Origin of the sequence: Gracilimonas sediminicola (genome assembly GCF_024320785.1) — a bacterium.
GTDB classification, from domain to species: Bacteria; Bacteroidota; Rhodothermia; order Balneolales; family Balneolaceae; genus Gracilimonas; species Gracilimonas sediminicola.
In genome coordinates, this window is the sequence record NZ_JANDBC010000002.1 from 57672 (window position 1) to 114755 (window position 57084).

Annotated in this window: 61 protein-coding genes (2 of these 61 running past the window's edge); 18 read left to right on the forward strand and 43 right to left on the reverse strand. The window is 43.7% G+C overall.

The features are described 5' to 3' along the window. The 9 genes in view from NM125_RS10070 to NM125_RS10110 are tightly spaced (at most 26 nt apart) and all read right to left on the reverse strand, a layout consistent with a single transcriptional unit that may run on beyond the window. Positions 1-801, reverse strand: the 5' portion of a protein-coding gene (locus NM125_RS10070) for a protein-glutamate methylesterase/protein-glutamine glutaminase (RefSeq protein ID WP_255134790.1). The gene continues 267 nt to the left of window position 1, outside the view; 801 of the gene's 1068 nt are visible here — the first part of the coding sequence; the start codon lies at positions 799-801; its stop codon lies off the left edge, out of view. Continuing rightward, positions 798-1274 carry a chemotaxis protein CheX gene (locus tag NM125_RS10075; RefSeq protein ID WP_255134791.1) on the reverse strand — a complete coding sequence of 159 codons (477 nt, stop codon included), beginning with the start codon at positions 1272-1274 and terminating at the stop codon, positions 798-800. The genes NM125_RS10070 and NM125_RS10075 overlap by 4 nt, the downstream gene beginning before the upstream one ends. Next, positions 1252-1662, reverse strand: a complete 411-nt coding sequence (locus tag NM125_RS10080) for a response regulator (RefSeq protein WP_255134792.1) — start codon at positions 1660-1662, stop codon at positions 1252-1254. Before NM125_RS10080 ends, NM125_RS10075 begins: the two co-directional genes overlap by 23 nt. Before the next feature lie 26 nt (positions 1663-1688). Beyond that, positions 1689-2111, reverse strand: coding sequence for a response regulator (locus NM125_RS10085; RefSeq protein WP_255134793.1), 423 nt, complete (start codon positions 2109-2111; stop codon positions 1689-1691). A 15-nt stretch (positions 2112-2126) separates the two neighbouring features. Further along, on the reverse strand, positions 2127-2660 hold the full coding sequence (locus NM125_RS10090; protein ID WP_255134794.1) for a chemotaxis protein CheD: 534 nt from the start codon (positions 2658-2660) through the stop codon (positions 2127-2129). Positions 2661-2671: 11 nt separating this feature from the next. Next, positions 2672-3511: a CheR family methyltransferase gene (locus NM125_RS10095; protein ID WP_255134795.1), complete on the reverse strand. Its 840-nt coding sequence runs from the start codon at positions 3509-3511 to the stop codon at positions 2672-2674. Between the two features lie 13 nt (positions 3512-3524). Continuing rightward, the gene (locus NM125_RS10100) at positions 3525-6050 is read right to left on the reverse strand and encodes a chemotaxis protein CheW (RefSeq protein WP_255134796.1); all 2526 of its coding nucleotides are present in this window, start codon (positions 6048-6050) and stop codon (positions 3525-3527) included. 15 nt (positions 6051-6065) lie between these two features. Continuing rightward, the gene (locus tag NM125_RS10105) at positions 6066-6563 is read right to left on the reverse strand and encodes a chemotaxis protein CheX (protein WP_255134797.1); all 498 of its coding nucleotides are present in this window, start codon (positions 6561-6563) and stop codon (positions 6066-6068) included. An 11-nt stretch (positions 6564-6574) separates the two neighbouring features. Next, the gene (locus NM125_RS10110) at positions 6575-7021 is read right to left on the reverse strand and encodes a response regulator (protein WP_255134798.1); all 447 of its coding nucleotides are present in this window, start codon (positions 7019-7021) and stop codon (positions 6575-6577) included. 336 nt (positions 7022-7357) lie between these two features. Between NM125_RS10110 and NM125_RS10115 the strand changes: the two genes are divergently transcribed. Further along, complete coding sequence (locus tag NM125_RS10115; RefSeq protein ID WP_255134799.1) at positions 7358-7738, forward strand: hypothetical protein; 381 nt, start codon at positions 7358-7360, stop codon at positions 7736-7738. A gap of 13 nt (positions 7739-7751) precedes the next feature. On the opposite strand, the gene NM125_RS10120 is transcribed toward NM125_RS10115, so the two are convergent. Continuing rightward, positions 7752-8588, reverse strand: a complete 837-nt coding sequence (locus NM125_RS10120) for a histidine kinase (protein WP_255134800.1) — start codon at positions 8586-8588, stop codon at positions 7752-7754. Between the two features lie 441 nt (positions 8589-9029). On the opposite strand from NM125_RS10120, the gene NM125_RS10125 reads away from it, so the two are divergent. Next, positions 9030-11036, forward strand: a complete 2007-nt coding sequence (locus NM125_RS10125; protein WP_255134801.1) for an ATP-binding protein — start codon at positions 9030-9032, stop codon at positions 11034-11036. A 161-nt stretch (positions 11037-11197) separates the two neighbouring features. Then, complete coding sequence (locus NM125_RS10130; protein ID WP_255134802.1) at positions 11198-11911, forward strand: hypothetical protein; 714 nt, start codon at positions 11198-11200, stop codon at positions 11909-11911. Positions 11912-11977: 66 nt separating this feature from the next. Here the strand turns inward: NM125_RS10130 and NM125_RS10135 are convergent, their stop codons facing one another. Then, the gene (locus tag NM125_RS10135; RefSeq protein ID WP_255134803.1) at positions 11978-13810 is read right to left on the reverse strand and encodes a DEAD/DEAH box helicase; all 1833 of its coding nucleotides are present in this window, start codon (positions 13808-13810) and stop codon (positions 11978-11980) included. Positions 13811-14179: 369 nt separating this feature from the next. On the opposite strand from NM125_RS10135, the gene NM125_RS10140 reads away from it, so the two are divergent. The 4 genes from NM125_RS10140 to NM125_RS10155 all read left to right on the forward strand — a co-directional run bounded on the left by NM125_RS10140 (position 14180) and on the right by NM125_RS10155 (position 18157). Beyond that, the gene (locus tag NM125_RS10140; RefSeq protein WP_255134804.1) at positions 14180-14866 is read left to right on the forward strand and encodes a hypothetical protein; all 687 of its coding nucleotides are present in this window, start codon (positions 14180-14182) and stop codon (positions 14864-14866) included. Between the two features lie 99 nt (positions 14867-14965). Further along, positions 14966-15841 (forward strand): SMP-30/gluconolactonase/LRE family protein, encoded by an 876-nt coding sequence (locus NM125_RS10145; protein ID WP_255134805.1) that lies wholly within the window; start codon positions 14966-14968, stop codon positions 15839-15841. 14 nt (positions 15842-15855) lie between these two features. Next, the gene (locus tag NM125_RS10150) at positions 15856-17058 is read left to right on the forward strand and encodes a GAF domain-containing sensor histidine kinase (RefSeq protein ID WP_255134806.1); all 1203 of its coding nucleotides are present in this window, start codon (positions 15856-15858) and stop codon (positions 17056-17058) included. A 22-nt stretch (positions 17059-17080) separates the two neighbouring features. After that, positions 17081-18157 carry a BamA/TamA family outer membrane protein gene (locus NM125_RS10155; protein WP_255134807.1) on the forward strand — a complete coding sequence of 359 codons (1077 nt, stop codon included), beginning with the start codon at positions 17081-17083 and terminating at the stop codon, positions 18155-18157. Here the strand turns inward: NM125_RS10155 and NM125_RS10160 are convergent, their stop codons facing one another. Continuing rightward, complete coding sequence (locus NM125_RS10160; protein WP_255134808.1) at positions 18158-18973, reverse strand: DUF547 domain-containing protein; 816 nt, start codon at positions 18971-18973, stop codon at positions 18158-18160. A gap of 85 nt (positions 18974-19058) precedes the next feature. Between NM125_RS10160 and NM125_RS10165 the strand changes: the two genes are divergently transcribed. After that, positions 19059-19754 (forward strand): TIGR04283 family arsenosugar biosynthesis glycosyltransferase, encoded by a 696-nt coding sequence (locus tag NM125_RS10165; protein ID WP_255134809.1) that lies wholly within the window; start codon positions 19059-19061, stop codon positions 19752-19754. A gap of 127 nt (positions 19755-19881) precedes the next feature. On the opposite strand, the gene NM125_RS10170 is transcribed toward NM125_RS10165, so the two are convergent. The 8 genes from NM125_RS10170 to NM125_RS10205 form a co-directional block, all read right to left on the reverse strand. Continuing rightward, positions 19882-21012: an ABC transporter permease gene (locus NM125_RS10170; RefSeq protein ID WP_255134810.1), complete on the reverse strand. Its 1131-nt coding sequence runs from the start codon at positions 21010-21012 to the stop codon at positions 19882-19884. Next, positions 21009-22118: an ABC transporter permease gene (locus tag NM125_RS10175; RefSeq protein ID WP_255134811.1), complete on the reverse strand. Its 1110-nt coding sequence runs from the start codon at positions 22116-22118 to the stop codon at positions 21009-21011. Before NM125_RS10175 ends, NM125_RS10170 begins: the two co-directional genes overlap by 4 nt. Next, entirely contained in the window at positions 22115-22858 is a 744-nt protein-coding gene (locus NM125_RS10180; RefSeq protein WP_255134812.1) for an ABC transporter ATP-binding protein, read from the reverse strand. Before NM125_RS10180 ends, NM125_RS10175 begins: the two co-directional genes overlap by 4 nt. Further along, complete coding sequence (locus NM125_RS10185; RefSeq protein WP_255134813.1) at positions 22851-23774, reverse strand: ABC transporter ATP-binding protein; 924 nt, start codon at positions 23772-23774, stop codon at positions 22851-22853. The genes NM125_RS10180 and NM125_RS10185 overlap by 8 nt, the downstream gene beginning before the upstream one ends. Positions 23775-23783: 9 nt before the next feature. Next, the gene (locus NM125_RS10190; RefSeq protein WP_255134814.1) at positions 23784-24683 is read right to left on the reverse strand and encodes an HlyD family secretion protein; all 900 of its coding nucleotides are present in this window, start codon (positions 24681-24683) and stop codon (positions 23784-23786) included. 22 nt (positions 24684-24705) lie between these two features. Continuing rightward, complete coding sequence (locus NM125_RS10195) at positions 24706-25971, reverse strand: TolC family protein (RefSeq protein WP_255134815.1); 1266 nt, start codon at positions 25969-25971, stop codon at positions 24706-24708. Then, entirely contained in the window at positions 25968-26585 is a 618-nt protein-coding gene (locus NM125_RS10200) for a TetR/AcrR family transcriptional regulator (protein WP_255134816.1), read from the reverse strand. Before NM125_RS10200 ends, NM125_RS10195 begins: the two co-directional genes overlap by 4 nt. A 170-nt stretch (positions 26586-26755) precedes the next feature. Beyond that, on the reverse strand, positions 26756-27721 hold the full coding sequence (locus NM125_RS10205) for a Gfo/Idh/MocA family protein (RefSeq protein WP_255134817.1): 966 nt from the start codon (positions 27719-27721) through the stop codon (positions 26756-26758). 205 nt (positions 27722-27926) lie between these two features. Here NM125_RS10205 and azu point away from each other — a divergent pair, with 205 nt between their 5' ends. Further along, the gene (gene azu / locus NM125_RS10210; RefSeq protein ID WP_349294193.1) at positions 27927-28316 is read left to right on the forward strand and encodes an azurin; all 390 of its coding nucleotides are present in this window, start codon (positions 27927-27929) and stop codon (positions 28314-28316) included. Between the two features lie 90 nt (positions 28317-28406). Here the strand turns inward: azu and NM125_RS10215 are convergent, their stop codons facing one another. Then, complete coding sequence (locus NM125_RS10215; protein WP_255134819.1) at positions 28407-29054, reverse strand: SDR family oxidoreductase; 648 nt, start codon at positions 29052-29054, stop codon at positions 28407-28409. Between the two features lie 395 nt (positions 29055-29449). On the opposite strand from NM125_RS10215, the gene NM125_RS10220 reads away from it, so the two are divergent. After that, positions 29450-30544 carry a 6-phosphofructokinase gene (locus NM125_RS10220; protein WP_255134820.1) on the forward strand — a complete coding sequence of 365 codons (1095 nt, stop codon included), beginning with the start codon at positions 29450-29452 and terminating at the stop codon, positions 30542-30544. Between the two features lie 247 nt (positions 30545-30791). Here NM125_RS10220 and NM125_RS10225 read toward each other — a convergent pair whose 3' ends face one another. From NM125_RS10225 to NM125_RS10270, 10 genes are all read right to left on the reverse strand, one after another. Beyond that, on the reverse strand, positions 30792-31700 hold the full coding sequence (locus NM125_RS10225; protein WP_255134821.1) for an FIMAH domain-containing protein: 909 nt from the start codon (positions 31698-31700) through the stop codon (positions 30792-30794). A gap of 15 nt (positions 31701-31715) precedes the next feature. Further along, the gene (locus NM125_RS10230; protein ID WP_255134822.1) at positions 31716-32027 is read right to left on the reverse strand and encodes a hypothetical protein; all 312 of its coding nucleotides are present in this window, start codon (positions 32025-32027) and stop codon (positions 31716-31718) included. 1 nt (position 32028) lies between these two features. Beyond that, positions 32029-32868: an FIMAH domain-containing protein gene (locus NM125_RS10235; RefSeq protein WP_255134823.1), complete on the reverse strand. Its 840-nt coding sequence runs from the start codon at positions 32866-32868 to the stop codon at positions 32029-32031. Between the two features lie 385 nt (positions 32869-33253). Then, the gene (locus tag NM125_RS10240; RefSeq protein WP_255134824.1) at positions 33254-34966 is read right to left on the reverse strand and encodes an ATP-binding protein; all 1713 of its coding nucleotides are present in this window, start codon (positions 34964-34966) and stop codon (positions 33254-33256) included. Positions 34967-35039: 73 nt separating this feature from the next. Next, positions 35040-36317: a hemolysin family protein gene (locus NM125_RS10245; RefSeq protein ID WP_255134825.1), complete on the reverse strand. Its 1278-nt coding sequence runs from the start codon at positions 36315-36317 to the stop codon at positions 35040-35042. 88 nt (positions 36318-36405) lie between these two features. Next, positions 36406-37185 carry an enoyl-CoA hydratase/isomerase family protein gene (locus tag NM125_RS10250; RefSeq protein ID WP_255134826.1) on the reverse strand — a complete coding sequence of 260 codons (780 nt, stop codon included), beginning with the start codon at positions 37183-37185 and terminating at the stop codon, positions 36406-36408. Between the two features lie 3 nt (positions 37186-37188). Continuing rightward, entirely contained in the window at positions 37189-38073 is an 885-nt protein-coding gene (locus NM125_RS10255; RefSeq protein ID WP_255134827.1) for a hypothetical protein, read from the reverse strand. Beyond that, positions 38070-38534: a hypothetical protein gene (locus tag NM125_RS10260; RefSeq protein WP_255134828.1), complete on the reverse strand. Its 465-nt coding sequence runs from the start codon at positions 38532-38534 to the stop codon at positions 38070-38072. Before NM125_RS10260 ends, NM125_RS10255 begins: the two co-directional genes overlap by 4 nt. 9 nt (positions 38535-38543) lie before the next feature. Continuing rightward, positions 38544-39296 (reverse strand): PspA/IM30 family protein, encoded by a 753-nt coding sequence (locus NM125_RS10265; RefSeq protein ID WP_255134829.1) that lies wholly within the window; start codon positions 39294-39296, stop codon positions 38544-38546. A 75-nt stretch (positions 39297-39371) separates the two neighbouring features. Beyond that, positions 39372-40715 carry a thymidine phosphorylase gene (locus NM125_RS10270; RefSeq protein WP_255134830.1) on the reverse strand — a complete coding sequence of 448 codons (1344 nt, stop codon included), beginning with the start codon at positions 40713-40715 and terminating at the stop codon, positions 39372-39374. Between the two features lie 50 nt (positions 40716-40765). On the opposite strand from NM125_RS10270, the gene NM125_RS10275 reads away from it, so the two are divergent. From NM125_RS10275 to NM125_RS10290, 4 genes are all read left to right on the forward strand, one after another. Further along, positions 40766-41878: a 4-phosphoerythronate dehydrogenase gene (locus tag NM125_RS10275; RefSeq protein ID WP_255134831.1), complete on the forward strand. Its 1113-nt coding sequence runs from the start codon at positions 40766-40768 to the stop codon at positions 41876-41878. After that, complete coding sequence (locus tag NM125_RS10280; RefSeq protein ID WP_255134832.1) at positions 41879-43615, forward strand: T9SS type A sorting domain-containing protein; 1737 nt, start codon at positions 41879-41881, stop codon at positions 43613-43615. Between the two features lie 92 nt (positions 43616-43707). After that, on the forward strand, positions 43708-44199 hold the full coding sequence (locus NM125_RS10285) for a hypothetical protein (RefSeq protein ID WP_255134833.1): 492 nt from the start codon (positions 43708-43710) through the stop codon (positions 44197-44199). Then, positions 44186-44731 carry a hypothetical protein gene (locus tag NM125_RS10290; protein WP_255134834.1) on the forward strand — a complete coding sequence of 182 codons (546 nt, stop codon included), beginning with the start codon at positions 44186-44188 and terminating at the stop codon, positions 44729-44731. The genes NM125_RS10285 and NM125_RS10290 overlap by 14 nt, the downstream gene beginning before the upstream one ends. Before the next feature lie 33 nt (positions 44732-44764). On the opposite strand, the gene NM125_RS10295 is transcribed toward NM125_RS10290, so the two are convergent. Next, on the reverse strand, positions 44765-45589 hold the full coding sequence (locus NM125_RS10295) for a hypothetical protein (RefSeq protein WP_255134835.1): 825 nt from the start codon (positions 45587-45589) through the stop codon (positions 44765-44767). Between the two features lie 139 nt (positions 45590-45728). Here NM125_RS10295 and NM125_RS10300 point away from each other — a divergent pair, with 139 nt between their 5' ends. Continuing rightward, the gene (locus tag NM125_RS10300; protein ID WP_255134836.1) at positions 45729-47099 is read left to right on the forward strand and encodes a glycoside hydrolase family 3 N-terminal domain-containing protein; all 1371 of its coding nucleotides are present in this window, start codon (positions 45729-45731) and stop codon (positions 47097-47099) included. A 66-nt stretch (positions 47100-47165) separates the two neighbouring features. Here NM125_RS10300 and NM125_RS10305 read toward each other — a convergent pair whose 3' ends face one another. Then, a complete protein-coding gene (locus NM125_RS10305) occupies positions 47166-47582 on the reverse strand; it encodes a DUF6567 family protein (protein WP_255134837.1) in 417 nt (138 codons plus the stop codon). A 191-nt stretch (positions 47583-47773) separates the two neighbouring features. Further along, positions 47774-48268 (reverse strand): anthrone oxygenase family protein, encoded by a 495-nt coding sequence (locus NM125_RS10310; protein WP_255134838.1) that lies wholly within the window; start codon positions 48266-48268, stop codon positions 47774-47776. 234 nt (positions 48269-48502) lie between these two features. On the opposite strand from NM125_RS10310, the gene NM125_RS10315 reads away from it, so the two are divergent. Next, positions 48503-48970: an aminoacyl-tRNA deacylase gene (locus NM125_RS10315; RefSeq protein ID WP_255134839.1), complete on the forward strand. Its 468-nt coding sequence runs from the start codon at positions 48503-48505 to the stop codon at positions 48968-48970. Between the two features lie 48 nt (positions 48971-49018). Here the strand turns inward: NM125_RS10315 and NM125_RS10320 are convergent, their stop codons facing one another. From NM125_RS10320 to NM125_RS10345, 6 genes are all read right to left on the reverse strand, one after another. Next, a complete protein-coding gene (locus tag NM125_RS10320; protein WP_255134840.1) occupies positions 49019-49465 on the reverse strand; it encodes a hypothetical protein in 447 nt (148 codons plus the stop codon). A gap of 175 nt (positions 49466-49640) precedes the next feature. After that, complete coding sequence (locus NM125_RS10325; protein ID WP_255134841.1) at positions 49641-50138, reverse strand: DUF3592 domain-containing protein; 498 nt, start codon at positions 50136-50138, stop codon at positions 49641-49643. Between the two features lie 493 nt (positions 50139-50631). After that, positions 50632-50880: a hypothetical protein gene (locus NM125_RS10330; protein WP_255134842.1), complete on the reverse strand. Its 249-nt coding sequence runs from the start codon at positions 50878-50880 to the stop codon at positions 50632-50634. A gap of 129 nt (positions 50881-51009) precedes the next feature. Continuing rightward, positions 51010-51456, reverse strand: coding sequence for an SRPBCC family protein (locus tag NM125_RS10335; protein WP_255134843.1), 447 nt, complete (start codon positions 51454-51456; stop codon positions 51010-51012). Positions 51457-51659: 203 nt separating this feature from the next. Next, the gene (locus NM125_RS10340) at positions 51660-52124 is read right to left on the reverse strand and encodes a DUF3592 domain-containing protein (RefSeq protein ID WP_255134844.1); all 465 of its coding nucleotides are present in this window, start codon (positions 52122-52124) and stop codon (positions 51660-51662) included. Positions 52125-52662: 538 nt separating this feature from the next. After that, positions 52663-53607, reverse strand: coding sequence for a M28 family metallopeptidase (locus tag NM125_RS10345; protein WP_255134845.1), 945 nt, complete (start codon positions 53605-53607; stop codon positions 52663-52665). Positions 53608-53818: 211 nt separating this feature from the next. Here NM125_RS10345 and NM125_RS10350 point away from each other — a divergent pair, with 211 nt between their 5' ends. Continuing rightward, complete coding sequence (locus NM125_RS10350; protein ID WP_255134846.1) at positions 53819-54619, forward strand: sensor histidine kinase; 801 nt, start codon at positions 53819-53821, stop codon at positions 54617-54619. Next, positions 54616-55329 carry a LytR/AlgR family response regulator transcription factor gene (locus NM125_RS10355; RefSeq protein ID WP_255134847.1) on the forward strand — a complete coding sequence of 238 codons (714 nt, stop codon included), beginning with the start codon at positions 54616-54618 and terminating at the stop codon, positions 55327-55329. The genes NM125_RS10350 and NM125_RS10355 overlap by 4 nt, the downstream gene beginning before the upstream one ends. A gap of 141 nt (positions 55330-55470) precedes the next feature. On the opposite strand, the gene NM125_RS10360 is transcribed toward NM125_RS10355, so the two are convergent. The 3 genes from NM125_RS10360 to NM125_RS10370 all read right to left on the reverse strand — a co-directional run. Then, positions 55471-55836 carry a glyoxalase superfamily protein gene (locus tag NM125_RS10360; RefSeq protein WP_255134848.1) on the reverse strand — a complete coding sequence of 122 codons (366 nt, stop codon included), beginning with the start codon at positions 55834-55836 and terminating at the stop codon, positions 55471-55473. Positions 55837-55887: 51 nt separating this feature from the next. Next, on the reverse strand, positions 55888-56430 hold the full coding sequence (locus tag NM125_RS10365; RefSeq protein ID WP_255134849.1) for a cysteine hydrolase family protein: 543 nt from the start codon (positions 56428-56430) through the stop codon (positions 55888-55890). Positions 56431-56523: 93 nt separating this feature from the next. After that, positions 56524-57084: the 3' portion of a TatD family hydrolase gene (locus NM125_RS10370; RefSeq protein WP_255134850.1), read on the reverse strand. 198 nt of this gene lie beyond the right edge of the window; only the last 561 of its 759 coding nucleotides appear in the window; its start codon lies off the right edge, out of view; the stop codon is at positions 56524-56526.

The following is a 57084-nucleotide window of genomic DNA, read 5'->3' on the forward strand; positions in this document are numbered from 1 at the left end:
CACATCCACGCTTGGGCGCTGATGATGCACCGGTGGTCCAGATTTAATGCGGGTATAGTATTTGGCACCGCTTTTCTCAACAAGCATATGGAAATTACCGGGGGCAATTAAAGCCTGACCCGTTTTAATCAAATCGCCGTCTTCAGCTTCTTTTACTTTAAGCCGGCAGATGGTATTCAAACGCTCAGCAAAACTTTTGGTGAATACAGGTGGCATATGCTGCGTAATCACGATACCGGGCATATTTTCAGGAAGTTCGGTAAGTACCGCTTCCAGGGCTCGGGTTCCACCGGTAGAAGCCCCGATGGCAATCAATTTGTTGGTGGTATGTCGAAGTCCGGTGAATTCTACCCTTTCGGTCGCCTTCTGTTTGGTCCGTGCAGATTTAACGGCCTCCAAATGCTGATCGAAACGAGCGATTGAAGCTGTCCGAATAGCTTTCACGATGTCCTGGGAAATATTCTGGGTTGAATAGGCTGACCCGGGTTTACAAATCACATCTACTGCCCCAAGGCGCAGGGCATTTAATGCATTAGCGCTGTTTTTTGGAGTCAAAGAACTTACTACGACCACCGGCATGGGGAAATGCTTCATCAGTTTTCCCAAAAAAGAAAGACCGTCCATACGGGGCATTTCCAAATCGAGAGTCAGCACATCCGGCTTCAACTGTATAATTTTTTCCCGTGCTATGTATGGATCGATGGCCGTTCCCACAACTTCAATATCCTTTTGCTTGTTCAGCTCTTCGGTTAGCAGTTTTCTGACTACGGCCGAATCATCTATAATCAATACTTTGATCATCCCGGCTCCTCTGAGTTATAATAGATGGAGATATCAGCGATGCCTTCGTCCAACAGCACCTGCAGTTTCTCGTGGTGCATATTTTTGAAAATAGCTTCTACATTTTCACTCGGTTCTGCAATGCGGGGCGGCCGGATGTAGCAAATGTTTTCATCCCGGGCAAAAAGGGGAACGGTATTTCCACAAATGATATTCGCGATTTCACAAAGTGCGCCTTCCTTTTCTTCCTGTGTTGCAGCTTCCACACCCAACATATTGGCTGCGATGGCATCCAGCAGATGGTCGGAGGCATCAATAACCATTCCACCCTCTGCGGCTCCATCAAACTGAACAATAGAGCGGGCTGTACCATCCGGCTTTTGCATGTCTTCTGCATCTTCGAGCTCCCATTCTTCCAGCGGAAACATGTAGCAGGTTATCTCAAAGGTGTTAACCGCGATGTTGTGAATTTTATCCGTGTAAGTGATACTCATTGTTGATCCCATAAAATTTTGATATTTGTTGTTCTAACACACCAAGTCGTAGTGGCTTGTTAACGTATCCATGCCCCCAGAAAGCCAACATGTTTAATAACTGCTCTCCTCGTTCGGTAGTAACGGCAACTGTAGGCACATCCCTGAACTGTTGATGATTATGTATGATGTTGAGGAACTCAATTCCATTCATCACCGGCATATTGATGTCGGTTAAAATCAGGTCTATTCTGTTTCGGCTCATAATGTCGATGGCATCGATGCCATTTCCTGCCTCATAAATATGGCCTATATCAAATTTGCTTCTTCTGAGCAGTACTTTTTGAAATACCCGAATGGCCGGTTCATCATCAACAATGAGTACGTTTTTTATCGATTCTGTTTTCATCTCTGTGCTCCCATAACAGTTGCAGTTTATATTTCACCATTAACCATAAAGCCGGATTCCTTGTTAGTTATCGAATCTTTATTCAACAACTTTAGCATTTTATTCCGGAGTGCTTCCGGGGCAAATGGCTTGTGAAGAAATTCCGTACCAAGCTCCCGTACTATTTCTACTTTAATATCATTGCTTTCGGCCGAAACGGTGAGTATCGGGATTCGGCAAGTTGCCGCATCCAGCTTAATATGGGCCAGCATTTCAGCTCCGCTCATTACCGGCATATTCAAATCAGCCACAATAAGATCAAATTCATTTTCCCGAATTAAATCCAGGGCTTCTTTCCCATTTTCAGCTTCCATAATTTCATTAATCTCAAATCCGCACAGTTCAACTGTACGCCGAATCACCATCCGCATCACCTGGCAATCATCTACTATTAATACGTTAAGTCCCATTATGCCCTCTCTTACTTATATTGCTACTTGATGGTTAAATGCCGCACCAACCGAAATCCCGGTTGACCGGTTTACCTTATTGATCGGTTGTTTATTGATCGTTACCAGTCCATCGGCAATCGACAACACCATAGTGCGGGAAGTACTGCCGCCTACATCCTGCGAAGTAATCATAAACCCGTTTTTCCATAGTAGTTTCCGAAGTACCGTGAAATTCCGCTTACCAATTTTGAAGTAATCATCATCCTGATTCTTTTTCATACTGGCACCGCCGGCAACAATAATCTCAAGGTTCTTTTTTTGCGCTCCCAGTTCATACACTTCATTCAGCAGCTTTCCGAAGCCGGTATCCACGTACATCGCAGGACGGGTTTTGGCTTTTTCAGGGTCTGACTTTGCCAGTGGAAGCATCACGTGCACCATGCCGCCCACTTTTACGACAGGATCATAAACTGTGATACCGAGGCAGCTTCCTAACGCGTGAGTAATAATATCCTCACGTGGGTTCGCTGATACTTTTAAATCGCTAACACCTACTACTTTTCTCATTTAACACTCTGTTATATTTTCTGGTACACAGCAGGAGCCAAGTTTTTGAATCCTTTATTATTTGATGAAACACTTTCGGAATGCCCTAAAAAAAGAAACCCACCCGGCTGAAGCTGATCATAAAACTTTTGCACAACTTGCTGCTGGGTTTGCCTGTTGAAATAGATCATCACATTCCGGCACATTATCACCTGAAAATTACCTTTCAGCGGCCAGTCCTCGGTCAGGTTTAACCGGCCGTACGTAATCATTTCTTCAACCTGTTCTTTCACTTTAAATTCATCATTGCCAATACTCTCGAAGTATTTACGGCGGATGGAATCCGGAACATCCATCATTCTTGATGAGGGATAAACTCCATTTTTTGCCACTTTCAACACCTCTCTCGATATATCAGTAGCCAATATTTTTACCGACGACCACGGCGTTGTTCTCCGTGCTTCATGCAGTGTTATGGCTGTAGTTACAGGTTCTTCACCGGTAGAGCATCCGGCCGACCACCACTTGGCATTTCGGCCACCCATGGTTGGGATAATATGCTTCCTGATGAACTCAAAGTGTTGGGCCTCCCGGAAAAAATGGGTTTTATTGGTAGTCAGCACATCCACGAAAGCCAGAAACTCTCCTCCCGATTCCGGCCGTTCGATGAAATCCAGGTACTCGGAGAAACTTCCGATCCCCAGCTTTCGCATCCGTTTCATCAGCCGGCTTTGTACGAGCGCCTCTTTGCCTTCCTGTAAAAATATTCCGCAGTATTCATACAGCAAGTCTTTGACCCGTTTAAAATCTCCTGCCTTTAGTTTGACGGATGAAACCGGGGAAGAAAGTGCACTCTGTGTGAATGTGTTCATAGTTTCATCCCCCTCAGGCTGCAGATTCCATCAGTGCGGCCGTATCCAGGATCAGACCAACACGTCCGTCCCCAAGAATGGCTCCCCCCGATATATGCGACATTTTTGTGAGCATATGTATCGATTTGCCCACCAGTTGCTGTTGCCCGATCACCTCATCTACCAGTAGGGCATACCGGCGATTGTTATTCTTGATGATCAACAGGGTGCCTTCCAGTAAACTTTCTTTGGCTCCGTTAATCTCAAACTGCTCATGCAGCCTTATCACAGGAACCGATTGCCCTCTGAAATTCACCTGCTCCGAGTTGCCCATCATGGTAAACATATCCGATTCTTTGGCGCGGAAGGTCATGTCTATGTTTATAGTCGGAACGATAAATCGCTGCGTACCTACCCGAACCAGCATCCCATCAGTAATAGCCAGTGTGAAAGGCAGTTCAATGGTGATGGTTGTTCCCTTACCTAATTCTGAACTCACATCTACCTTGCCTTGCAGCTGCTCGATAGAACGGCGGACTACATCCATCCCCACACCTCGGCCCGATAAATCGGTAACTTTCTCAGCCGATGAAAAACCGGGCAGGAATATGAGATTGTATATTTCTTTCTCGGTGAGTTTTTTCTCCGGGTCAACCAAGCCTTTTTCTATGGCTTTGTTAAGAATCACATCTTTGTTGATGCCACGGCCATCATCCTTAATTTCGATAACTACTTTACCACCCTCCTGCGATGCAGAAAGTGAAAGTTCGGCGTTGGCCCCTTTTCCGCTTTTAAGTCGCTCTTCCGGCTCTTCAATTCCATGGTCCAAAGAGTTTCGCAGCATGTGGATCAGCGGCTCATTGATTACATCCACCATATTACGATCAATCTCGGTGTCTTCCCCAAAGGTTGAGAACTTCACCTGCTTACCGGCTTTTCTGGATAGATCCCGAACCAGGCGGTTCATTTTGTGGAATGTCGCTTTAAGCGGTACCATACGCAGGGTTAAACTGGTATCCTGTAGCTCCCGAAGTATTTTGGTAGCGTGATTTACTTTTTTCTGAAGTTCTGAATCTTTGGGGATAGCTTTATCCTGGGCTACTACAGAATGTGCAATAACCAGCTCTCCAACCATATCGATAAGGCGATCGAGACGACTTACACTTACCCGTACCGATGATTCTGATTCAGATTTTGAATTGATCTTATCTGTAGCATCGGAATCACCTGAATCGGTTACAGCCTCTACAACCGGGTTAGCTACCGGAGCAGCTGCCTGCTTTCCCCTAATTTCTTCGAGGGCTTGGGCCGGCTCTTTTCCTTCTTCTGAAATAGAATGCAGAACAGAAATCATGTTGTCGTACTGCCCCGGTTTATGAAGCGGATCGCCCCCTTCAGCAACCTCTACTACTTTCAGCATTTTATTCAGAATATCGATCGACTCAAAGTTGATATCGGCGCATGCCCGGTCGAAGGGTAAATCACCTTCCCGCACCATACTTAGCAAGGTTTCTACAAAGTGGGTGAACTCCGAAATCGGGTCGAGCCCCATAAAAGCGGAAGTCCCTTTGATGGTATGGAAAGCCCGGAATACGGTATTGATCAACTCTTCATCATCCGGAGATTCCTCCAGCTCCAGCAGTGCACTTTCGGCCATTTCAATCAGTTCGGAGCACTCAGTAATGAACTCTCCAACCAGTGCCATTTCTATATCTTCGGGGATATGAAATACTTCTGAGGAAACAGACTCTTTCTTCTCTGATTCTTCTTGAATTACTGCTTCATCAGCAGGCTCCTCCGCTGTAGTTTGCTCTTCTTCCTCCGGGCTCTCAGTATCGACAAGCTCATCAGTATTTTCGGGATTATCCCATTCCCTCTGAGCCTCAATTTCAATCGCTTGCTCCGTTTTATCCGAAACAATACCCAGCCATCCTTTTGCTCCACCGCTGGCTTCCACTTCGGCCATCGCCTCCTTAAGCGGAGAAGCAATAGCTTCTTCCTCATGCTTAACGATGTAGGAAACCAACTCATCCAGTTTCTGAAGGTCTTCGCCGGTAACCGATTCCTCTTCGAGAGTGATCAGGAAGCCGGCCAGGTCATTCAGCGTATATTCTTTTACCGATTTTTCCTCTTCTGTACTTTGCTTCGACTCCCCGTTCTTTTTGATTTCCTCGACTTTTTCTTCATCCAGATCAATTACGGTGTCGGCCGATTCTGAGCCTCCCTTCAATGCTTTCTCCAATTCGTCATAGGCCTTTTCAAAGTCTTCTACTTTGATATCACCTTCCTCAATCACATACTCCCTGATAGTATTAATAGCTTGCATCGTGGCTGTTTTAACCATGATGAAGTAGTCATCTTTTTCGTAGAGATGTTTGATTCCCTTCCACGATAAATCAATCAGTTTCTGAAATTGCCCAAAATTGTTTTCAACGTTATTGGTAACCTCCTCAAATTTGGCACCGGCTACGGCTACATTTTCCCGGTCGGTTGGCCACACATCTGCCAGCAAACGGATAATGGATTCGAGGTCTTTGATAAGTTGGTCTTTATTGCTCATTGGATTATTACCGTTTTATCTGGATTCACTCAGCGCCATGTTCAGCATAAATTCGCCACAGTCGCTGGAAAATTTCATTTTAGCTGATGGGGGTTTATTTGGCATAAATAAAGTTAAGTCACTTCCCCGGGTTGCCGTTGGCAGCGAAGACTGTCCGCGAAATCCCACCCGCTCGATATTAGCCGCTACTTCTCCGGCCAGAATATTTGCGATTTCGGCGATCAAGTCGCCCATGTCGTGGCTTTCAAAGGGCAGTTCCATTCCCAGAAAAGAATTCGATATCTCCAGTGCGGTTGCCTTCGGAATAGCGATCATCAATGAAAATGTATGATCGGCATTAAAGACGGCTATATTCCCGATGATTCCATTCAGCGGACCGCTTTCATTCAGTTGCTCCACACATTCAGGAGTGCCACCACAAATAGAAGTGAAGGTGTTAATGACTGATTCCTGTACGATGTCAACGATCTCGCCCGGGATTTTATCTGCTTTGCTTAATTTTTCTGCAATCATGCTATCTCCCTTTAGGCATTTAGAATGCTGCTAAAGAAGCTCTTCTTCTCTTCTCCAGATTCTTCTCTCTTAATGTTTCCTGTCTCATCGATATACCGACTTATGGCCTTAGACATTTTATCGGCTGTAAATGGCTTGGTGATATATTCATTCGCACCGCCCTCATTTAAAGCCTTGTCCACTTTACCCATCGACTTTTCTGCCGTCACCATAATAATAGGGATATCGGCGTAGCCTTTGTCCCGAATGGCCCTGGCGAGTTCAACGCCGGTCATTTTGGGCATGTTCCAGTCTACAAACAGCATATCAATGTCATCATTAAATTTCTCGAGAGCATCCTCTCCATCCATTGCTTCCACGTATTCAAAATCCGCAATTAACAGTTGATCGAGAGCACGCTTAACCTGGCTCCTCATAATTTTAGAATCATCAACAACAAGTGCTTTTATTTTACTCATTACTTACTCCTGTATATGGGCAGGGCAGCATTTATTGTGCCCTTAACCTCTGTATTAAAGTATAATTAAAGCGGTTGGCGTTAGTTTTTGACTGAAATCGCAGTTCCCGCTCTCCCTGTTATCGGATGTTTGGAAAATTCCTTAAGAGATTAGCAAGGAATTAATCTTAGGTATTATTAAAGATTGAAAGACTGAATGGCGTCTTTTAAGTGAAGGAAAAGCTGACCCTGATACAGCGTTAGATTAATGGATTCTAACAAGCAAAAATGCCCCTCCTTTTTTACTATTAATCAGTTTGATTTAAGGGTATTGTTTTAGGCTTTCAGGTATAAAAAAATGGGTATAGACAGCACATTCCAGTCATTTGTGCGTTCAGAAGTTAAAACCTCCAGAGGGTTTCGGCTTGTGGAGGCATACCTGACACATAAGAATTTAGCGGACAAGCACTCCGGTGAGTATGCTGATTATGAAGTTGTTGAGGAGACCAAAGATAAGCGCCGCACTAACGCTGCCACATTTACGGCAGATCCGGATTTCACCTTCAATTCCAATTTCGAAGACTTACCTGATAATTGGGTGAACATGAGGCAGGAAGAAGTGACAATGCAGCTCGCCATGGTTTCAAAAACAAGCCCTTTAAATCTTAAAAGACAGCAAACGTACCAGGTCTTATCTCAGTTTAAGCCAAAAGGACAACACCTGGATTTTAAGCTCTGATCCAATCGGCTTGTTAGTTCTCAGAATAAGAAAGTGGAATTCGGAGGTTCAATCTGATCGTTTGATCATTCACGGCCTCAAAAGTTAAATCTCCCTTAACCTGTCCTACCAATTTCCGGCTTTGCAGTAACCCTTCATTAAAAGAGTTTTGAATATATCCACCAGACTCTCCGTCATTTTCCTGATTAGACATTATCTGAGTAAGCTCTTCTCTTTTCTTGTCAGATGCTTCAAACATTAGCGAGAAAACTGCTTTGTTATCCTTTTTTCCGGTACTTATTTCTGTAACTGAATCTTTCCCCGAACATTTTAATGCAAAACTAATCAGGTTGAAGGTGATCAGCTTTAGCATGAATATATCTGTATGTACGTGAAGTGGGTTTGCACTTCTTTTGAAATCAACAGCAGGGCCCGCACAGCGCATTTGGTCACAAACTTCACTTATAATCCAATTCAGGTCAACATCCAGCAAATCCTCCCGCCCGGAAACCACGGTATCCGACTCATCACTGTAAATTTCCATTAGCTGCTCCAGGATAACATTCACCTGATTTATCCCTGCTTCAATCTGTTTACGGTAATGCTGAATTTGCTTCACATCCGGATTGTTGGATAAGGATATGTTGATCAGTTCCAGGTAACCGGATATTGCACTGATGGGAGACATGGCATTGTGCATATTCTGCTTTACAATACTTTTCTGAAGCTGGTGAACCCCCCTTAATTTACTAAAGCGACTATCCTCAGGATCATTGTCCTCGGTGAGGTCGTCTGTTACAATAGAATGGAGTTCATTCTTAACTTTATTTTCCTTCCGAATTATATCATCAAAGCTTTCAGCTAAATTCATACGACTAAGACTTGTATGTACATTTAAACATTATAACTGAGCTATTTGTACCGGACGATATTGTTATCCATCCCCATGGCCAACTACATCCAAAACAGCTGGATTAAAAAACCAACGATTTATTAAGATTTTTTAATCTTCTTAATTTTAGCCAATTAGTTTTATTAAAAAAAATTAATGTTCCGTGAAAAACTGATTTATTTCTCATACTTCTTTTTTCTTAAATCATTAGCTATCAACAAATTATAATAAGTGATTACTTTGTGTGGATAAATTGTGGATAACTTATCCTTTTCAAAGTCTTTTTTCTGTGCGGAAAACAAAAGTTGGAGATTTCGGAATATGAGTATTGTCTAATGCGGTTCCATTTTCCTTCGATTCTTTGTTATTTAGATGCCAATATTTTTAAGAGTGTTCCAAATTTGTGCAGTATAATATGGTATGAAAGACTTCATTTCGATTCTATTTATTGAAGACACTGAGCAATCAAATCAAGAGATCAAGAAGAGATTGCACCAATCAGATTTTTCTGTTATTCCATTTTCTCAGAACAGTGTAGAGAGCCTGGGGGTTTTGCTTAAAGCCCATAAATGGGATCTCATTATTGCCGACCTTGATAAAGAAGACCTCGACCTGCCATATACTCTTGATGTTCTGGATCAACAAGAATTTATCACTCCCCTTGTTTTGATCGGATCAGAAATTCACAATGATGTGCTATACGATGCCATGGCAGCAGGAGTGCAGGACTACGTATCTAAAGACAACCCAGACCGATTGCTCCCCGTGGTTGCTAAGGAAATCAGGAATCTGCGCAAGCAAAGAAAATACACCCAAGCGGCTACTAAGAACCAGATTTTCGACCGGATTCTTAAGAAGAGTACGAATGAAGTTTTTCTTATGGATCCCATGAGTCTTAAAGTTATTTATGCCAACGACACGCTTTTGGATAACCTTGGATATACTGAAGAGGAGCTTTTTGATCTTTCCGCAAAAGATTTAATTGCTTCTTATGATGTACGAAACGTTTTCAAGAAGATAGCCCCTCTTTACCGTGGAGAAGAAAATTCAACCACCTTTCAATTCGATCGCAAAAGAAAAGATGGCTCTACCTATCCCGTGGAAATGCACGTTGAGGTTACGCAAGAAGATACCCGGCAGCTATTGATGGGCATCAGTTTTGATATTTCACGACAAGTGGAAGATGCCAAAATCATTGCAAAACAAAAGCAAAAGACCCGGGAGCTGGAATTAAACAATAAGTACAAGTCGCAGTTTTTTGCCAATGTAAGCCATGAAATGCGAACCATTCTTAACTCTACCCTGCTGCTTACCAACATCCTGAAAGAGAACCGTTATCAGAACCTGAAGGATGATCAGCTTGAATATTTACAGACTATTTATCACTCCAACAACAGCGTTCTTGAGCTCCTGAATGAGGTTCTTGATCTGTCCAAAATTGAAGCAGGGAAAATTGATATCCGACTTGATGAGGTTAAAGTTTCTGATGTTTGCGAACGCGCCGAACGTTTGTTTAAACCCATTGCCCGTGAAAAGAACCTTGCCTTTGAATGCAACCTTAATGGAATTGCAGACAAGAACCTTAAGACCGACCGACTTCGACTTGACCAGGTTTTAAACAACCTGATATCAAACGCGATAAAATTTACTGAATATGGCAGTGTGCGCCTTGAAGTATTTACTGTCAAAAGTGATCGGGCAAAGCAAAACAGCGAAAGGGTTGCCTTCAGAGTTCTTGACACAGGTGTTGGCATCCCTGAAGAAAGACAAAAGCATATTTTTAAGAGTTACATTCAAGCTGAGGGCTCTTCAACCGAGAAAAGATTTGGAGGTACCGGACTTGGGCTGGCCATCTCAAAAGAGATAGCAAACCTTTTAGGAGGTGAAATCACACTTGAGAGCGAGCCGGATAAAGGTAGTTGCTTCACCCTGATCCTCCCTTCCGACAGTAGTGATGAACTTGCACAGCAGGCTAAAAAAGGTAAGTTAAGAATAGAGAGCACACCGGAGGATGTTGAAAACCATCCCGCGAAACTCTCTAAAGAGGAAACCGATAAGTCTCAGGGCACCGTTTTATTAGTGGACGACAGCAGCATTCACAATATGGCCTTAAAAGAGTTTTTAGGCTTTAGCATTAATAAGTGCATCACGGCAGAGTCGGCCCGAGAAGCGTACCAAATACTTCAAGAGGAAAAAGTGGACTGCATTATTCTGGACATGTATCTCCCTGATGCCGATGGTAAAGAAGTGCTGGATAAACTTAAATCAAACGGGAATTACAAGAATATTCCCGTCATCATATATTCCGGGAAAAGCTTAGCTCAATCAGAAGAAGAAGAGCTCCTGAAAAAAGCCGATGCTGTGGTTCAGAAGAATGTAAACAGCTACCGCAAGTTATTAGATAGTGTGCTGAAAACTATTAGTTAATTCAAACTACTCTTTCTTCATTTGTAGCATTGGCCACCCTCCTGCCTTTGTTATTGTAAGCCACTTGGCTGAAGCTGTTTAGTATTTGCATATTTTTATGTATTACCCTTTCATGATACCTTACTGATGTAAGGGTACAAATATAAATTATCATCTATTCTATGGATAAGTACAAAAAACTACATCTATGGCTTCTCATTCCATTCTTTATCGCTGTTCTTGGATTTATGAGAAGCTACTTTCTTAATTTCTTAAATGCCTCATGGGGTAATCATGTGCATGGCATATCTGCCACTTTATGGTTTCTTTTCGTGATTATACAACCCTATTTAGCTACTCACGGGCACCTGAAAAAACATAAGCTATATGGTAAAATCGGGATGTTTCTGGCTGGTGCTGTTTTTGCATCTGCTTTGGTTATGATACCTGAAAATATTCGTTTCGCTCAAACTGATTTTGACCCATGGGTTGCACCTGATGTTTTTCTCTACGGGGTTTCATTTTTTGATCTCATTTCTATTACTGGATTTGCTTTCAGTGTCATAATGGCCATCATTAAATCTAAGAATATGGATGAGCATGCCATTTGGATGATATCGTCTGTCCTTTGGGCGCTTATGCCGGCCCTGGCCCGGTTTGGCTTAATTTTCAGTGTGTGGTTTGGTCAAAATTTAAATTTTGCTGAGCTTGCCATGATTACAACACCGGCAATTTTAATAACTGCCGGCATCATTATATACAAACTCAAAAGATGGCACCCCGCTATGGTTGCCGTTATAATTGGACATATCAGCGTGTACCTGATTATTCCACTGGGTAAAAGCCAAACCTGGATTGAAATTGCCACCGCTTTATTCTCCTTTAAGCAATTTTAAATATCACAAAAAAAGCCCAACCCCTGTTACAGGATTGGGCTTTTATAAAAACATTTTGGCTTACCCTTAAGCGTAAACTTCCGGGCTGCGCTTTTTCTTGATTCTTCCACCCTTGGATTTCGAAAAAGGCTCATCACCTTTAGACTTTCGATTTCCTCTTTTGGATTTGGAACCGACTTTCCCTTTTCCTTTATAGCTTCCGGATGAGGATCCATTTGAAGAAGATCCGGATCCGTTACTATCAGGCTTGGCCAATTCTACGGAAAGATCACGGCCTTCAAACTGAGTTCCGTTTACAGCATCGAATAGCTTGGCATCAAAACCTTCTTCCACTTCAAAGAAAGAGAAGTTATTCTGAATATCGATTTTGCCAAAATTCGGCTTCTTGCCATTCAACTGCTCGTTCACAACTCCCATCAAACGGGCCGGATTAAGTCCGTCACGGTTACCAACATTCAGGAAGTATCGGGTAAACCCTTCTTCAGCATGTCTTCCGCTTCCGCCGGAATTACTTCTTCCATTGTTCTTACGGGAAGAGTTATTACGGTTGTTATTATTCTTTGATCTACCGGCTGAGGCATTGATATCGCCTGCTTGCTGGTAATATTCCAGAATCTGGTTGAATTCCATGGAAACAAAATGTTGAATCAGTTCCTGCCAGCCAAGATCGGCTAATTTCTCATACACCTGAGGCAGATACTTCTCAATCTGCTTTTCGTTAACTTCGGTAGCCTTCAGCTTGTCCACCATATCCATCATGCGAACTCCGCATACTTCTTCTCCTTTTGGAACATCCTGCTTGATGAATTCTTTTCCGGACATTTTTTCCAGCGCCCGAACTCTGCCCATTTCACGGGTGTGAATAATGGAAACGGCAATACCGCTATTCCCAGCGCGACCAGTACGGCCACTTCGGTGAATATACACTTCCAGGTCATCCGGCAGGTTGTAGTTGATAACGTGCGTCAGGTTATCGACATCAAGTCCACGTGCGGCTACATCTGTAGCTACCAGCAACTGGAGTTCCTTGGTGCGGAACCGGTTCATTACTTCATCGCGCTGAGCTTGAGACAAATCTCCATTCAGTAAATCAGCATTATACCCTTCTTTCGAAAGCTTGGATGCCACTTCAGAAGTTTCGCGTCGTGTTCTGCAAAAAATAATCCCATAAATATCAGGATTTACATCCGCAATTCGCTTGAGGGCATCATACCGGTCTTTGGCGTGAACCATGTAGTAATGGTGCTCCACATTGAGGGCACCCGAGTTGCGGGCGTTTACTTCAATCTCTTCAGGATTGTTCATGTATTTCCGCGCCATTTTGGAAATCTGCTTCGGCATGGTAGCAGAAAAAAGCAGCGTTTGTTTTCCTTTGGGAGTGTCCGCTAAAATAGCATCCAGGTCATCCTGGAAGCCCATATTCAGCATTTCATCAGCTTCATCAAGTACCAGAGAACGTACGTTGGTTACGTCCAGTTTACGGCGACGAATCAGGTCCAGCATTCTGCCCGGAGTTCCGATTACAACCTGGCATCCGTTGTTAAGTGCGCGAATTTGGGTAGAGATATTAGCTCCGCCATACACGGCCACTGTTTTAATTCCTTTTTGATGCTTGGCGAATGACTTAAGGTCTTTGGCAATTTGAATAGCCAGCTCGCGGGTTGGTGATAACACCAGTACCTGCACATTGTTTGAGTTGGCATCAACCTGTTGAAGTACAGGCATACCAAAAGCGCCGGTTTTACCCGTTCCGGTTTGGGCAAGCGCAATCAGGTCGCGCTGTGAAGCCAGAATGGTAGGGATAGCCCTGGACTGTACTTCGGTTGGGGTTTCAAAGCCAAGATCTTCAACGGCTTGGCATATTTCGGGCGATAAGCCCAGTTCTTTGAACGATGACATAAATTGTATTCGGTTTTATCCCGTACAAAGAAATTTGTGCTGCGCGTTGATCTTGCCCGGAATCATTAATTGGTAAGGTGAGCTAATGACAAGAGGCAAGCACGACTGCTTGATTCATAAAGGCCAGCAAGGTTCTATAAACCTGAAAGGTTTTCTCTCGAAAACCGGGTTGTTCCAGTCTTATCGCGAACTCACAAATTCAGTAAGCCCCTAAGATACATATAAAAACCTTCTGTTATGAGATTTCACCCAATTAATTTTCTACCCCGTTTTTAGCTTGTATTAGTTTGAAACCAAACGAATCCCCTATACAATGTGCCGTGTTATGATTAGATTAACGGCCGAATTCATGAATTGACCATCAAAAGCATGCAGTACATTACCAAGCACTATTCCGAAGCTGAACCTCTTTCTTTAGTTGAGAAGAACATTCTGAAAGAGATAGAGAAACACGGAATGCGTCCCGAACAATGCATATGGGGAACCTCGGTTTGCAGTGACGAGGTCAACAACTCTTTGGACGGAATGAGCCGTCATTTTGCCGCACCCGGCCCCTTTCGGTTTGGGGGTATTTCAGGAATCCCTTTTACCGGGAAAACCGGATTTCGTGCTTTTGCCAGCCATATCCCGGATGATGGCGGTGCTGTTATTGTGTTCGGGCCTCACATCGGGATTTCAAAAAATGGCACCGCCGGCGAATTAATGCGGGAAGGTCAGGCTGAATCTTCTACCTGTTGCGGTTCTTTGGTTGCCGGACTCGAGAGTGTAAAAGCCGGCAACGTATTGATGATTTCTCATGATGACTACCAGCAGGGCCAGGTTAATAAGCTGCTGATTGAGAATTACGAAGACATCAAAAAAGCGGACAATCAGATCTTAAAAATCACCGATATTGCTTACCACCAAATAAAGAGGGAGCTCACTGATATAGTATCTGCCTGTATCGAAAACCTGGGAAATAGTCCCCTCTTATTGATAGGAGGAATCGTTATCAACACCGATGCTGATCAGGAAGATTTCTTTGAAATTAGAGATATATCCGTTTTCAATTCATAAAAGAGTATCTTCATTTCTTTTGTTCAGCACTGCACTTTTATGCAAGCTACCCTTCAGGTCAACTTTAACTAAATAGATCCTATGATGCGTATATGTTTAATGATGTTACTTACCGGTTTTTTTATTTCCTGTACGGCTAATGAGACAAAAACGACACCGGTCAACTGGGAAACCGTTCAGGATACCACTGATATCGCCTTTACCATTAGCGGACTGGATGGCCCCGAGGCTGTTCGTTTTGACCCTGAGCAAAATATCTATTTCATTTCTAATTTTACCGGAGGCGGGAACACGCAGGACTCCACCGGTTTTATAACTAAAGCGGATGCAGAGGGAAATATCCTGAATCTCAAATTCATGACCGGCACTGCTGATGCTCCCCTTCATGCTCCAAGAGGCATGTTCATCATTGAAAACACACTATGGGCCGCGGATGTTCTGGGAGTACACGGCTTTGATAAATCAACCGGTGAACAAACGGCTTTTATTGATTTTTCGGATTTTGAAATTGGCTTCTTGAATGATATCTCAGCCGATGCGGAAGGCACATTGTTTGTGACAGATACCGGGACCAGCCGGGTTTTTAAAGTTGAAGCCGGCACGCCTTCCATTTATCTGGACTCACTTCCCGAAGCTCCCAATGGAATAACACTGAATCCCGGGAATCAACAGTTTGTTTTGGCTCCGTGGGGTGGTGATCAAATTTTCCGTTCTTTCAGCAGTTCGGATGATTTGAACGAATACGCAGCCCTGGAAGGCGGTTATTTTGACGGCATCGAGTTTCTTCAGTCAAATTTATTGGCTGCCAGCCAGCAGGATTCCAGCATCCGTTATTTTGACGGCTCTGAAAGCACAATCCTGATCAAAACCACTGGCCGACCGGCCGATATCGGAATTAACACCAATCTGAATCATATAGCCGTTCCGTATATTGCTTTAGATCGCGTAGACGTTTGGAATCTTTCAAAACAATAGGCCTTTAGCATTTTATGTCTGACACTTCAGCTCTGATCCCTGAAAACGAATTTGAGCGAGCTTTAAAACTATCTGAATATGATATTGACTATTCGGAAATTCACGGGAAATTAGATGATTTAACCCGGCTTGCAGCTCATGTGGCCGGCACTCCCATTTCACTCATCAACCTGTTGGATACAACCACCCAGTGGACGGTTTCGAAAGTGGGACTTGATGTACTTCAAACTCCCCGGGAAGAAACCGTTTGCCAGTATGTGATACTCGATGATGATTCCGTTGAGGTGGAAGACATGACGGAAGACGAACGCTTTAAGGATAAAGAGTATGTCAAGAACTCCCCTCATATAAAGTATTACTATGGAGTGCCACTCAAATCTCCGGATGGCCACCGAATCGGGGCTATGTGTGTAATGGATACCGATGAACATGACCTTTCTCCTGAGAAAGAATCATTTCTGAAAATCATTGCGAATGAGGTCATCACCCGAATTGAATATGAGCAGAAACTGAAGCTGATGCGCCACAGCGTGGATGAGCTTAAGGAAATACAGCGCAAAGTAAGTCATGATATCCGCGGGCCGATTGGAGGAATTATTGGTATTGCTGAAATCCTTCGCGACCAGGCCGAGGAAAGCAAAATGGAAGAATTCATGCAGCTTCTGGAGTTGATCAACAAAGGCGGGCGATCGGTGCTGGATTTAGCGGATGAGATTCTAAGTACCTATGATGATCAATCAGATCAAACAAAGCTCCTCAAAAACCAGCTTACCCTCGAAATTTTACAGAAGAAACTTGAAAATCTCTATAAACCCCAGGCGCTCAATAAGTCCATAGATTATAATGTAGTGATAAGTAATGGTCATCAGGGACTTACTTTTCCCAAGCATAAATTACTGCAGATATTCGGGAACCTGATTTCCAACGCTATCAAATTCACCCCGGAAAATGGAAATGTAGAGGTGAACCTGGATATCAAAAAGCCTGATTTAGAGCTGATTGGTGTAATCAAAGACAGTGGTGTGGGCATGACCGATGAGCAAATAAAGGAAATTATGAGCAACCGCGGACGTTCAACACAAGGAACCGGGCACGAGCGAGGTTTTGGATTTGGATTCAAGCTGGCTAAACACCTGATTGAATCCGTAAACGGTTCCCTCTTGATAGAATCCAAAAAGAATGAGGGGACGGAGATCACCGTAAATATCCCTCTTTAATCTCACAAAACTGAGGTTATGAATGCGAACTTATTCAGGCACTATTCTTCTTGGTCTTATTCTTTGTGTATTATCAAAGCCACTAAGTGCCCAAGTTAAAAACCAAGCTTTGAGAGGATTCCCTGTTGTTTTCTACACTGAAGAGACGAGTTTTGCCGTAGGTGGACTCGGTATCTTCACCTTCGATTTTGAAAACAACCTGGATTCAGGCAAACCATCTCAAATCAACTTCGGGGCAGCCTATACTCTGGAAAAACAGCTCCTCCTTTACTTTCCTTATGAGCTTTATCTTCAACAGAATAACTGGCGGCTGGATGGAGAAATTGGATACTATCGATATACCTACAAATATTACGGGATAGGAAGCAACACCCCGGAAAGTAACGAAGAAACCTACCGGGTTAACTTTCCCCGCATTCAGATAAACGCGCTTCATAAGGTCAGCAGAAATATCTATGCCGGGGTAAGCTATTGGTACGACCGTTACGATATGACTAACATTCAATCCGGAGGCTTACTGGATACCAATAACCCAACAGGAACCGCGGGTGGTACTCACTCCGGCATCGGTATATCATCTGTGTTTGATACAAGAGACAATATTTTCTATACAGAATCCGGAAGCTACCTGGAGCTTCAGGGACTCATAGATCAGTCTTGGACCGGGAGCGATTATGACTTTTTTCAGCTTTCATTGGATGCCCGAACGTTCCATACCAACGCTTACGATCATACCCTCGGGTTTAATTTTGTGAGCAAATTTACCGGTGGCAACGTGCCGTTTCAGAAGCTGGCATTGCTGGGCGGACCAAAGCAAATGCGCGGTTACCTCGAGGGCCGATATCGCGATAAGGTGTACCTGACTACTCAAGCTGAATATAGGGTTCCTGTGTATAAACGGTTTGGCGCAGTCATTTTCGCATCGGTGGGGAATGTAGCCCAAAACCTCTCTGATTTCCCATTGACAAACCTGAAATGGACCCTTGGCCCGGGGTTACGCTACATGATTGATGAAAACCGCAAGGTCAACATTCGGCTGGATGCCGGCTTCGGCCCGGGAGTAAGTGGTTTTGTGCTCACCATCGGCGAAGCCTTTTAATCAGATATCTTTATAATTACCCAGTTCCAGCGTCCAATCGTATTCTTTAAATTCAACGGAAGGGTCGGCATCCTGAGGGACGATTTCATAATCTTTAAGCATTTGTACAGCTCCGCTTTTTCCACCAAAGTCAGCACGGAACCAGCTCATAAGCTTATTTACGACTACCCTGTTTTCTTCCGGATAATAGTCCGTTGTTTTTTCCAGGTATTGTTTCGTGGTGATGTCCAGCTGCTCGTTCACCCGGTCCGGATCGTAGGCGGCGATATAAGGACAGGCTGCAGCTCCACAATTGAGTGCAAAGTGAATGCGGGGGTCAACTTCATCCCATCGAAATTTCTTTTCATATCCACCGGGAAATGGATTGCTGGCATACCCACCGGAAATTTTAACTTTGGATCTTCTGATAATGCCATGCTCAATATCATCAAAGCTTACATCCTTTCCGGCAATGGTTATTTGGGGGGATGAGAAAAAGTTATAACCAAATACCGAATCCCGGTCCTCAAACAACTCCGGATCTTCAGTCAAAATAATTTGCACGTAGGCGTTATATACATTCAGCCAAAATGCCTTCCGTTCTCCTTCCGAATCCAGGCTTTCCTTTAACTCTTTTTCGGATACATTCGCTAGTTTTTCCTGAATCGCTTTTGTTGATTTGCCCTGTCTGAGATTCTCAATCATTTGCTCGGAAAGTTCGGCGTAAGTCATTGCATCCAGGTTTAAGGAGTCTGCCGATATTTCATCCTGCGCCTGACCATCAACTGAGGCCAGGACTCCGGCCATTAATAAAACACTAAAAAGTATATTCTTCATTTTGTTATTCTTTTTGAATATTAAAACATCTGTCAAGCCCAACACATCGTATTGACTATCCAAAGCCGATTAATCTTACTGTGAAATGCTGAGCATCATTGTCCCTACATATAACGAAGAAAACTCCATATTGGATTTATTGATTCACTTGAGTGATGCCATAGGCCCTTCCGATGAACTATTGGTTGTGGATGGAGGCAGCTCTGACAAAACCATTGGCATTGTTGAGGAAAATGGGTTTACCTGTCTAAAGTCACCCAGAAAAGGCCGCGCAGCCCAAATGAATTTCGGTGCAAAAAAATCAACCGGAGAGGTGCTCTATTTCGTCCATGCCGATACCTTTCCTCCGGCCACCTTTCGGTATGATATTAAGGAGGCTTTGACTCAGGGCTATGAATCCGGTTGTTACCGCTACCGGTTTGATAGGAACCATCCCCTTTTAAAAATCAATGCCTACTGTACCCGTTTTGACCGTTTGATGTGCCGGGGCGGTGATCAAACCCTGTTCATCAAAAGAGACTTATTTGACGAGTTAGGCGGCTTTCGGGAAGATTTTATGATTATGGAGGATTACGATTTAATTCAGAAAATCCAGTCTCGTGCCGGGTTTCGTATTATCCCCAAAAACGCCACCGTCTCTGCCCGTAAATACGACAACAACGGCTACTTTCGGGTGAACTTCGCCAACCTGGTTATCTTTATGATGTACTTCGCCGGTTTATCCCAGGAAACCATGGTTCACGCCTACAAAAACCTGATCATCCATCCCAAGTTTGATTGAGAACTGAATCAGCTAACCGGCACCCCATTACCAATTGAACATATGAAGATCCTTCGGCAAAAGCCTCAGGATGACTCGATTCACTTCAATATTCATTGTTGAGTGTTCAATATTCAATATTCGGGCCTCAGCCCGTCGTTTTCTTATAGCGATTGATGGAGATCAGCAGCAACACACTACCCATCCCGATCAGTGTATAAACCATAAACTGAATTTCTTTCCAGCCGGCCCCCTTCAATAACACCATCCGCATAATCTTAATGAAATAAGCCACCGGGTTAGCCAGTGTCAGCTGTTGTGCCCACTCCGGCATGCTTTCAATGGGAGTGAACAATCCGCCCATCAGTATAAAAATGACCATAATGAACCAGGCAATAAACATAGCCTGCTGCTGGGTGTGGGTCAGCGTTGAAATAAGAAGTCCAAGCGCTTGAATAACAATCAAAAAGATCCCCGCTACCACCAGCACCGTTGCAAGGCTACCCAAAAAAGGAATCTGAAAACCATAGCGGGCCAGGGCCAGGCCAATGAGTAAATCCACCATTCCAATCACCCAGAATGGAAGCAGCTTCCCGATCATAAACTGGTATTTGCGGATGGGTGTTACATTCAGCTGTTCAATGGTTCCAATCTCCTGTTCCCGGACAATATTCATCCCCGATAAAAACACGCCGATCATGGAAACAAGCACCACCAAAATGCCCGGCACCATATAGGTTATATAATCCAGGTTCGGATTGTACCAGTTTTGGGGGATGATATTTATTGATTTGGCTTGTTTAATCTGCTGCCCCGCCTGTTCAATATTTAGCTTAGTCAAAACTTCGGTGTTCAGATCATTCAGGATAGATGCACTGTATGATTGAATAAGACCGGCCGTACTGCCGTCCACAGCGTCAATTATCAGCTGCAGATCTGCCTGCTTTCCGGTTGAGGCATCCTTTCCAAATTCAGAAGGAATGTGAATGATCATCTTAACCAAGCCCGCATTCATAGCATCAAGTGCTTCCTCCCGGTCAAATGTTTCCAGCTTCAGGGTGAAGTAGCCGGTAGCCTGAAATTTCGCCGTCAGCTCCCTGGAAAGTTCGGACTGATCCCTGTCAATCAGGGCAAAGTCAACCTCTTTCAGCTCATAGGTTGCGGCAAAGGAAAGAACCAGGAGCTGAACCACCGGCATCACAAACAGGATAGGCAACATCGCTTTGTTACGAAAAATCTGCAGGAACTCTTTGCGAAGTAAAACCCGGATGATATTCATTGTAGCCTCACCTTGAATTTTTTCATACTCAGAGCCATAAAGAACACGGTGATTCCGGCAAGAATAAGCGTCTCTTTCCAGATAAATAAAAACTCTGATCCTTTCAGCATGATGTCTCTTACGATAATCAGAAACCACTTGGCGGGGATGATATGAGAAATCCACTGAAGCGGAAGCGGCATACTTGAAACGGGAAAAATGAAGCCCGACAGCAACACCGTTGGAAGCAGCAAGCCTGCCAAAGAAACCATCATCGCCGTTTGCTGATTATTAGCCGCTGATGAAATGAATACCCCCAGTGCCAGGGCTGTTAAAATGAATAAGGTTGCTTCCATGAAAAACAGGAAATAGGAACCCTGAAAGGGAACCTGAAACACAAACCGGGCCAGCACCAAAATGGTGACTACATTCACCACCGAAAGCACCAGGTACGGCAATACTTTTCCAATAATTATATGCCTTGGCTTGAGCGGTGATACCAGCAAGATTTCCATATTCCCCATCTCCTTTTCGCGGGTGATGGAGATGGAGGTCATGAGGGCGGAAATAAGCATAAGTATTACGGCAATCAATCCGGGTACGAACAGATTTACACTTCTCAGTTCTGGATTGTACATCATCCGGACCCGGGGGTTTAGTCCGGCCTTTCGTATATCTCCGTTATCATTTAACTCCCCCACATAATCCCGGATGATATTGGCCGTGTAAGACTGAACCAGGTTCGCAAGGTTCGGGTCGGTGGCATCGGTAATCACCTGCACCTGAGCTGTATGTTCCCCGACTAACTTCTCTTTGAAGTTCGGTTCAAACACCACCACTTCTTTGATATTACCCTCTCTGAACAGCCCTTCCACTTCCTCATAGCTTTGCAAATAGGCCCGGACTTCAAAAGATGCCGAAGCTTCCAGTTTTTGGGTGAGGGTTCGGGTTACTTCATCCTTCGATAAATCCAAAATCCCGATCTGAGCGTTGGTCACTTCATTTCTAATTGCAAAACCAAACAGGATCAGCATAATGATGGGCATTCCAAAAAGCACCGTTAGCGTACGCTTATCACGATAGATCTGCTTAAACTCCTTAATCACAAAGCCGGAAAAAGCATTCATCCTTCCCCCCTCTCGGCACCGCGAGCCAGCTTTATAAACACATCCTCAATAGAATCTGATTCGAAATTCTCTTTTAGTTCGCGGGGTGAACCGATGGCATCCATCCGTCCGTCAACCATAATGGAAATCCGGTCGCAATATTCTGCCTCATCCATGTAATGCGTAGTCACAAAAACCGTAATTCCCCGGTCTGAAACCTCGTATATCTTTTCCCAGAACTGTCGCCTCGTAACCGGATCAACTCCGCCGGTAGGCTCGTCCAGAAACACAATGTTGGGATTGTGGAGTATTGCTATGGAAAAGGCCAGCTTCTGCTTCCAGCCTAAGGGTAAAGAACGAACCAGCTTTTTCCGTACATCTTTCAGTCCAAGTGAATTGATTACCTCGTCAATTTTACGGTATAGTTCTTTATCGGGAATCCCATAAATGCCCCCGTAAAACCGGATGTTCTCTTCGGAGGTTAGATCATCATACAGCGAAAACTTCTGACTCATATACCCGATTTTTTTCTTGATGGCCTCCGCCTGCCGATAAACATCCTTGCCCGATACCAATGCTTTGCCCGAAGTTGGAGTAAGCAGTCCGGTAAGCATACGCATGGCTGTCGTCTTTCCAGCTCCGTTGGCTCCCAAAAACCCGAAGATCTCACCCTTTTCCACTTCAAAGGTGATGTTATCCACCGCGGTGAAATCACCAAATTTCCGGGTTAGGTTTTCGGTTTGAATGGCCGGCTCAGACATGGGCTCCCTCACCTTTGGCCTGCATCAGCTCCATAAAGCTGTCCTCAATATTTGGTTTGATGGGCTTGATCTCAACCTGTTCTAATCCCCGGTCAAACAAGTAGGTTTTTAACGCCACTAAATTGGGAGAACCGGTCTTTTCTGTATAATGAACGTACTCGCCAAAGGGTTGAACCGAATGCGCCTGAGGATACGATTTAAGAGCATTGAGTAACGCATAGGTGTTAGCTGCTTTGATGCCCAGCAACGTACGTTCAAAGGAATCTACGATGGCTGTCGGGGTATCAATTTGCAAAATCTCCCCTTCCTGAATCAGTGCCACTCTTTCACACAAGTCTGCCTCGTCCATGTACGGCGTGGATACGATGATGGTGATCCCTTCTTTTTTCAGGATCTGCAGCATTTCCCAGAATTCCTTTCGTGAAACGGCATCCACTCCGGTGGTCGGTTCATCCAGTAACAACAACTTTGGCTTATGAATGAGGGCACAACTCAGTGCCAGCTTTTGCTTCATCCCGCCGGACAAATCTCCTGCCAACCGGGTTTTAAATTTTTCGAGCTGACTGTAAATAGGCTTCACCAGTTCATAATTCTCATCTATAGTAGTTCCAAAAACAGAGGCGAAAAACTTCAGGTTCTCCTCCACCGTCAAATCCTGGTACAGGGAAAACCGGCCGGGCATATATCCCAACAATGGCCTGATTTGCTTGTAGTCCTTCACTGCATCTTTACCCAATACCGTGGCAGAACCTTCATCGGGAACAAGCAAGGTGTTTATAATCCGGAACAGCGTGGTTTTACCGGCACCATCCGGCCCGATCACTCCAAAGAGTTCACCTTTGTTCACCTCAAAAGAAACCTCCTTCAAAGCCCGGACCTTACCAAACCACTTAGAAACTGACGATATGTTTACCACGCTGTTCAATTACCTGAAGTTTACCTCTCCCGGCATTCCAATTTTTAACTTGCCATCCGGGTTTGGAACGGTAATCTCTACCGCGTACACCTGCGTCACGCGTTCTTCTTTGGTTTGAATCATTCTTGGCGTGAACTCCGCTTCGGAAGCAATCCACCTTACCACGCCGGTAAGCGATTCATTCTCCTCCGTATTCTTGTCAATTAAGACCTCTGCCTGTTCACCCAGAATAACATTTGGCAGCTGCGCACCCGACACATACACCCTTAAGATCATTTCCTCTAAATTGGCGATTTCGTAGAGAGGCTTTCCGGTTGTGACTAACTCCCCCTGCTCCGCAAAGCTCGAAAGCACCGTTCCTGAAACCGGGTTTATGATCTGCGTTTTTTTTATCTGATCTTCGACCTGAGCTATCCGGGCTTTCATTGTTTGCAGCTCTGCGTAAACAGATTGCTTTTGTACTTCCACCGAATTAATCTGCTTATTCAGCACGTTTACCTGTCCTTGTGCCTGGTCGATTTGCTGCTGGGTGGCGGCATTGTTTTGTTTCAGGTTGGTGAAGCGCTGCAGATCCTTCTGAGCTGTATTCAACTGCTCGCGATACACATCGGCCTGTGCCTCCAGTTTTGCAATATTTGTCCGGATGGAAGCCACCGAAGCTAATAGCTCATCCTTTCGAAGGGCCAGCTGTGTTGAATCTACCTGACCTGCTTTTTGGCCTTCTTCCAGTTTCATACCCTCCTGCACGGTAAAACTCTTAAGTATTCCTGAGGTTTCAGCCGACACGGTAACTTCCTCCGCCTCAAACTGCCCATAGGCATCCGATGTTTGATCCTGACTGCATCCGACCACTAAAAAAAGCAAGAACGCCATTGGAATAAGGGATGTGTATATTTTCTTCTGTTTCATAACCTTTCCTGTGTTAAAATTTCTATTCGAGATTTAATCCCAGAGCCGTTCGATACTCAGCCCGGGCCTGAACTAATTTGATTTCATTTGTGAGTAAAGAGAGCCGGGCCCGGTTGGCATTGGTTAGCTCGGTGATGTATTCCGTTGCCGTAATCACCCCATTCTCAAGCTGATTGGAACTTTCAGCTACTACCTGCTCTCTGATTTCGATGATTTCTTTATCACGGGTAATGTTCTCTTCAATGGCCTTGATTCGCTCTTCAATTCTACTCAATTGGGTCTGAAGCTGAAGGGTAAATGATTGTTCGTTTTGCCGGATGGTTTTCTGCCTGATGTTCAGCACTTCATTCTGCTCATCGGCATTCAGGAAGTCCATCAAATTCCAGTTTAAACGCAGGCCCACCATGTAGTAATCATGGAAATCATTGTTCAGGAAGTTTAGGCCCGGACGACCAAAAGCAGCGGTTCCAAATGCCGAAATGCGTGGTATTTTTCCGGTTTGAGCCAATTTTTTTTGCTGCTCCAAAGCTTTCACCGAATTTTCAAACAAGGCCATTTCCGGTCTTGCCAAATCAGTCATTACACCTTCAGAAACCGGATCAGGAAGTGTCAGTTTAGTGGAAGGGTTTAGCTTTTCCCCTATCAATTCTCCCAATACCAGATATCCGGATTTGATATTCGCCATGATGCTTGCCGAATCCTGCTTTGCTTTGATGAGTCCGGCTTCCAGGATCAACTGCTGGCTTTTCAGCAGAACTCCATTTTCAACTTTGGATCGAACACTTTCGAGGCGTTCGTCTAATTCCGAGATCATCAATTTTGTGGCTTCCATCTGCTGCTGTGAAAGTAAAATCCCAAAATACACCTGATCAATTTGTGCTCTTACCTGCTGAAGTTCCACCTTTGTGGAAAGCACTTCCTGCATTCCCTGTGTCCGCTCCAGATCTTTCCTGATAGCCGTTACCCCACCGTTATAAATGTTCTGGCTAAGCTGTATGGAAGCTTCATACTGATCTTTACTAACCGGAGGCGGACCTCCTCCCGGCAACCCGAATTCCGTTACTTCCGACTGATAACTCGCCCTCCCGTTAACAGAAAGCTGTGGGTAATAACCCGTATTCGCAATCCGGATATTTAGCTCTGTAATCTTTTCCTGAAGCGCCACATTCTTTGCCGCCGGATAATATTCTTCCGCCTGTTGGTAGCAGTAGTTCAGTGGAACTGAATCTGAAGGGGCACTTTGATTCACAAACGTGAATATCAGTAACGAAGCGAGAAACGTGTTCATGGCTTTCTGTAGTTTATGGCGTTCAGGATAAAATCAGTAAGGAACCATTTCCGGTCTTTTAGAAACTTCAGGTATTCCTGTTCTTTCAGGTCAAAAACCGTTTTTACCATCATCTGGGCTATAAAAGGAAATAGAATCAGGCCGACCATACTAATCAGCAGTTGCCGCGGTTCTACCGGATCCATATTCCCGGCTTCAATCTCTTTCTTAATTTGCTCACCAAAGCTTTTGGGTGGATGGATATTCTTTTCACTCATAAACCGCTTGAATTCATCCGGATGATTATTCATTTCCTGTATGATAAACTGCACTACTTTGGGGTTGTCTTGCAGGAAATTGTAGTAGGCATCAATCAGGCGTGGCACTTTCTTATCCAGTGTAAGCTCTGAACCTAAAATTTCAAATATGGTGGGAAAAAAGTGAGCCAGTTGCTGCTGGAAAACCGCCCTGAACAGTTTGTCTTTACTGCGGTAGTAATAATGCAACATCGACTTGTTGATGTTCGCTTCATCAGCAATTTGTTGCATGCGGGCACCGGCATATCCGTCCTTTTGGAATACGCGGGATGCAGCTTCAAAAATCAGTTCTTCTGTGTCCTTTTCTTTATCAGTCATATCTGTCTTTTAATTGATTCCACATAAAATCTAAACTGGAAAATAGACTTTTTCAACCATATGGTTGAACTTAATGGTTAGTAATTTTAAGACTATACTTTTCCCATAAAAAACAGCCGGATAGAATTCTACTTCCGTGACTAAATCAGATCAGAGATAGAAATTCTAATCTATTTGTGAAGGGAAAGCAGCGCGTCAACAACTTTCATGCTGGCAACGGCATCATCTATAGGAGTCGGAACATCCCTATTCTCGATAATGGCTTTAGAAAAAGCATCTCCCTGGAGAGTGTAATGGTTAGCTTGTAATGTTTTCTCTTTCAGAACTTGTCCACCGCTTGTAATTCTTATGGAAGCCGGGCTTTCCTGCGGGTTGAAAGGTATATCCATTTCAATAATACCCGATGTTCCATAAATGATGAGCTTTTGATCGGGACTGGCCAGGGTAGAACAACTAAATGTGGCTGTTCCTTTAGTAAACCTGAGAACGCCTGAAGCTATAGTATCAACTCCAAAGTCCGGATGAATTTCTACCTCCCCTTTTATATCAATAGGTTCTTCCTCAAATAAATAACGGGAAGCTGAAATACAGTAACAGCCTATATCCAATAAACCGCCGCCGCCCATATCTGCTTTGTTTCGGATGTTTTCAGGATCATCATTGTAATAGGTGAAAGAGGAATGAATGGTTTGTATTGCACCAATTTCTCCATCATCAATCCATTGCTTAACCACCTGCCACTGTGGATGGAAACGATACATGAATGCCTCCATCACTTTAAGTTCAGGAAAACTTCTTACTACATCTGCCAACTCCTCAGCCTCTGCCAGATCGATTGCTATGGGTTTTTCACAAAGCACATGCTTGCCTGCTTCCAGTGCTTTAATGGTCATGGGTACATGCAGATGATTGGGAAGAGGGTTATAAATTGCATCAATTTCTTCATCCTCTAAAAGTTCTTCATAGGACCCATACGCCTTCTCAATACCCAGCCGATCTGCCACTTCTATTGCCCGGTCCACATCTCTTGATGATATAGCCGATATTTTTGATAGCTCTCCTTTTTGCATAGCCGGTATCACCTGCTCTACCCCAATTTTAGCTGTACTTAAAACTCCCCATCGTATAAAATCCATTTCTTGCACCGTTAGGTTAACGTTTCAGTAAGAGTAAATACTTTTTGGATCACCTTCACAAAATATTCATAAAACATGGTTAGTTTTTGAGCGACAAAATTAAAACAGGTCGGTAACCGCATTTGGTACCGCAACTAAAAAACAGACGAATACTATGAGAACTCTATTTTCATTATTAGCAATTTTTGCTCTTGCATTCACAAATATGGTCCAGGCTCAGGATAAGGTTGAAGTAACCATCGAGAGTAACGACCGGATGCAATTTGACTTAAGCGAAATTAAAGTAGAAGCAGGACAAACTGTTGTACTAACCCTTAAGCATGTTGGAAAACTTCCAAAAGCTGCTATGGGCCACAACTGGGTACTGCTAAAGCAAGGCGTTGACATTCAGACCTTCGGAGCAGCTGCATCTAAAGCCGCTGGCAACGAATACATCCCTGAAGGCACCGATGATGTAATTGTACACACAAAACTGATTGGTGGCGGACAGGAAACAACCATCGAGTTTACAGCTCCCGAAGCCGGAACCTACGATTACATTTGTAGCTTCCCCGGCCACTACGCGCTGATGAAAGGTAAACTAATTGTAGAATAAGTAGTTATTTAGCATTTCTAAAACTACTCGTATTATACCCTGAGCCCCGGATTTCTGATCGTTATCCGGGGTTTTTTATATCTGCTAACTTTAGCTCAGGTCAGAAATGGCTTGTTTAATGGAAGTCTCACCCTGAAGCAGCTCCAGGCTTTTCCCAAAGCTTTGTTCCTCATCCAGCAATTCCACAATAACCGATGCCACATCATCCCGGGTTATGGTTTTAGTTTCAATGGCCTCAATCCGCTCCTTCAGTTCTACTTTCCCTGTACCACTCTCATTGGTTAGCCGGCCCGGCATCAGCACCGTGTAGCTGAGATCGGAATTTCTGAGATGCTCATCGGCTTTGGCTTTGGCATCGTAATAGTGCTCCATAGGCTCCGACCATGTTCCCGGATCACGATTGGCCTTGAGCGCACTCACCATAATAAACCGCTTAACACCCGATTCTTCTGCCTCATCAATGGCTTTAATGGCTCCATCCCTGTCTATGACCTTAGTCTGAGATTTAGGGGTATCTCCGCCCGACCCAGCCGAAAATACTACCGCATCAACTCCCTGATAAGCGTGGCTGAAATCTTTCTCCAGGTCGGCCAGCACCGTATCAACTCCATGCTCTTTAAACTGTTTGATTTGCTCCTCTTTCCGGACCATCGCCACCGAATTATGCCCGGTATCTTTCAACTGATGCACCAACCGGTTTCCTATTTGTCCGTTTGCTCCTATAACTAATACGTTCATTATCTTTTTTTGAATTGGATTTCAGTTAGGTAAATGACTGTGAACCCCTTTTCGTTTCGGGCATGTTAGGCCGGTCTGCCCGCACCCTTTTATTGTTATCCTCGTCCCGACCGTCCACTTTTTTTCTCGTTCCGAACGTCCACGTTCGGAACGCCTTTTGGAAGCTCCTGCTTCCACTAAAAGACACTTCTACTTCACCAGCAGCATTTTACGTTATTCGGTAACCTGCTTGCCACTCTATGTTTTCCCAACAAAAGGACACAGATAAACTCCGCGGGCATGGGGGAAAGCATTAGTCTGGCCTGCCCACCCCTTTTCTATAGCTCCACTCTCTGTTATTAATTCAGCCAGAATCGCTTATTTTGTTGACCAAATTTCATCGACAAAAAACAACTATGAAGAAAGTACTTGTCACCACCGGGGGCGGGGATTGCCCAGGACTGAATGCGGTAATCCGTGCCATTGTAAAGCGCGCAGCTCAAACTAATGACTGGGAGGTTTATGGCAGTATTGAAGCGTTTAACGGAGCTTTGCGAACGCCTAAAGAGATTATCAGGCTAAATGATCAGAAAGTGGCTGGTATACACGCCAAAGGCGGAACCATTCTGAAAACGACCAACAAGGGCGGACCTTTTAACTGGCCGGTCAAACAAGAAGACGGTTCATGGACTACGGAAGACCGCTCCGATGAGATGATCGATTATCTGAAAAGTGAAGGCTTTGAGGTTGTCATTAATATCGGTGGAGACGGTTCTCAGAAAATCAGTCACCAGTTGCAGGAAAAAGGGTTGAATGTAATCGGCGTTCCCAAAACCATTGATAACGACCTGTCCTCTACTGACTATACCTTTGGGTTCCAGACCGCCGTTGATATTGCCACCGATGCTGTGGATAAACTGGTTACCACCGCTTCCAGCCACCACCGGCTGATGATACTCGAAGTGATGGGCCGTGGAGCCGGCTGGATTGCCCTGCATGCTGCTATAGCCGGGGGAGCGGAAGTTTGCCTGATTCCGGAAATTCCTTATGACGTCAACAAGGTGCTGGAGCGACTCAACAAACGGTATAAAGATGGACGCGGATTTGCCATTATTGTGATTGCCGAGGGAGCCAAACCCCGGGAAGGATCGGTTGTTACCCGTGAAAGTGATGAAGTCGGATATCGCAATCAACGGCTGGGCGGTGTTGCCTATCAGCTATCTGATCAGTTGAAATCGGCCGGTTTTGAACATGACATTCGCGAAATGGTGTTAGGTCATCTCCAGCGCGGAGGTAAGCCTGAAGCCTTTGACCGCATTCTTGCCACCCAGTTTGGGGTGAAGGCCATGGAGCTTGCCATCAATGGCGAATACGGAAAAATGGTTTCCTTCATCGATCAGGAAATAGTAGCTGTCCCCTTATCTGAGGCCGCTAAAGGTAACAACCTGGTTGACCCAAACAGCTTTTTGGTACAGACTGCTAAGGGAGTTGGGATTAGTTTTGGTGATTAGCACCGAGAATTATAGCAGCACTTGTTGACTACTTTTTCTCGTTCCGAGCATCCACGTTTTTCTCGTTCCGAACGTCCTCGTTCGGTACGCCTTTTGGAAGCTCCGGCTTCCAGTACAAAAGAACCTCCTACTTCACCAGCAGCATTTTGCGTTATTCCAAACGCCTCATCAATCGTACTATCTGCGAATATTCGATTCAACGTGTCAGCCACACTTCAGAAGTATGAACAAAATAGGTATCGCCATTTTAGTCCTCCTTGCCAGAATCCAGCTTATCCAATAAATACTCCGCATTAAAATACAGCAGCGCATACCCCTCTTCGGTAATATGCTTCCCACGCTGAGCTTCAACCTGATTGATAAATGCATGGAGCACGTTCCGGGCCTGCTTGGGTTTATCCCGTTCAAGGTGTCTGCGGACATTACGAAGTTTTACCTGCAGGCTGTTGCAGATACCCTGGTTGGTAATCCAGCCCAGTTCTTCGCAGGAGCGGTAACGAAAAGTCTCGAGAGAGTCGGTAAAGGAAATAAGATTCATAGTAGGATTAGGGCTCCAAGGACCTAGGGTTTTCTTCAAAACCCCACTTTTTAAAGTGAGTAATGAATCAACCACTTCACCTAACCTCCCTGTAGGTCCTTGAGGCTCTGAGGGAAAAGAATACCACACATAATTCTTTGAGTAGCTGTTCTTTATAGAAGGTATCCCATTACTAACATATGAAAACCCATTCAAAGTATCGCCAGAAGAAATTCCTGGAATATCTCCCCCAACTTTCGCCCAAGATGTCTCCCTATATCGACTTAAATAACTACCATCCCATTGATTATTAGGTGTTAAAATTTCATTAACAGGTTCATCTAATAGTATAGAAAACTCATATAATGGGTAAAGTGCATCCATTTGATTATTTATGGTATATGAGTATTCGAACTGTCCCGTTGACAATGATTTTACGTCCGCTAAAATCCTTGGAGATACATTATCACCAGGCATTACTGTTCCAGTAAAAAGGGAATCATTGCTTTCCCATTGATAGATTATTCTGAAATAGCCCTTTTCAGTATCAAAGGTTAATTGATTTATTATCTGCTGACCAAAAACATTTTGAGAAGTATAGACTAACAGAATTGGCACTATAAATTTGAGATATTTCATAATAACGTCTACTAATTAATAGAAGTAAACATGATAATGTTCATTTTTACCACTACCATGAATTCCAGATTTCCGGTTTGCACCACGTTGGCTATCACCGGATGAAATATTATCTAAATGCAGTTCATCGGCTGAAAGAGATATCCAATCCGGTATTTCTACGGCTTGTACTAAAAGGCCTTGTCCATTTTCCTGACCGGAATTCACCACTTCCAGTTGAAGCGTATTTTCTTTACTGGCAAAGGGAATGGTATAGGTTTGAGCCGCAGCCGGCAACGTTCCAATGATAGCTGTAATGATCAGGGTAAAAGCTTTCGATAAATTCATATCAGTATCCCCCGCCAGAATCCAGCTTATCCAATAAATACTCCGCATTAAAATACAGCAGCGCATACCCCTCTTCGGTAATATGCTTCCCACGCTGAGCTTCAACCTGATTGATAAATGCATGGAGCACGTTCCGGGCCTGCTTGGGTTTATCCCGTTCAAGGTGTCTGCGGACATTACGAAGTTTTACCTGCAGGCTGTTGCAGATACCCTGGTTGGTAATCCAGCCCAGTTCTTCGCAGGAGCGGTGTTGATAAGAATCGAGACTATCTATAAATGTTGAAGTATCAAAATCCTCCGGCCACTCTTTAGGAGATATGGTAATTCCTTTATAAGATTCCTCTTTCCAATCCAGGAAAATTTCCTCATCGGTATACCCTTGGGCATATAAAGTATCTAACAGCTCAAAAGTAATGGGAGGCGCAAAACCTCTTGTATAAAAATCATGAATAGCAGGTAAGCCTTCAGAAGAAAAAGAAATACTAATGGATTCACCTGGCTTTAACCCATTTTCTGGAGGAAGCTCAATAAACTTACTCGCAGCCGAACCGGTTATAAAACCTTTATTCAAACCATCTACATACCATTTTTTGTTTTCTGGACTATCAACCGTTTTTGTATAAAAAGAACCGTCTTTTAAAGCTATACTAAAAGAGGCAAGTACCTGTTCACTGGTTTCAGAATTTTTGATGTTATACTTAAAAATATAAACGGCTGAGTCTGATGACTGTATTACGTTTACTTTTAACTCTCCCTTTGCTTTATCAGGGCGTTCAATTTGGCTAAATCCTGAATTTGAAATAACCAGTAACAAAAGGCATATAATAATTTGTCTATACATGTTAACTCCTCCTCCATCTAAAATGTGGAAATCTTAATCGGTGGGGTTCATCGTTTCTTAGAACTCGATATGTAAGATGATGTTATAAATAATAATACCCGTCTACAATCAGATATAATTTCTGTAAAGAAAGCCGAAACATAGGTTTGTTACAATTTTGTTCTCGTTCCGAACGTCCTCGTTCGGATCGCCTTTTGGAAGCTCCGGCTTCCAGTACAAAAGATCCTTCTACTTGAATGCTTATTTCAATAACAACATCGACTGATTCCGTAGTAGCAGAATCAGCCTAAAGCAGAATTACGGCACTCATTACCGGATAGCAAAAAAGCAGCCCAAATTATTCAGGCTGCTTCATCCAGAAGTTTAGTTTTTTGGAGATTAAACCTTACCCCACCCGAAACTTCAATTCGTCAATTTTAGAGAGGATCTCGTCCCGGTTCATATCCCGGTATCGTTCAGGGAGTAATTCCTTGGACGTACATTCAATGACGGCACTGAGAGTCTGAAGCTCTACTTCCTCCGGATAGGTTGGCGGAAGGAAATCGGCCAGTGCAGCATCCAGAACTTCCGGGGTTACTTTCTTCTTGCCTTCTGCAGCTGCACGGAATTTGGCCCGGGTTAAAGCTGCTTCCATATCTGCACCGGAAAAGGTTTTAAAGCCTTCTTCGATTACCGCAGGAATGTATTTCTCAGTCATCTGAAGGCCGGTTTTCTTCCGCATGGCTTCAAAAAGTTCCACACGTTCTTCATTGGTATGAGGCGGGAACAGGGCAAGGTGTTCCTCGGCTCTTCCCTGTCGTTTCAAGTCAATAGGCATGAGATCGGGGCGGGCCGTCATCAGGAACCATACAATGCGTCCGCGGTTGGTGGTATCACTCATAAAGGTAGCAATCTGCGAGAATACGCGACTTGAAACCCCGCTGTCTCCGCTTGCATCACGGTCGCCAAGGTAGGCGTCCGCTTCGTCAATCATAACCGCTACAGGGGCCATAGCTTTAAGTAGAGATAGAATCTTCTCCAGGTTTCCTTCGGTTACCCCCTGCCACTGGCTTCGGAAGTTTTTGAGTTTCACCATCGGTATGCCCACTTCGCTGGCAAAACAGGTCACTAAAAAGGTTTTACCGGTTCCCACCGGACCGCAAACCAGGTATCCCATGGGCATTACATCCTGCCGGCCGGCTTTCAGCGCTTTAACGGATTGGCGTAAATGCTTTTTCACATGGGTATGTCCGGCTACATTATCCAGCGAATACTCGGTTTCCACGAACTCCAGCAGTCCGTATGCTTCTGCTTCAATCAGTTCCTTTTTGGTTTCGGATAAGCCGTCAAAGGTGATCTTTTCTTTATTCTCCCGGGCATGAGATAACACGCTTCGGATGTTTACAAAATTCAGGCCTGCCGTTTGTTGAGCTACAATCTCCGGTTTCACTTCCGAAATACCTTTCCAGGTGTCATCCCGGGTTTCGTAGTCAATAAAATCTCTTCGTTCCTGCTCGGCGGGGATATCAATTTTAATATCCGTGGTGTAAGGATTTTGGACCAGCGTTTTGTTCAGGTCGGCCAGATTTTCGGTAATCATCACGGTGGTAAAATCGGAAGCCAGGAACATAGGGTCATGGGCCCATCGCGATAAATAGACCATGGAAGTCCGGTCCTCATTCCCGATAGAAGCCGCGTCGCTCATCGGCACAATGGTCTCGGCATAATCGATGATCAGCGCCACACTTTTCTTTTGATCGAGGCGGAGACGGAAATACTGCTCCAGCAACGACATCACCCGAACCGGGTCTTTCGGCATTTTCTTGGCATATTCGGTGCCCACCAAACTATCCCGCCCGGCAATGGCCTGATTGAAATCAGCCTGAGACTCTTTATCCCGGAAATAGATACCGGAAGCGCGATCGTAGAAAATCACAAAGTCGCGAGCACCGAAAAATTCATCCGAAAGAAAGGATTTAAGGCGGTGAAATTCTGTTCCTTCATCGGTTTTCAGAGAAACCAGGTCATGAACGTTTCCGTGCAGTATAAACTGATTAATGGTTCTGCTCAGATACTTCCGGGCAAATTCGCGCGACCATTTTGGGTAGTGATCAAACATATTCTTTAAGTTTCAAAGTGAATAAGTAACAAAGTTACATAGTGCAAAGCTTCTTTGTCACTATGTAACTTTGTTACTCGATTAAAATGAGCTTAACCGTTTCAATGCGGCTGGGTGTGGCTTTACTGATAATGAATTTTTTGCCCTCAATCACCACTTCCTCATTTACTTTTGGAATACGCCCTAAATGATTGATAATGAATCCCGCTACGGTATCATACTGAGAAGGTTCCAGCGGAAGTTCAATTTCTTCAAATTTTTCCATCAGCTCATGAATCTCCACATTTCCGCTTACCACATAGGTATTTTCGGAAAGCTTCTTCATAATTTCATCTTCCACATCATATTCGTCCTGAATATCCCCTACTACCTCTTCCAGCAGATCTTCGATGGTGACCATTCCGGCGGTCCCTCCATATTCATCCAGAACAATGGCTACCGACATATTCGACTGGCGGAATTCGGTAAGCAAAGCTTTCGATTTTTTACTGGACGGCACCAGCTTTACCGGGCGTATAATCTCGTTCAGGGATTTGGGTGAATGGAAAAAATCGTGCGCAAACACAACACCAATCACATCGTCAATAGATTCCCTGTACACCGGGAGCTTGGAATGGCCGGATTGTATAAACATATTCAGCACTTCTTCAATAGGCGCATCTTTCTCAACCGCTTCAATTTCAATGCGGGGTATCATAGAGTCTTTAACCCGCTTATTGGAAAGCTCCAGTACATTGTGCAGAATCTCGGAGTCATCCTCGTCAATATCTTCACTCCCCCCGCTGTCCCTCAGTTCTTTGAAGATCATTTCCACATCCTGCCTCCGATAGTAGCTTTCAACCACCTCAGCATCGCTTACCAGCCAGCGAATCAGGATATTGGATGAACCCTTTGAAATTTCGATAAGCGGGCGAAACAGGTAATAGGCAATCCGAAGAGGAATCGAAATAACGGCGATCATATTATCAGCCAATGCCCGGAAAATAGCTTTGGGCAAAATCTCCCCGAACAACATAATGACCACAGATGCGATAATGGTCTGTATAATCAGGATCTGTATTTCAGAAGGGACCAAACCAAACCAGGCTTCGCTGTACACTTGGATAGGCTCAACCAGAAATATGGCCATAAACGTAGCGTAAAGCACGTTTACAATGTTATTCCCAACCAGCGTCGTAGTTAAGAAAGTCTCCGGTTTGCGTGTAAAAAACTCAATTGAGTTGGACAGAAAGTTGTTCTTGCGTGAAGCAACTTCCAGCTTAAGCTTATTAGCCGTAACAAAGGCAATTTCCGATCCAGAGAAAAAGCCACTCAGAAGAACAGTTATGAAAATCAGGGCAAACTCAATCATAGTTTACCCCGTTTTTATCAGGTGTGAAGAGAAAAAGAAATGTGCTACCCGATGGAGGTTCGTCTTTCATTCAAAAATCAGTTCGTTTCTATTTACCGGAGAAATTAGGTTTTCTCTTTTCAAGAAAAGCGCCGGTACCTTCCTTAAAATCAGCCGTACCGCATAATTCTCCAAACAGCCGGGCTTCGGATTCAAATCCTTTTCCGGAACCGGCTTCCTGAACGGCCCTAATAGCGTTTTTAATAGCTAAAGGGCCTTGCTTCATGATTTTAGTCAGCATTGATTTGGCCTCATCAATCGCGGAATGTTCTGTCACCTGATTTACCAAACCGATTTCAAAAGCCTCATCTGCTTTTACCTGCCGGCCGGTCATAATCAATTCCAGAGCCTTACCGCGACCTACAAGCCGGGTGAGTCGCTGCGTGCCGCCATAACCGGGAATCAGTCCCAGGCTAACTTCCGGCAACCCGAAAGCGGCCTTTTCGAAAGCAATTCTTAGATGGCAGGCCATAGCCAGTTCACAACCCCCGCCAAGGGCATACCCGTTTACGGCTGCAATCACGGGAATGGTCAGGTCTTCAATCTTTTGAAAAATATCCTGTCCTTTTTTGGATACTTTTTCTCCGGAAACCGGATCCAGCGAGCTCAGCTCTTTGATATCTGCGCCGGCCACAAAAGCTTTTTCACCGGCTCCGGTAATCACCAGCGACTTGACCTGGTAATTCTCTTTGATGTCATCAATAGCCTGATCGAGCTCATCCAGCACCTGATTGTTGAGGGCGTTGAGTTTATCGGGGCGGTTAATGGTAAGCGTGCAAATGCCTGATTCATCGACTTCTACAAGAAGCGTTTCGTAAATCTGGTCCATATTCTATTCTTTGACTTTCTTAGCGGGTTTTATTTCCGTTTGTACCTCATCAGAGAGTTCATCCAAAATGGAATCAAAATCCAGATCGTTCTCCCATTCGGTAGTGTACTCGGGTAAAATATCCTGATCTAAGTCGTCAATCAATTGTGAAGTTTCTTCTACTTCGGTCAGCAGGTTATCAAGCTGGAAGCCGATCTCTTCCGGGTTGCTCATGGTCATAGACTGCTCGTAGATATACCTGACGGCATCTTCGATGGTTTCCAGATGCGTTTCGCAAACCAGGTATTTCTCTTTGGCAACGTTAAATTTCTTGAGTCGCTTTTGCATAATGGCAACACGGCGGGCTTTTGTGCGCTTCAGCTTCTCTGATTCCAGCGTCTTGATTTCTTCAATTTGCCGTATCACTTCTTCCTTCAGGCTGCTTTCCAGAGACGTGTTCAAATACACTTCGTAGCGTTTAATCAGGTCAAGCAGGGTCAGATAATTTCCGAGCAGTTCGTCGATCTTCTTCCCGATGTTATCCAGCAGGCCCTGCGAGCTGTATGGTAATTTCTCGAAGTTTTCCTGTACCAGTTTAGCCAGGTGTTTCAGTACCAGGAATCGTTTTTGGGATTTATTATCAAGCGACTGAAACAGCTCTTTTTCGTTATTGGCTGCATGGCGTTCTTTAATCTTCTTCAGTTCCAGTTTTTTGCGGAAGCGGGGCAATTTGGGGACAATGCCAAGGTACATGAGTTCCAGGCCGAATACAGAAGTAAGTAAAAGGCTGGAGAAATCCCCCAAACCGGTCATAAAAAAAGCCGTAAGCGTGGAAACCAGCAGCACCCCTAAGTTGATGGGGTTCATGAAGGCTTCCCGGGTATAATTGATATTCAGTTCGTCACTCATGATTCAGGTTCTGATGAATTATCTTTGCTATCTGAAGATGGCTTTTTATTACCAATAGTTTTCTCGGTACGGATTTCATCGGCATGTTTTTCGATCTCATTATAGAGCATGCCCATTTCGGCCTTCACTTGCTTCAGAGTCTGCTTGGCTTTCTGCTTCTTCAGTTCTTCGTCAAGCTCTTCTTTTTTAATTTTACTGCCTGCAGTGGTGTCTTCGTCTTCCAGGCTGTCCATAGCTACATCAAGCCGGGCCTCCACGTGAGAGACCTTTTCGCGCACTTTCCCGAGAAACTCATCAACAGTCCCAAGAAGATTGTCAGCATTCATGTTATTGACTGCCTGGGAGATCCTCCCTTTCTGCTCGGCTCGTTTAAGCCGCTCCTTCGCCTCTTTAATACGCCGATAGTGCTCTTTGTATTCTTCTTTGAGACGTTCCCGTTCTTGTTCACTTTTGCTGCTCATGGCGATTTCCTATGAACTGCTTTTTTCTTTGTTGCCAACAGTTTTAGAGCTGTCTTTTTCCTTAGCCGGTTCTTCTTCATCAATGTTGATGGACCCGCTCTTCTCACCCATTTCCATCTTGAACTGCTCTACTAAGGACTTGGCGCGCAGTTTCTCAGCATTGGCTTCGATTTCCATGGTTTCAGTATCAATGCTGTCGAGTGCGATTTCCATACGGGCTTCGTTTTTAGCAGACTGCTCGTTGATTCGGTTAATCATCTCATCGTGAGTAGCATCAATTCCGCCAACCTCAAACTGTTCCAGCGTATCCGCAATCTTGGCTTGCCATTCGGAGCGCTCGCTTGCACGCAATGCTTCTTTGGCTTCCTGGATTTTGCGATCTTTTTCACGCATGAATACTTTTTTCACCTTAATCGCTTTTTCGTAGGCTTTTTCAGCAAAGGCAAGCTGATCTTTGGTGTGTGCATAATTTTCTTTGGCTTTCTCTAATTGAAGAGCATATCCCTCGGCAATATCATCACGATCGGCCTGGATGGCGGACTTCACTTTTGCCGTCAAATCCTGAATCGCTTTTTCATTCCGATTCATTTCTTTTTGGAGCATCAACAGGTTGGCTTTAACCGTAGCGATATTCTCGTTCATCTGGGGAATTTGGTCATTCAGATCCCGGATGTTTTGCTCAAGGATGAGCTTTGGGTCTTCCATTGAGCTTATTAAGCCACCGAACATGGACTTGATTGCGCGGATAAATCGTTGAAACATAGTACTTTCCTTTATTTTTTAATGCCCTGTTAAACTACAAACTAAATTAACCGATTATTAGTGTATTTCAAGCAGTTAAAGCTCAAATGCCCTGCTGCCTTTTTTGTCTATTGTATGACTCACCAAATGCACTGCTTCGGGTTTAGTTTCGGCAATAGTAACTGCCCCGAATAATTGCTCGCTTGCAGCGTCTATTGCTGATGGCTTGTTCGTAAGTCCGGTCAAAATTGTTTCACCTTTTGAGATTTTGTCTCCAACTTTCTTTTGAAGCACAATTCCGGCCTGCGGATCTACGTCATCTTCTTTGGTTTTTCGTCCGGCTCCGAGTTCTACTGAGGCCATTCCTATTTCAAAGGAATCCATAGCTGAAACGTAACCATCCTGTTTTGCCTTAATTTCAAACTCAAATTGGGCTTTGGGGTATTTTTGGGGTGATTTAATCATTTCCACATCCCCACGCTGTTCTTCCACAATATCCAGCCATTTCCGGAAAGCGGCTCCGTTTTCAATTTGCTCTTTACTGAGCTCAATACCTTCGGAAACATCTCCGGCTTTACCACCCAGGTAAATCATGGTTCCCGCCAGTAAATGGGTAATTTCCATGATATCATCCGGGCCGTTACCGTGCATGGCGTCAATACATTCTTCTACTTCCAGCCAGTTTCCGATTTTATAGCCCAGCGGCTGATTCATATTCGTCACATATGCGATGGTTTCTTTCTCAAACTGAGTACCGATTCCAACCAGTGCCTCTCCCAGCTTTATGGCTTCTTCTGTTGTTTTCATAAAAGCGCCGGAGCCAACTTTCACGTCTAAAACCAATGCATCTATACCTTCCGCCAGTTTTTTACTCATGATGCTTCCGGCAATCAGCGGAATAGATTCTACCGTGGCTGTTACATCACGCAGGGCATACAGGCGCTTATCGGCGGGGGCAATTTCTTTGGTTTGACCGGCCAGTACCAAATTATGTTTACCAATGATTTCCTTGTAACGCGCGAGATCCATATCCACCGTAAAGCCGGGAATGGATTCCAGTTTGTCTAAGGTGCCTCCCGTATGTCCGAGTCCACGCCCGGAAATCATAGGAACCGGCACTCCGGCTGCCGCTACAATAGGCGCGAGAATTAGCGAAAGCTTATCCCCAACTCCACCTGTTGAATGCTTATCCACCTTTTTTCCGGCTACGTGAGACAGATCAACAATTTCCCCGGAATGCAGCATGGCTTCAGTAAAGGCCGCCGATTCCTCATCATTCATCCCGTTTAAAAAAGCCGCCATCAAGAAGGCGCTTATCTGATAATCGGGGATCTCATCGGCGGTATATAAATTAATGAGATGCTGTATCTCCTCTTTCTCGAGGGTTTTTCCATCCCGTTTTTTGCGAATAAGTGAAACTATATTGTATTTTGAATCCATATTGAAGTATAGGCTTAATCAAACTTTTTTTCTCACTCAATCAGCATTTTTTGATACACGTTTCAGCCGACCAAAATCTGTATAAAATCAAAGAGCTTATCCCACCCCAAACAGAGCTCTCCCTGTACGACCCCTCACAGGGAATTCCGGATCTTTCTCAGGCTGATGCCATGCTGTTGCGAACGGTAACTCATTTAACTGAAGAATCTTTCCCAAATCCGCCTGCTACACTGAAATTTATTGGCACCGGATCATCCGGAACCGATCACCTTGATAATGAACACCTTGAGGGAAAAGGAATTACCCTTGCCAGCTCCAATGGATGTAATGCCCGGGCGGTTGCTGAGTATGTAATGACAGCCCTATTGTTGTGGAAAGAGAAAAAGCAGCCTAAGGAATCATTTGGAAAAATCGGGGTAATCGGTGTTGGCAAAGCCGGGTCTGCAGTTGTTGACTTACTTTCCAATTTCGACATTGACTGTGTGCTTTACGACCCTCCCCGGCAGCAAAGAGATCCTGATTTTACTCCTGCTTCGCTGCAAGAGGTTTTGGATTGTGACATCCTCACCTTTCATGCTCCCCTTAGTAAAAAGGGACCTCATGCTACCTACCACTGGCTGGATGAAGAAAAATTAGCCGGCAAATCCTTTAAGTTGATTATCAACGCTGCGCGGGGTGGAGTGATTGACGAGCTGGCCCTGATGAAATATTATGTGGAAGGGAAAATAGGGGATTACATTCTGGATGTGTGGGAAAGAGAACCTGACTTCAATACCGAGGTAGCCAAACATGCCTTCATAGCTACGCCGCATATTGCCGGCTATTCTGAACAGGCAAAAGTAAATGCCACCAAAATGATTTGTGATCAGCTGGCTGCTTTTTTTGAGCTGGGTTCCGGTTCGGCTGATTATGAAATACCGGAACGGATTGAAGACCTGGCTCATATTCAATACGACCTGACCAAGCTGATCACACGCCTTAACCCAATTCTGGGATATGATAAAGCATTAAGGGATTTATCCGACCGGCCGGATAAAGGAGTTCTCTTCCGTAATTTAAGGAATGAGTGGCCGCTTCGGTATGAGTATGCTTCTCTTAAAATTCGTAAAGAGTTACTCAGGGAGTTCAAAGAAATTCATATGTTAGGTGTTCAACCTATTTAAATGACTCCAAATGGTGTTTTTATGCGGCCATGCACCAGTAAAACATTTCTACTTTCCCTTTTATGGATATCCTTTACAGGATTAGAGGTCCTTTCCGGACAGCCTGTACAATATTCGGTTGAAGATTCTGCGATAGCTCAGGTAGGTGATGATTTTTACGGGATTCAATATCACTCCAACACCTACGACTCTCCCATACTTCAGGAAAAATTATCTGAAATTCCCATTAAAAAAGTCCGTATTTGGGCAAGGCCTAATCAGATCCGGCCAAACATTGAAGAATGGAACTGGTCGGGGCTGGATAATAAGGTCAATGAAGTAATCGATGCTGGCTATGAGCCTATCGTGTGTATTTTCCAGGCTGAAGATTGGTACACCGGTACCCCGGAAAACCCCTGGTGGAATGACACCACTGCAGTAAATCAATGGCTTACATTGTCAGAAGAACTGGCAGGCAGGTACGCAGATAAGATTGAGTACATCATTTTGTTCGATGAGCTGAACTACCTGCACCAGGACAATCCCTATTACATTTCCTTTTCGAATGCTGCGGATTTATTCATTCAAACAGCTTCAACGATTAAGGCTGTTGAGCCTGACTTAAAAGTTGGGGGACCTTCAGGATTCAACGGGTGGGAAAATGGGCATTGGGGCAATTACGTTTTCAATCAAACCGAACACGATACCTTACTCGATTTCATTTCTTCGAATATTTTTCTTTCGTGGGATAAAGATGATTCCGATCAAACAATCATCAATAAAACCATATGGTATGAGGAAGCCCCGATGAAAATCCGGAGTATGCTGAACTCCACCCACTCTCCCACACTATTGCTGGATGCTTATAATGCCTCGGCACTGTGGACTATAGATGGAACCAAAGACGGTGAGTTATGGACCGATCCCAGAAACGTGAATACTTTCGGTGGAGTTTACCAGGCACTCGCCCAGCTTCACAGCGTTAAAGGAGGTTTTGATATCACCCTTAAATGGGAAACAATTGGTGGCTATGGCATCTTCAATTGGTATCCTGATTTCAACGAACTTCCCACCTATTACAGCTGGGAACTCATGGTCAAACGCGGAGGCCTGAGGCCCGGATCCGAGCTAATCAAAATCAACACTACTGAAAATCCCATACAGGACCTGCCGCATCACTCGGGTATGAATGTGGATGGCTACCGGGTGCAGCCGTTTGCAATCCTGGATTCCGAAAACAACATCACGGTTATTCTTATCAACAAAACAGACAGCCTAAAGGAAGCAAACATTACTCCTCCGACTGACATGAACAGCTTTCAGTTGTATCAATTTCATGAATTCCGGACGCAAGATGCTTTGGCAGCGGTTGATTCAGGCAGCGTGGATGGTAATTTAACTATGGAGCTCCCTCCGCTAAGCATCAACATAATCAGTTATTCCGAAAGCAGCCTGCTTACGTCAACAGAGACAGAGGAGTCAGGCTCTGAACCCGACCATTTCACCCTTTTTCAGAACTATCCCAATCCCTTTAACCCTACTACTTCCATTGCCTTCAGGCTTTCAGAAGCAAGCTTTGTACAACTCTCCGTTTATAACGCCCGCGGACAGAAAGTGAAGGGATTTTATGGAAACCGGTTACCTGCCGGCGAACATTCTCTGCTATTTGACGGGAGCGGACTTTCATCCGGTATTTACTTTTATCGGCTTACTGTTGACGGTCAAACTGAAGTCAGGAAGTTTGCGCTGATCAAATAGCACCCTTTTCTATACAGAAACTATCAGTAGTATTTTTTCTGAAATTGTTGCATAATCGAGCTACCGAATGTTGCTAACTATAAGGACGCCGGATGAATAACAAGATTAACCTCCTTATCACTACCTGCCTGTTTGGCCTGTTATTTACGGGATGTAAAACCTGGCATACGCTGGAATATGAAACCTCCAATCAGCCCATACAAATGGGGTCCCATTTATCAACTGTTCCTTTGGATACCCTGGGTGTAATTAGTGGATATTATCGCTTCCATTCTGAGGACGCTGTGTATTCTGAAGCAGAAAACATTGCGGTGACTTTAGGTGGAGATGAATACGTTGAAGAAAATATCACGACAACCATTTACCGTTCGCTGGATGATAACCCCTATCACTTCATTGCAGATGGTGTTTTCCAGGTTGAAGTGGAACAGGGAATGACTTTTTGGGGATTCTTGAGAACGGTAATTGCCGGAGCTATAACGGGTGGGGAATCAACCGGCGGGGAGTTCTCGACACAGACCATTCGTCATTCCGGGGTTGTCTATAAAATAACACCTAACACCAATCGGGATGAAAACGAATAACACCAAACTGTTTTCACTGGCAATCCTATTCTTAACCGGAGTTCTTACATCCGGATGCTCGGTGGGTGCAAAAATAGCTGTGAGTGCCACAGATGTGCAATACCCCGTCTCACAAACCAACAGCTTTTACACTCAACAGAATCAGCTTACAACGGAAGATCAGTACGAAGCCTTAAAGGATTTCAGCTTCACCTTTACAAAGTGGGGTATTTCTTCAATGATTGAGATCAAAAACAGTGAAGATATATCCAACCGACTCAACAAAATCATCGAAAAGCATGATGGGGATGCGATCGTCAACCTTCGTATTTCTGTAAATAACCCTGCCGGAAAAAATGGCCTTTTGTGGTTTTCCAAAACACTAACCACAACAGCTTCTGTTCTCTTTACTTTTCTGGCAATAGCCGATCCCCAGCCCGAATTTACGGCCATAGCTGTAAGTTCAACAGGACTCGCTTTATTCACTCCCGCCGCCGCGGATGTTAAAGTGGAAGGAACCGTAGTGCGAATAACTGAATTCACTTCTGATTAAAAATACTTTGATTATCGGTCTGAGTTAGGCACTTCACTCTCCATGCGAAAGATGGTCGATATCTATTGTTCCTTCTCTGGTGAAAGTGCTGTTCCATTCAGGCTGATTCATCAACTTTTTCAGCTCAACCAATACTCCATTTACCTCAGCAACAGGATAAACAAGGCGCAGCCCGTGGCTATAGTCCTCATAATCTTCAGTATGAACGGTTGAAAGCGGCTGAATAGGATCATCCACAGCATAATGCCATCCGTAAATAGCCACTCTCCCACCTTGTTGTGTCAATCGATTTGTAATCACAACGTCCTTCTTATGTCCGGCAACCAGTCGCCCGTTTTCAACTCCGGCAAGCTGTTCCTCTATCATCTTATTGTGCCGGCGGTAGTAGTCATTGCTTCTCATTTGTTCACCGGGCTTCATCGGAATGGGATTTAACCTGGTATGAGCCTTAGCATAAATGGAGTCCACCATAACCGATGTGGGAAGGTACATATTAGTAGCCCTGGCAATCTCTCGAGAAGAAGGCTTTGAAAGTGGTATCCGGATGAAATCTTCATTGGTACCTATGGACATATAGTCGGCGGTCACCCAGATCTTCGCTGTTTCACCACGGTCATTTCTGAATTGTACCGGAATCAAACCCCGCAAAAATGATGGAACATTTCCTTCTAAAATCCAGCTTACAGCCTCTTGCTGACGGGGTTTATAATCAAAGGAAGCTGTTTGTTTAAGGAAGTCACTGCCGGTTTTAGTTTGCGAGACATCAGGATGAGGCAAATCCAAAACCGGTGTTTGCAACGTATCCTGAGCACTCACGGAAGTGTTTAGCATCAGCAATAAAATCAATGTGTATTTCATGGGGTGAATCTTACATGATTAGCTATCAATATACTTCCCCGTATAAGATTTTTACAAAAAAAGAACCCGCCTTGTTTTTTTAATCTAATTCAAATGCTTAGGATTGGCAGTTCATTTTCACTCTTACAAGACATTGCCCTTGAGACGAATAGCTACTTTAGGTTTACTCACTTTCTTACTCTCCCTCCCCCTGCTTTCCAAAGCACAGACCCTTCAGCAAAAAATTGGTCAGATGATTATGGTTGGGGTTGAAACCAGCCAGGAACACCAGGATTCTTTGAAATATGATATCGAGCACCGAAACCTGGGCGGAGTGTTGTTGTTCGCATACAACCTTCGCTTTCCCAGCCAGATACGTAGCCAAAATTCGAGATTTCAGGGACTGGCAGACACCCCTTTATTTTTGGCCACAGATCAGGAAGGCGGTATTGTAGCCCGCCTTGATGAGCAGAACGGCTATGAGCGAACTTTCTCGGCACATAAACTGGGCACCGAATTCAATTCTGAAGATTCCACCCGAAAGCAGGCCACACTTATGGCCGGCTGGATGGCCAATACCGGGTTAAACATGAACCTGGCGCCGGTAGTGGATGTAAATGTTGATCCAAACAGCCCAGCTATAGGCGGACTGGATCGCAGCTTTTCGACGGATGAACAGGTTGTTTATCAGCATGCCTCCTGGTTTGTGGATGAATTTCATAAACAAAATATAGCCACCTCACTCAAGCATTTCCCCGGTCATGGAAGCGCTGTATCTGACTCCCATGAAGGGTTTACCGACATCACCGACACCTGGGAAGACCGTGAACTCGACCCTTTCCGCTTTCTAATTGAAGATGGATACAACGATGCCGTTATGACCGGACATCTATTTAATCAAAATTGGGATGAAGACTACCCGGCCTCCCTCTCTTCCTATGCCGTCACCGACATTCTGAGAGACAGCCTTGGATTTGACGGCGTTGTGATTTCCGATGAGCTTTTCATGGGTGCAGTTCAGGAAAATTACGGGATGGATGAAGCTATTGTTCAGGTAGTGAATTCTGACACAGACATTCTTTTGTTCAACACCAATTTGTATCAGGATAAATCCCTTCCGGCCTATATCATCTCACTCATTTCAGAGAAAGTAGAAGCCGGAGTTATTGATGAAGCAACCATCACCGCTTCTTATAATCGCATTATGGCTCTGAAGGATACCCGCATCCCAACCAGTAACGAAGTGGACTATCAGCCGCAGGAGCTTCCCGATCAGGTTGACATCGCCAACTACCCGAACCCCTTTAATCCCTCCACTACCATTACGGTGTCTTTAGATCAGGCGAGCCAGGTACAAGTACAAGTCTTTAACTCCATTGGCCAGCGGGTGCAAACACTTGCCCAAACACAGCTCTCATCAGGTGTGCATAACTTTACTTTTGACGGAAGAAGCCTCAGCTCCGGCATGTATCTTGTGGTTGTGAGTACTCCGGAAACCCGTCAGGTTCACAAAATGATGCTTATCAAATAAAGAGCATAAAAAAAGTCCACCGCGCCTAAGAACGATGGACTTTAGCATCTGTTAGATTCGAATAGATCAGTCGAATTCGATTACATCAGCTGTGATGGTAACCTTCGCTTTGGTATAAAGAACAAAGTTGGTTGTACCTGAATCGTACTGGATATTAACCAGCGCCAGCTTTTTGCCTTCTACCGGAAAATTAGCAGCTTCAAAGTTGGCCCAGAGATCTTCGCGGGCATCTTTGTATAATGTTTTGCCTTCTCCTAAAGGAATAAGTCCCAAGGCATTTGTTGCCATACCCCAGGAATAACTGGCGCCCAGAATATATGCTGATTCTGAAGAGCCGGTAACGTTTTTGGCAATAATGGAGTAATTACCCTCGCTCAGCTCTACTTGAGTGTTATTGCTTGCTACAAACATTCCGGCATTGCCACAACCAGCAAATAATAACGTTGATGCCAGAAGAATGATAAGTTTATATGATTTCATCATGAAGAATTTTGATTAAGGTTACGTTCTTTAAAAGCACCGACAGAGAAGTGAACTTTTGATGAAGTTCCAAAGGGTTTCCTGCCCTGCTTTTTTAGTCTGCTTACCACAACGAATTTTAACCTAAAATGTTCAGACTATTTTTGGAAAAGCATGGATTCCTATTGAAAGCCCCGGCTGAAGCCGAAATTCTTTTACTGCAGGAAAAGCAATAAAATGAGCAGTAAGGCTGTGATATTAGAAAAGGCCGTGCGGATTACATTCCATTTAACCCACTTTGCCTCAAAATTTGTGCGGGCCATTTGCTGCTCCGCGTCATCCATTTCATCCACATTCAGGGTTTGCAGAATATTGTTCAATGGGATATTGATGCGTATGGTAGGCAGTTGCACTCCAATCAGATATGTTGATACCGCCAGGGTCATGAAGATCCACCCGATGGTGTCCAGTTCTCCTACCGCTAAAACAGCAGTTATGACCAAAGCTATGATGGAGCCCACCCAGAAGATCATAAACAACGCCTGACCGTTTTGAATGACCCGATCAATAGCCTGGAATGCTCGGATAAATTCACCATCATTCAGATTCTTAATACCCGGCATTACCACAATGGAAAAAGCCATTAAAAAACCACCCACAACTGAACATAAAAAGGTGGCAAGGATCAGTGCAATTTGAAAAATATCCATAGGTAGTGTCCCCTAACATGCAGATGTGTTAATAACCAATTAGCCTTAAAGAATGTAGCTAAGCCACAAACATAAATCCAGTCTTTGGTAAGGGTTAAGATATTCTCATTTCTGGAATTCTCCCTCCTGTTAATACACTCTGCCACAGAGGTTTGAACCTTATTTTGAATGGTGGTAACACTATTTTAGTTTTATGGATATACGTTTTGATCTAAAACTTAAACCGGAGGTTTTATGCCATTGAACAAGCTGATTGATTACCTGGATGAACATGACAAGAAGTATATAGTTGTGAAGCACTCTCCTGTTTTTACTGCTCAGGAAGTAGCCGCTTCCGCTCACATCCCCGGAAAGAATATGGCCAAAACCGTAATGGTGAAAGTAGATGACGCCATGATGATGGTCGTACTTCCTTCAACTCATAATGTTGATTTTGATTCCATCAAAGAAGCCATTGGGGCTAATGAGGTTGAACTGGCTTCCGAGGAAGAATTCGAGGAGCTATTTCCCGATTGTGAGTTGGGAGCCATGCCCCCGTTTGGCAATCTATATGATTTAGAAACCCTGGTTGCTGAATCTCTTACGGAGGATGAAGAAATTGCCTTTAACGCAGGAACCCATAAAGAGTTGGTAAAAATGAACTACCGGGACTTTGAAGAGCTGGTTGAACCTAAAATTCTGCCGGTTGGAGTACGGGCATAGCAAAACAGGTTGATCTATCCATACCGTTAAATAAAAGGCCCTGCATCGTTAATCAGGCGTATTTGTCCAAACGATGTCGTCTTTGGAAACCACCAAATCAAAATAGTCGGAATCTGAAACCAGGGTGGAAATATCGACAGGGCCGCCTACTTCCATCATCGGTTCTCCCCAAAGTCCCACTTCGGTTGGTGTAACGCTGTACACGTGATACACTCCGTTGGCATTTCGGGCATGTAATCCATCTTCCGAAATTTCATCGGCCGGGAACGCTATTTTGTGGAAGGTGAAACCATCAAAGCTTCCACCACCGCCGCCAAGCATCGGGGGTTTTTGCACATAACTCTGCACGGAGGCCGAAATAGTTATTAAGTCCTGACGAACGGCATCGTTATTCATAGAATTAGAGGCATCCCCGAACACCGTAATGGCGATAACCGTTGCGATACCCACTAATACTGCTACCAGTATCACCAGAAGTAGTTGTTGCTGTCCCATATGCCAAATGTAGATTTATTTTGCTGTATAATATTGAAGTATGGGAAATATCAGAATTAGAAATAATTTAGGTTCTTCTCGCCCAACGGGTTTCGGAGATAGAAAAGCTATAATCTATTATCATTCTAATGGCCGAAACTCTGTTGGGCCGGGCTAATGATTATAAAAATTACCATCAATAGTATTTAATCCAGTATAGTAGAAAAGGCAATACAGCGAGTAGAGCAGTTGTAATTATACCAGCTATTTCGGGTTTAATCAGATAACTTTTTTCCGGCTTTTTAGGATTATAAAATACAATAACACCGCCCTCCTGATTCTTTTTTATCCTGCTTAACTGTTTTTTAAGGATAAACCTGAAGTTATGGGAGGCCACTACCGTCCAGGCAGTTAACCTGTGCCCCTTGTATTCCTTGCCATTCACCTGATATGAATAAGCGGTTTCTGTGATATAATCATCTTCGCTTTTATCCCACTCAGCAGCTCCAAACCTTTGCAAATCATTTTTTATTAACGTTCCGGCTACCCCCGGCCATAAACTCGTTCTTATTTGGTAAACAACAGAAATCAACAGTACGACACATGTATAAACTGCTGCCCAGAAGAAAACCCCCTGGGTTGATCCCGCAAGAAGTAAACTCCACATTTCTGATAGGTATTCTGTCAGGTACATCTCAATCCTATCTATTTCCTCATTAATATTCGGACGCCCTTAGGGCCAAGCAGATAAACCTCGCTTGCAGAAAATGCATCGGGCGGCAACTTAAAAGATCTGACTTCCCTTAATACAAGCTCACAAAATTGATCTGGTGTGTTCTTGAATAACCATATTTCAAGGTGATCCGGACTTTTCTCTCTGTATTGAAGGGTAAACTCCTGGTTTTTATTGCAGCCTTCATACTGAAGATTTACGATCATTGAATCACTTGAAATTACAGGGAATTGGTCAGTTTGTACTACACGGTACCGATAACCAAAAAGAGCATTTATACCTTCAGAACCGGTTAAACATCCAGTAAAGAATAGAAGCGGCATCAGATAAAGAAAGACTTTCATATCAGTGTTCATGAATTGCAAAACCAACGGATTTCATAGTCTGTCAGGGGCTAATTCCTATGTTTTTTGATTTGCCTGATGTTAACTCATACTTGGGCCCTATACAGAAGCTATTTTGGATCAAGCGACATAACATAATCATAACTCTGGCTAAGATACTTTGCTAATTTATCCAAATCCTCAAACATATGAGTCGGTACCAGAACATAACCATGCATAACCGAATTATACGATTTGAATAAACCGCTATCCCATTCCTGTATATATTTTTCCTGAACTTCCTTCGAAAACCGAATACCCAACTCACCATCTTTATTCAACAATGAAAACATATAGCCGTTTGCTGATGTATGAGGCATGGTCTTTCCTTTTCTAACAAAATCGGGGCATTTTGCTACGAGCTCATCATATATTGCTAATCGTTCTTCCCACATACTATTGCTCCTCCACAAATTCTTTTAATTACTTGATCCGTTATAACCGCTTATTTAATTGCGGTTAAGGTGATTCTCTAAACCAAGCAGTCCACTTTCCAGTGTTGATTCCATTTTACCTTTCATAAGTCCGCTCATCCACCCAAACGGTGCTTTCATTCGGTACCAAAATTCTTGTATTACCAGTGTTTGCCCTTCCCGGCTCTTAAATGAAAACTTACTCTCAAGGAACCCCATTGGTATAGATGATTCAATGAATTTAACCTTAAAAGAGTCTTTATCAACCCATTCGGTTATTTCCTCTACTATATACCCCTTCTTAGGGAAGTCACAATGCCTTCTGGTTCCTATACCACTCCTCCTATCTGAGACTAACCTTGAGTCTTTTACCTCTGGATTGTAGTCCGAAACATTGCCAAAACCGAGAGCAACTGTTTCCCAAACCATCTCTAAAGGCCGGTCTATTGTTTTCTCAACTTTTAAATAAATTGGCTTTCCCATTTTCCCCTTCCTTTTTTAAATGAATTTGACCCTTTTACGGTAACCCCTTCAAAGTGTTAGGTCTATTTCACAAATAGAATTTGAGGCAATATGATTAAAGTGGAAATAAGTTCAAAGCAAGAAGGCTGGATGGATGGGGTTCAAGTCCTCGTATTCAGCAAGTCAGATATATTCATTATCAGATGGTCTGAATAAATACAGGGCTATAGGTTCCCCTGTAAGTTCATTATAGTTACCACAACTCCAATCAAGACAGCGAGTATCGCAAGAATCAAATCACTATACCGCTTACTACCTTTTCGATGCCCCGGAATGAGTACGGATTCGGAAGGTTCAGCCGGATTGTAGTACACATCAACCGGACTATCAGTAGTATGATCCTCAGCAAATTCGGTGGTTTCCGGGTACATCAGGGTATAAAAGGCGACCACTGTACCGGCATACACTTTATCATGAACTGAATAATCATATTTAACGGACAGCTTGTCAGCATCAATCATTTGGCCATCAATATTTCGCTTACCCCACAGGTTTATACTTACCAACTTCCCACTCACCTTCGGCCAATTTTGACTCGCTAATGCTTTTTTGTGATTTCTTAAGGCATAAATCAATAAATAGATCCCAAGAAGGGAGAATGCTAATCCGGCACCTAGAGGAAGATTCATCGCTATAATGTATGACGTATATCGCACGCCTGTTTAAAAATTTATAGAAGTAGCGAAATTAATTCCTTTCAATCAAGTTCCATGGCACCCATCCAGGCTGGCCCGGTCAGCCGGGAAGGCTAAATGTTATATGCGTTACTTGAAATTATTCTCTTTCTATCCTTCCATATATAGGTGCCTGCAAATAAAAAAGCTACGCTAAGCAAAATGCTCATTGGTCCCAGTTGCCCATCTATATGACCTTCCGGAACCGGTTTTACGAACAGGTTAATCATACTCAGCGAGAGCCTTATTGTTGACCAAAGGATGATTAAAGAAGACCATAACCCCATACTTCTTTCGAAAGCAGTGGGTGATTTTTTAAGGCTAAATAAAATCAGGCTCAAAATTGTAAGTATGAACAGCAAAGGCACAAAACTTCCGATCAGGGCATAGACTATACCTTTGTGGATAAAATATGTAAGCGAAAGGCCCAAGCATATACTAAAAAGCCGGTTTTGATGAAGTGTGTTGATCAATTGACTCGTTAAATTTTTCATCACATCACCAGTTTTTTAATAATCTCTGCCACAAGATTTGAGCTTGACAATAAGTAGCTAAAATCTACTGTTTCAAAGGTGTCTTTGGGGGTGTCTTTGTAAGGAGTGGAATCGCGGTGATAAAATAATTCACCGGCTCCGATCACGTGGTAGCCACCGGGAACAAAAGCATCAAAATCTGTTGAGCTTACCTCGTATCCAATCGGATCAATGACTATTTCATGAATTGGGATATTGTGAGCAGCAGCGGTTTCTTTATAGATTGACCGTAACGATTCAGATGGAGAAAAGATCTCCATCGCTTTATCCTGGTCCTCATCCCAGCCAACCATATCAAAACAATGCACGGAGTGTATATTCCATTGTTCTTCTTTGATGAGATTCAGAAAGGCTCCGCTCCCGATCAGTTCTTCCTCTTCCTGGTCAAAAAATACCACAACAATATTTTTGTCTCTGTATTTCATTTCAGCAACTTCTTGTACAACGCTGTAAATGAGGGCAATTCCAGTGGCATTATCAATGGCTCCCGGAGCATTTCTCTTTCCCGTATCATAATGCGCCCCAAGAATAATGTATTCATTGCTGGATTGGGTAGCGGGAAGAATACCATACACGTTAGTCCCACGAAATGGGCCGATGATCAAATCAATAGCGGGATTGAGGTTGGGTGACTTATAGTGTTGCTCTTGTGGTTCAATTTTCAATTGCAAAAGCAGCTCTTTTAAATACCTTCCTGTTAACTTGCGTTCTTCTTTAGACCAGCGGCTTACAATAGTAGTGTTATTAGCCAGCGTGTATTCACCGGATAAATGCCCGACAATTTGTTGCTGATATTCGGCTTTTTGCTCAGATAAATCTTCAATTAAAAGGGGATGAGAACTATCATTATTCTGACATCCAGATAGGGCCCTTACTATGACTATTAATACAATACATGCTCTCATATCAGTTTATTTAGTTGATGATTGCTCCGAATGGTATCAGCTCATTCTTTATTCTAAAATTATTCTGGACAGATTAGCTCCCACCAAGGGTAGAAAACACTTCACAAGTTTCAGACTCAGTTCAACATGTCTGGCCGGTGGTTCATAAACTATCAGCATGAATTCGTACATAATCTTTGCCCCATAAGACTTTGGGAAGTACTTTAAGCAGATGAAATTTTGGCCAACATACAGGCGAACCATATTTACAATCACCCTTCTGATTGTATCTATTATCGGGATGGCGGAGTACAAGCAACAGCTGGAGCAAGAAAAACTGCTGCAATATGAAGTCTATTTCTGGACTTTTGCGGTTTTGTTTTGGGGAACACTGACCGGGGTTATTTTCACCCAGGTTTATGATCGCTGGGAATCTTATCAGCAGCTTAAAAATGAGCATGCGAAAGCTGAATTGGCCTTATTGAAAAGTAAAGTTGATCCTCATTTTTTCTTTAATACCCTGAATAATTTGTATGGCTTAACAGTTGGTAAATCAGAAAAGGCGCCCGATGTAATTCTGAAGCTTTCTGAGATTATGCGGTATGTAATCTATGACAGCAGTGATGAGCGGGTGTCATTAAAAAAAGAAGTAGAGTATCTGGAAAAATATATTGAACTCTTTAAAATACGTTTTCATAAGAAAGTTGATATTTCCTTTTCCAGCGAAATTGAAAATGAGAATGAATTAATTGCCCCGCTGATATTGAGTATTTTTGTTGAAAATGCGTTTAAACATGGGGCTGAGCAGCTCATTGAAAATGCCTTTATACATATTTACCTAAAAGCTGAAAACGGAACACTGAATTTTCTGGTCAAAAATAATTTCAAAAGAAAAAAAGACACCACTAAATCAGGCATCGGTTTAACCAACCTGAAAAAGAGGCTAAAACTCATCTATCCCAAGAAACATCAATTAGCACTCCAAAAAGATGAACGTTTGTTTACTGCGAATCTAACAATTAACCTGCGATGATTAAGTACCTGATCATAGATGATGAACCCATTGCCCACGGGATTATTGAAAAATACTGCCAGAGCCTTCCTCATTTAACCAAAAAAGGGAATTGCTACAACGTGAAGCAGGCTTATGAGACATTGTTCAAAACAAGCATAGATTTGATCTTTCTGGATATAAATATGCCGGAGATCTCCGGGTTTGAATTTTTACGTTCCCTTTCTAAACCCCCTCAAATAATCGTTACATCTGCCCACCGGGAGTTTGCGATTGAAGGTTTTGATTTGAATGTATGTGACTATTTGCTGAAACCCTTCTCTTTTGAACGGTTTATGAAAGCAATAAATAAAGCCTCTGAGAACCTGCAAGATAATGAGGATATCCATGTGGGCTTTAAATCATCTGATTCCAAAGATTCTCAGCTTTTTGTGAAAGTAAAGGGTGAAAACAAACAATACCAGATATCTGAGGATGACATACTGTTTGTTGAGGCATCGGGAAACTATTCCAAAATTTTTGTAGAGAACATGGAATATATAACCCCTCAAAAATTATCTGAGATCGAAGAAAAGCTTTCAAAAAATACATTCATAAGGATTCATCGCTCATATCTGGTATCGAGAGAAAAAATTAAAAGTATAGAAGGAAATCAGATTGAAATCTCAGGACGTAGCTTGCCGATTGGACAAACCTACAAGGAGCAGGTAAGAAGCATTCTTGACTTGTAAGTATTTTTCTCCCTCGAATAAAGGATGGGTTATATTAATTCCCAATTGAATCCTGTTCCCAGACTAAACCTATGTTCGAACCATACCTGAATCCGTCGTTAAAGCGCTTTTTTTTAATTAATTAGATCTTTGAATCTACTCTCATATTGTTTCGTTGAATCTTAATAAATTTCCAAAGGGATCTTCAATTTCCATTTGCAAAGTTTGCCAATCAGTTTCTGAAACCTCGGGAATAGATTTAGCGGTGTTTCTTTCGACTAATTCATTGTGAAATTCTTCAATGCCCTTGGTGTCGATAAATATTATTACCCCTGTTTGAAATCTCTTGTTTTCGGAAAGATGCAGAGTTAGCTCATTTCTTGAAATCTGCATATACACCGGTTCTGATGGAGCAAAACGATGTTCCCAATCAATAGTAAATCCAAGGAAATTAATATAGAACTCAACAGCTTCATTATAGTTGAAGATTCTGAAAGTTGGTATACCCTTGAATTTGATTTGGCTCATGGTTTTTGGTTTAAAGCATAACAGCCCAGCGATAAGCAGCAGGACATCAATTTAAAAATGGCTAAACTCAATCTCGTTTTCTGCCTTTAGTGATACAAACCATTCATTTAGTAAAGAATTATGATGCTCAATTATTTGCGATGCAGTAAGGTCGTCAGTATTCCAGGTGCTGTGAGAATCTTTAACCAATGTCACGTCATAGCCAAGACTAAATGCCCTCCTACAAATAGTATCTATACAATATTCGGTCTGGATTCCAGCTATTATCACTCTGCTAATTTTATTTGAATCTAATATGCCTTTAAGGTTTGTATCATAAAATGAATCAGGAGTATGCTTTTGTACAGTAAAATCATCATTTGTGATATCCAGACCGGGGTGGATCTGCCAATCGTTTGTACCCTGCTCTAAAGGATGTCCTTTTCCTCCATTGTGTTGAATGAATACAATTGGGATCACCGCATTTCTTGCTTTCTCTATCAATCGCGATACGTTTGAAAGTAACTTTTCAGACTCAAAAACTGCCGGGATAGTCGCTTCATTAAAAACGCCAACTTGCATATCAACAACTATAAGTGCCGTATCCTTTGCCAAAACAACTTTGATTCAATAGTGTTAAAGTTTTTTTGCATAACACCCTTTTACGCTCTCCTAAGATAATACCTTACCCCTCATTTTCAACGGCAATCAAATCCCAAATAACCGCTTCGCCGTCTCCGTGGTTTTGGTGTCTATTTCTTCCAGGCTCAGATCAAAAATGTCGGCAAGCTTTTGGGCAGTGTATTTCATGAAGGCCGGTTCGTTGCGTTTGCCGCGCTTTGGGGTGGGCGACAGATACGGAGCATCGGTTTCCAACACCATCTTTTCCAGCGGGAGCTGAGCTACAGTTGTATCCACTCCCCCGTTTTTAAAGGTCACCACGCCGCCGATCCCGATATGAAATCCAAACCCGATGGCCCGTCTGCCTTCTTCCGCCGTTCCGTTAAAACAGTGCCAGATGCCGGTCAGGCTACCATCCTGCTCCTCTTCCAGGATATCCAGCACATCATCGGTACTCTCCCGGTTATGGATAATAATTGGCTTTTGAACCTGCTTTGCCACCTTACAATGCAGGCGAAGGCTTCGCTTTTGCTCCTCCACATGATCGGTACTCCAGTAATAATCCAGCCCGGTTTCTCCCACTCCGTAGATATCTTCTTTTGAACAAAGCCCGAACAGTTGTTCTTCAAAATCATCCGGCAGGCTCTC

Bases quoted from the DNA above. Each gene is read 5' to 3' on its own strand.
- NM125_RS10075 (WP_255134791.1), bottom strand. From the start codon at position 1,274: ATGAGTATCACTTACACGGATAAAATTCACAACATCGCGGTTAACACC.
- NM125_RS10080 (WP_255134792.1), bottom strand. From the start codon at position 1,662: ATGAAAACAGAATCGATAAAAAACGTACTCATTGTTGATGATGAACCG.
- NM125_RS10085 (WP_255134793.1), bottom strand. From the start codon at position 2,111: ATGGGACTTAACGTATTAATAGTAGATGATTGCCAGGTGATGCGGATG.
- NM125_RS10090 (WP_255134794.1), bottom strand. From the start codon at position 2,660: ATGAGAAAAGTAGTAGGTGTTAGCGATTTAAAAGTATCAGCGAACCCA.
- NM125_RS10095 (WP_255134795.1), bottom strand. From the start codon at position 3,511: ATGAACACATTCACACAGAGTGCACTTTCTTCCCCGGTTTCATCCGTC.
- NM125_RS10100 (WP_255134796.1), bottom strand. From the start codon at position 6,050: ATGAGCAATAAAGACCAACTTATCAAAGACCTCGAATCCATTATCCGT.
- NM125_RS10105 (WP_255134797.1), bottom strand. From the start codon at position 6,563: ATGATTGCAGAAAAATTAAGCAAAGCAGATAAAATCCCGGGCGAGATC.
- NM125_RS10110 (WP_255134798.1), bottom strand. From the start codon at position 7,021: ATGAGTAAAATAAAAGCACTTGTTGTTGATGATTCTAAAATTATGAGG.
- NM125_RS10115 (WP_255134799.1), top strand. From the start codon at position 7,358: ATGGGTATAGACAGCACATTCCAGTCATTTGTGCGTTCAGAAGTTAAA.
- NM125_RS10120 (WP_255134800.1), bottom strand. From the start codon at position 8,588: ATGAATTTAGCTGAAAGCTTTGATGATATAATTCGGAAGGAAAATAAA.
- NM125_RS10125 (WP_255134801.1), top strand. From the start codon at position 9,030: ATGAAAGACTTCATTTCGATTCTATTTATTGAAGACACTGAGCAATCA.
- NM125_RS10130 (WP_255134802.1), top strand. From the start codon at position 11,198: ATGGATAAGTACAAAAAACTACATCTATGGCTTCTCATTCCATTCTTT.
- NM125_RS10135 (WP_255134803.1), bottom strand. From the start codon at position 13,810: ATGTCATCGTTCAAAGAACTGGGCTTATCGCCCGAAATATGCCAAGCC.
- NM125_RS10140 (WP_255134804.1), top strand. From the start codon at position 14,180: ATGCAGTACATTACCAAGCACTATTCCGAAGCTGAACCTCTTTCTTTA.
- NM125_RS10145 (WP_255134805.1), top strand. From the start codon at position 14,966: ATGATGTTACTTACCGGTTTTTTTATTTCCTGTACGGCTAATGAGACA.
- NM125_RS10150 (WP_255134806.1), top strand. From the start codon at position 15,856: ATGTCTGACACTTCAGCTCTGATCCCTGAAAACGAATTTGAGCGAGCT.
- NM125_RS10155 (WP_255134807.1), top strand. From the start codon at position 17,081: ATGCGAACTTATTCAGGCACTATTCTTCTTGGTCTTATTCTTTGTGTA.
- NM125_RS10160 (WP_255134808.1), bottom strand. From the start codon at position 18,973: ATGAAGAATATACTTTTTAGTGTTTTATTAATGGCCGGAGTCCTGGCC.
- NM125_RS10165 (WP_255134809.1), top strand. From the start codon at position 19,059: ATGCTGAGCATCATTGTCCCTACATATAACGAAGAAAACTCCATATTG.
- NM125_RS10170 (WP_255134810.1), bottom strand. From the start codon at position 21,012: ATGAATATCATCCGGGTTTTACTTCGCAAAGAGTTCCTGCAGATTTTT.
- NM125_RS10175 (WP_255134811.1), bottom strand. From the start codon at position 22,118: ATGAATGCTTTTTCCGGCTTTGTGATTAAGGAGTTTAAGCAGATCTAT.
- NM125_RS10180 (WP_255134812.1), bottom strand. From the start codon at position 22,858: ATGTCTGAGCCGGCCATTCAAACCGAAAACCTAACCCGGAAATTTGGT.
- NM125_RS10190 (WP_255134814.1), bottom strand. From the start codon at position 24,683: ATGAAACAGAAGAAAATATACACATCCCTTATTCCAATGGCGTTCTTG.
- NM125_RS10195 (WP_255134815.1), bottom strand. From the start codon at position 25,971: ATGAACACGTTTCTCGCTTCGTTACTGATATTCACGTTTGTGAATCAA.
- NM125_RS10200 (WP_255134816.1), bottom strand. From the start codon at position 26,585: ATGACTGATAAAGAAAAGGACACAGAAGAACTGATTTTTGAAGCTGCA.
- NM125_RS10205 (WP_255134817.1), bottom strand. From the start codon at position 27,721: ATGGATTTTATACGATGGGGAGTTTTAAGTACAGCTAAAATTGGGGTA.
- azu (WP_349294193.1), top strand. From the start codon at position 27,927: ATGGTCCAGGCTCAGGATAAGGTTGAAGTAACCATCGAGAGTAACGAC.
- NM125_RS10215 (WP_255134819.1), bottom strand. From the start codon at position 29,054: ATGAACGTATTAGTTATAGGAGCAAACGGACAAATAGGAAACCGGTTG.
- NM125_RS10220 (WP_255134820.1), top strand. From the start codon at position 29,450: ATGAAGAAAGTACTTGTCACCACCGGGGGCGGGGATTGCCCAGGACTG.
- NM125_RS10225 (WP_255134821.1), bottom strand. From the start codon at position 31,700: ATGAAATATCTCAAATTTATAGTGCCAATTCTGTTAGTCTATACTTCT.
- NM125_RS10230 (WP_255134822.1), bottom strand. From the start codon at position 32,027: ATGAATTTATCGAAAGCTTTTACCCTGATCATTACAGCTATCATTGGA.
- NM125_RS10235 (WP_255134823.1), bottom strand. From the start codon at position 32,868: ATGTATAGACAAATTATTATATGCCTTTTGTTACTGGTTATTTCAAAT.
- NM125_RS10240 (WP_255134824.1), bottom strand. From the start codon at position 34,966: ATGTTTGATCACTACCCAAAATGGTCGCGCGAATTTGCCCGGAAGTAT.
- NM125_RS10245 (WP_255134825.1), bottom strand. From the start codon at position 36,317: ATGATTGAGTTTGCCCTGATTTTCATAACTGTTCTTCTGAGTGGCTTT.
- NM125_RS10250 (WP_255134826.1), bottom strand. From the start codon at position 37,185: ATGGACCAGATTTACGAAACGCTTCTTGTAGAAGTCGATGAATCAGGC.
- NM125_RS10255 (WP_255134827.1), bottom strand. From the start codon at position 38,073: ATGAGTGACGAACTGAATATCAATTATACCCGGGAAGCCTTCATGAAC.
- NM125_RS10260 (WP_255134828.1), bottom strand. From the start codon at position 38,534: ATGAGCAGCAAAAGTGAACAAGAACGGGAACGTCTCAAAGAAGAATAC.
- NM125_RS10265 (WP_255134829.1), bottom strand. From the start codon at position 39,296: ATGTTTCAACGATTTATCCGCGCAATCAAGTCCATGTTCGGTGGCTTA.
- NM125_RS10270 (WP_255134830.1), bottom strand. From the start codon at position 40,715: ATGGATTCAAAATACAATATAGTTTCACTTATTCGCAAAAAACGGGAT.
- NM125_RS10280 (WP_255134832.1), top strand. From the start codon at position 41,879: ATGACTCCAAATGGTGTTTTTATGCGGCCATGCACCAGTAAAACATTT.
- NM125_RS10285 (WP_255134833.1), top strand. From the start codon at position 43,708: ATGAATAACAAGATTAACCTCCTTATCACTACCTGCCTGTTTGGCCTG.
- NM125_RS10290 (WP_255134834.1), top strand. From the start codon at position 44,186: ATGAAAACGAATAACACCAAACTGTTTTCACTGGCAATCCTATTCTTA.
- NM125_RS10295 (WP_255134835.1), bottom strand. From the start codon at position 45,589: ATGAAATACACATTGATTTTATTGCTGATGCTAAACACTTCCGTGAGT.
- NM125_RS10305 (WP_255134837.1), bottom strand. From the start codon at position 47,582: ATGATGAAATCATATAAACTTATCATTCTTCTGGCATCAACGTTATTA.
- NM125_RS10310 (WP_255134838.1), bottom strand. From the start codon at position 48,268: ATGGATATTTTTCAAATTGCACTGATCCTTGCCACCTTTTTATGTTCA.
- NM125_RS10315 (WP_255134839.1), top strand. From the start codon at position 48,503: ATGCCATTGAACAAGCTGATTGATTACCTGGATGAACATGACAAGAAG.
- NM125_RS10320 (WP_255134840.1), bottom strand. From the start codon at position 49,465: ATGGGACAGCAACAACTACTTCTGGTGATACTGGTAGCAGTATTAGTG.
- NM125_RS10325 (WP_255134841.1), bottom strand. From the start codon at position 50,138: ATGTACCTGACAGAATACCTATCAGAAATGTGGAGTTTACTTCTTGCG.
- NM125_RS10330 (WP_255134842.1), bottom strand. From the start codon at position 50,880: ATGCCTCATACATCAGCAAACGGCTATATGTTTTCATTGTTGAATAAA.
- NM125_RS10335 (WP_255134843.1), bottom strand. From the start codon at position 51,456: ATGGGAAAGCCAATTTATTTAAAAGTTGAGAAAACAATAGACCGGCCT.
- NM125_RS10340 (WP_255134844.1), bottom strand. From the start codon at position 52,124: ATGAATCTTCCTCTAGGTGCCGGATTAGCATTCTCCCTTCTTGGGATC.
- NM125_RS10345 (WP_255134845.1), bottom strand. From the start codon at position 53,607: ATGAGAGCATGTATTGTATTAATAGTCATAGTAAGGGCCCTATCTGGA.
- NM125_RS10350 (WP_255134846.1), top strand. From the start codon at position 53,819: ATGAAATTTTGGCCAACATACAGGCGAACCATATTTACAATCACCCTT.
- NM125_RS10355 (WP_255134847.1), top strand. From the start codon at position 54,616: ATGATTAAGTACCTGATCATAGATGATGAACCCATTGCCCACGGGATT.
- NM125_RS10360 (WP_255134848.1), bottom strand. From the start codon at position 55,836: ATGAGCCAAATCAAATTCAAGGGTATACCAACTTTCAGAATCTTCAAC.